Genomic DNA, 57,671 nt, shown 5'->3' on the forward strand with positions numbered 1-57,671 from the left:
CGAACATATCATGGCTGCATTGGCCGGATGTGGCGTGCACAACGCGCTTGTCGAGATCGACGGCCCCGAAGTTCCGATCATGGACGGCTCTTCGATCGAATTTGTGCGTGGCATTATGGCCAGAGGCGTGCGCCGTCAGGCCAGCCCGGTATTGGCCTATGAGGTTCTGAAAACCGTCACCGCATCCCGCGAAGGCGCGAGCGCCAGCCTTGCGCCCGCTGACGGGCTGATCATCGACTTCCATATCGATTTCGAAGACGGTGCCATTGGCAGCCAGAGCAAAACGCTTGATATGCGCAACGGTTCCTTCGCGCGTGAACTCAGCGATTGTCGCACGTTCTGCCGTCGCACGGATGTCGAGGCGATGCGCGAAAACGGGTTGGCCTTGGGCGGCACGCTTGAAAATGCCGTGGTCGTTCAGGGCGTCGAAGTTCTGACACCGGGCGGTTTCCGCCGGGTCGACGAGGCCGTGCGTCACAAGATGCTGGATGCTCTGGGTGATCTCTATCTGGCTGGTGGGCCGATTTTGGGTCACTTCACCGGAAACAAGTCGGGTCATTCGCTGACCAACACATTGCTGCGCAACCTGTTCGAAACGCCAGGCGCCGTGCGCCCGGTGCTGTGCACACCGGAACAGGCCGCGCGCCTGCCGGGGCAGGGGCTTGTTGTCAACGAAATTCCCGAAGTGGCCTGATCAGATCAACTCTGACGACATTTGCGCCAGAAGTCGCATAAGGCGTTTTGCACCGGAATTTTCTGTGCTAGACCATGGCTCAAATCGGGGCAAACCCCATTAAGCAAGACGACAAGGATGGGCGGTATGGTTGGCAGCAAAGCGGCAGTCAGATTCGCGGGTGCGATTCTTCTGGCAGCAGTTTTGACGGCATGCGGCAACGCCGGCGGCCTTTTTGGCAACAAGGGCGCGGACCGTGAACAGAACCTGGAAGGGTTCACGCCGGAACAGATCTATACCCGAGGTGAATACGAACTGTCGCAGAATCGCTCGGACGACGCGGCGTGGTATTTCTCGGAAGTAGAACGTTTGTATCCGTATTCGGACTGGGCCAAGCGCGCGCTGATCATGCAGGCGTTTTCGTTCCATTCGGACCAGAATTACGAAGAAAGCCGCGCGGCGGCGCAGCGTTATATCGATTTCTATCCGACGGATGAAGATGCTGCTTATGCGCAGTATCTGCTGGCGCTCAGCTATTATGATCAGATCGACGAAGTAGGGCGTGACCAGGGCCTGACCTTCCAGGCGCTGCAATCTCTGCGGACCGTGATCGAGGTCTATCCGGACAGCGAATACGCCACATCGGCGGTTCTGAAGTTCGATTTGGCCTTCGACCATCTGGCGGGCAAGGAAATGGAGATCGGGCGCTACTACTTGCGTCAGGATCACTATATTGCCGCTATCAACCGGTTCCGTGTTGTGGTCGAAGACTTTCAGACCACATCCCACACCGCCGAAGCACTGTATCGTCTGGTCGAGGCCTATCTGTCGCTTGGCCTGCTGGACGAAGCGCAGACCGCAGGTGCCATTCTTGGCTACAACTACCAGTCCTCGGAATGGTATGACGATGCGTACAAACTGTTGACCTCTCGCGGGCTTGATCTCAAGAGCCGCGGTAACAACTGGCTCAGCACGATTTATCGTCAGACCATCAAAGGTGAATGGTTGTAATCGCGATGGCCTTTGGTCCGGGACGCTGAAGACCACATGCTGCGCGCCCTTGATATCCGCGATATGCTGATCATCGACCGGCTGGAATTGAGCTTTCAGCCGGGCTTGAACGCACTGACCGGCGAGACCGGCGCGGGCAAATCGATTCTGCTGGATTCGCTTGGCTTCGTGTTGGGCTGGCGAGGGCGCGCGGAGCTGGTGCGGCAGGGGGCCGCACAGGGTGAGGTCGTCGCCGAATTTGAACTCTCTGCCGATCATCCCGCACATGCGATCCTCGCTGAAGCCGGCCTGCCGGGGGGGCAGGAACTGATCCTGCGTCGCGTCAACACGGCCGAGGGGCGCAAGACCGCCTGGGTCAATGACCGCCGCTGCTCGGGCGAAGTTCTGCGGGCGCTGTCCGAGACCCTGATCGAACTGCACGGACAGCATGATGACCGCGGTTTGCTAAACCCACGTGGTCATCGGGCGATGCTGGACGAATTCGCACAGGTCTCAGCGCAGCTGACAAACGTGCGAACCGCCTGGGCCGCGATGTCCCGTACCCGCAAGGCGCTGGCCGAGACCGAGGCCGCTCTGGCTGCCGTCCGCAGCGAGGAAGAATTCCTGCGTCACGCGGTCGCCGAACTTGACCAGCTTGACCCGAAACCCGGTGAGGATGCCGAGCTGGATGCCCGCCGCCGCATGATGCAAGGGGCCGAGCGGATTCGCGACGATGTTGCGCGTGCCTTTGCCCTGTTGTCCGGGGACGGGGCGGAAGGGGCCATGTCCGACGCCATCCGCTGGCTGGAAGGCGTCTCGGACAATGCGGGCGGCCAGTTGGAAGAACCGATAGCAGCGCTCGGGCGCGCGATGATCGAGTTGGGCGAGGCGCAGGATGGCGTGAATGCCTGCCTTCAGGCGCTGGACTTCAACCCGGTGGAATTGGAACAGGCCGAGGAACGCCTGTTTGCCATCCGTGCGCAGGCCCGCAAACATGACGTGGCCCCGGATGATCTGGGTTCGTTTGCCGACACTCTGCGTGACCGGTTGAACCGGTTGGAGGCAGGGGATGCCGACCTGGCAGACAGGCGAGCGGCCGTGGACGCGGCGCAACAGGCCTATGACGCCGCCGCAGCCGACCTCAGCGCCGCGCGCAAGGCCGCCGCCGGACGGCTTGACGCGGCCGTCATGGCGGAACTGGCCCCGCTCAAGATGGAACGCGCCGTGTTCCAGACCGAGATCACCCCGGCTGAAGCCGGCCGCGAAGGCACCGACGCGGTGGCCTTCACCGTGGCCACCAACCCCGGTGCGCCGGCGGGACCGCTGAACAAGATCGCCTCGGGGGGTGAGCTCAGCCGCTTCCTGCTGGCCCTCAAGGTCTGCCTGTCTGGCGACGACAGTGCCCGGACGATGATCTTTGACGAAATCGATCGCGGTGTCGGTGGGGCAACCGCCGATGCCGTCGGGCGCAGGCTGGCGTCGCTGGCGCAGGGCGGGCAGGTTCTGGTTGTCACCCATTCCCCTCAAGTCGCCGCACGGGCGGCGCATCACTGGCGGGTGCAGAAACAGGTTACTGACGGACAAACCCTGTCCACCGTCATTCCTTTGGCCGAACCGGATCGGGTGGACGAGATCGCGCGCATGGTGGCCGGCGACACCATCACCGAAGAAGCCCGTGCCGCCGCCCGGGCTCTGTTGCAGGCCTGATGCGGCGATGGCGTGAATTGGTGCTCACACTGTCGCTATCTCACTTTTATATGGGCGCTCCGTGGCTTACTAAGGGTTAAGTGATGATCCCCGAGGGCCAATGACCCAATCGACCCGCACCGTTCTGCGCAACCAGTTCAATCAGGCTCTGGCCGCGATCAAGGATGCGTGGCGGGTCATGCTGCGCCGGGGGCCAAGCCAGATCCAGTTCTGGTTCATTGCGCTGGCCATCGGGATCGCGGCCGGTTTCATGGCGCTTGGCTTCCGCAAGGCCATCCGCGCGCTGCAAGCCTATCTTTACGATACCGATGACATCCTGCTGCTGCACAGCCACGCCGAGAAACTGCCATGGTTCATGGTTCTGATCATTCCCATCTTCGGTGGCCTGGTCGTCGGCATCATCCTGAACCGGTTCACCAATGACGGCCGAGTCCGGTCGGTTGCCGACGTGATCGAAGGTTCGGCCATCACCGACGGGCGGGTCGAGGTCAAGGCGGGCATCGCGTCGTTTTTTGCCTCGCTGATCACGCTCAGTTCGGGCGGGTCAACAGGCCGCGAGGGGCCGGTGGTGCATATGGCCGGAGTGATTTCCACATGGGTCAGCAACCGCATACACGCGGATGGGATCACGGGACGTGACCTGTTGGGATGTGCCGTTGCCGCGGCCGTGTCGGCCAGCTTCAACGCCCCCATTGCGGGGGCCTTGTTCGCGCTCGAGGTCGTGCTGCGCCATTTCGCCGTTCACGCATTTGCCCCGATCGTCATCGCCTCGGTCGCGGGAACGGTGATCAACCGGCTGGAATATGGCGACGTCACCGAGTTCACGCTGGAGACGCCGGGATCGCTGCAATTCTATGTCGAGCTTCCGGCCTTCCTGATCCTGGGCCTGATCTGCGGACTTGTCGCGCTGCTGCTGATGCGGTCGATTTTCTTTGCCGAGGATATTGGCAGCCATATCCAGAACCGCCTGTCGATTCCGGCTTGGCTGCGCCCTGCGGTGTCCGGGGCGATGCTGGGGCTGATGGCGATCTGGTTTCCGCATATCATCGGCGTGGGGTACGAGACGACAATTCGCGCCCTGACCGGTGATCTGGTGCTGACCACGGCCATCCTGTTTGCGGTGATCAAAACGGTTGCGGTGGCGATTACCATGGGCGGGCGCATGGGCGGTGGGGTGTTCTCTCCGTCTCTGATGGTCGGGGCGTTGACCGGGCTGGCCTTCGGTCTGATCGCCACCGGGTTGCTGCCGGATGTGTCGGGCACGCATACGCTTTATGCCTTTGCCGGAATGGGCGCCGTGGCTGCGGCGGTGCTGGGCGCGCCCATCTCGACCACTTTGATCGTTTTTGAACTGACCGGCGATTGGCAGATCGGCCTTGCCGTGATGGTAAGCGTATCCATGTCCACGGCCTTGGCCTCGCGCCTGGTGGACCGGTCTTTCTTCCTGACCCAGCTGGAACGGCGTGATGTCCACCTGGCCGCGGGGCCGCAGGCTTATCTGCTGGCAATGCTTCGCGCCGGAGCCGTGATGCGCCCGCTTGGGGATCCGCGGTCGATCACGAAGGAAGAGGCGCAGGGGCTGATCGACCAGGGCCTGTGCATTCAGGCCAGCGCCACGCTGGAAGCCGCCATGCCCTATTTTGATCGTGACGACATCCCCTGCATTCCGGTTGTCATTCTGGAAAACGACGGCTCTGAAACACCGGTTGGGGCGCTCTATCACGTCGATGCGCTCAAGGCATATAACAGGGCGCTTGCGGCCACGGCTGCCGAAGAGCATTCCTGAGTTTCACTCACCATACACGCTGGCTGCGTCGCCCAGATAATTGTCCCACGCAAACCAGTAGGAAACATGACCGGCGACTCGTGGCAAACGCGTTCCATCCGGCCCGATCAAAGCCTCTTCCGTGACGGCCCAACCGTTCCCCGCGCTATCCTGCAACCCGCCTTGCGTCGCCCGGAACGCATGCGTTTTTCGCTCATAGGCCCGCACGCTGCGCTCTTTGGGATCGCCAATCAGAACCAGAGGTGTCCGACCGATTGCATCGTTGATCACCGGTTTGCCCTTGAACGCATCCAGAGGCCAGGCGCGGGCTGCACCAAACTGGCGCACGGCAAAGATGTAATCCTTCTGCCGATGCCGGGACTGATCCACAACCGCCGGGAACATCAGCTCGCTCGAGGCGAAATAGTCGCGATAAACGACCCCTGATCCGTAATTGCGCCGATGCCCGGTGTTCAGCGACAGAACACGGGTTTTGGGATGCGAGGTCCTCCAACTGTCCCATGTCGTGATCACCACAGGGCGCTGTTTCAACGTGATGCCGCTGTTCGCCAAAGGCCCCACAACAGGCCTGCCGGTATACTGGTTCCACAGCGAATGCGTCTCTCGGTCAAACATCAGCTTGTTCGAGCGATAGAGGAAACCTGACGACCCGAAAATGAACGGCTTTCGCCGCCCCGCCACCTGGGTTTCAAACAGGATGCCCGACCCGCAAAGCGTGCAATAGGCCAGCGCCACGGGCACGCCGCCGATCACCTCGTTGAACATCTCGTGCCAGCCCATGATCCGCAGGGGATAGGCACGCTCATCCCCGTTGATGGCCACGCCGAATACCAGATCATCGCCTTTCAGATACCCCGCATTCGAAGCAGAGATCAGGGTGGGATTGTCCAGGGACGGAATGCCATCCTTGTACACACCGCCCCAGGCGATCTCTTCCAGGCGGATCTTCATCTTGTCGCGTTGCAGATATTCGGGCCGCAGGAGCAGATCGAAATTCGGGTCGATCCCCAGAAGAACCTCGCGCTTGAACGGGATCAACGACGGATGAGGGACAATCTGCGGGTTTCGTTCTTGCCACAGCATCCACTCGAACCAGTCATTGCCGTGCCGTTGCCCGGTCAAGGCCTCCATCACCTCGACAATCTCATCCCGTCGCCTGTCGGCAAAACGCATCGCAGTCAGCAACCCGGCCACGACGTCCGGCTGGCCGCGGTCCTTCAGATACGCCATCTGCGCCTCAAATGCGGTCCGACGCCCGCTCAGCGTGCTGCGCAACGCGTCCAGAACCGGATCCTGCTGCGCCCACAGCACACTGGGTGCCATTGCACCAGCCCCGATCATCCCAGCAAAACCGCGACGTGAAATCGACATGAAAGCCTCCGGTGTTACCCCGGAGCAAGTGTGCCGCAAATGCCGTTCACGTGCATGCCACAGCTGCGTGAGGTGGGCGCGGGGTCTGGCGTTAGATCTGCTCCACCTTCACCGATTCAGCCGGGTAGAATGCCAGATGGTCCTTGATCTCGGCCACTGCCTGAATCGGCTCCTCATAGCTCCAGACCGCGTTGTCGGTAACGGATGACTTGTTGACGATGGAAAAATGCGTCGCGTCGCCCTTGCCGGGGCAGTGGGTCACCTTGTCGGTCCGATCCAGAAACGCCATCGCAACATCGTTGCGCGGGAAATAGATCACCGGATCCTTGTCGCCTTCAAGCAGTTCCAGCGCGTTGTTCGTTTCGCCCAGGATCGCACCGCCCGAGCGGACAGTCCATTTGCCCGGCGCTTTCCGGATCGTGATCTCAGCCATTCCTCTTCCTTCCGTCGTCGTATCAGGGCCACCCCTCTGCCTGTTTTATGTAACAGACCCGTGTCAGATTGGGGCAGTTGCGGCATCCAACCACAGTTGTGCGTCATGTCCCAGCCTTGGGCGGATTTTTTCCGCAACGTCGCGGTGATAGGCATTCAGCCAGTCGCGTTCGTCGGTCGTCAACATATCGACCATGATCAGTCTGCGGTCAATCGGTACATAGGTCAGCGTGCGCCAGTTCAGCATCGCGCGTTCGGGATCGCCACCGGGAAGCAGAGGAGCGTCTTCCACCACCACAAGGTTTTCGATGCGGATGCCAAAGGAGCCTTCCCGGTAATACCCGGGTTCGTTTGACAGGATCATGCCGGGTTGCAGCGGTACATGGCTGACTTTGGACAGCCGTTGCGGCCCTTCATGCACGCTCAGATAGGCGCCGACCCCATGTCCGACCCCATGGTTGAAATCCTGTGCCGCAGACCACAGCGGCACGCGGGCCACACATTCGATATCCCGCCCGGCAAGGCCCGCAGGCCAGCGCAGCATCGACATGGCAATCATGCCCTTCAGAACCCGGGTGAAGCAGGTTTTTTCCTCGGTTCCGACGTCACCGATGGCGATGGTTCGGGTGATGTCGGTGGTGCCGTCCAGATACTGCCCGCCACTGTCCAGCACCAGAATATGGCCGTTTTCCAGGCGGCTGTCGGTCTCTTCCGTCACGCGGTAATGCATGATCGCGCCGTTCGGACCCGTGCCTGCAATGGTATCGAACGAGATGTCCTGAAGCGCATTGTCCTTACGCCGGTTTTCTTCCAGCCGGGTGACAACCTGTGTTTCGGTCACGCTGCCCGGGGCCTGTTGGTCCAGCCAGCACAACGTCTCGGTAACCGCAACCGCATCGCGCAAATGCGCCTCGGCGCTGCCCGCGATTTCAGCCGCATTCTTGCAGGCTTTGGGCAGGGCGCAGGGATCGCCGCCATCCGTCATCGCATTACCCAGCGCATCGGCCACGATCTGAGGTACCGAAGCGGCATCCACCTGCACCGGACCGGCCAGAGCCGCAACCGCATCCAGAAATTCGCCCACAGCGCGCAAAGTCACCTGAGAGCCCAGATGATCCCGTAACCCGGCCAGTTTTTCTGCCGCCATGAACAGATCGACCTGACCTCCTGCATGAAGAATGGCAAAGCCGTGGGCCACCGGGTTATAGGCGATATCCGACCCACGGATGTTCAACAGCCACATAATGGAATCCGGCAGGGTGATCACCGCTGCCTTGTGTCCGGCCCGCCGAAGGTCTTCGGCCAGACGGGCGATCTTGCTGTCCGCACCTTCCCCGGCAAATTCGATCGGATGCGCCTTGACCGGGTTCATCGGCGGTGCGGGTTGATCGGCCCAGATCCGGTCCACAAGGTTTTCGCATCTCACCAGTTCGATGTCCGATCCTTCCAGATCACTCAATGTGCCGGAAATCTGCCCCGCCGCATGCAGCCACGGGTCAAAACCGACCTTGCCGCCGTTGGGCAATTGCTGTTTCAGCCAGGCGCTCAGGCTTACCTCGGGCCAGGGGACCGGGGTGAAATCTGCGGCAACTTGTGCCTTGACCTGGGTGCGATAGCGCCCGTCGATGAAAACTCCGGCCACGTCGCGCAGGGCGGCGCAAAACCCGGCCGAGCCCGTGAACCCGGTCAGCCAGGCCAGACGTTCATCGCGCGCCGCGACATACTCTCCCTGATGCGCATCCGCCCGCGGAATCAGAAACCCATCCAGCCCTTCTTGCACCATCTGTTCGCGCAAGGCGGCCAGCCGCGGTGGCCCCTGTTCCGGGCGGGCGGTCACTTCGAAGGATTGGAACATGGGCGGCCTCATTCACTGCATTTGAGCGTGACCCTGAGGCGCATTTCAAAAAATGTCCAGACGGGAACACCCCGCCTGAGCAAGCCGATGATCAGCAACGAAAAACATGTCGCCCTCGGGGAAACACGCCCGCCGGGCAGAAGATCAGCCTCAGCCGGCCTTTCTCATCCCCATGACCCGAGCCCGCGCCCGCGGGTCACTGTCAAACAGAGCCGCCAGTTGTTCGGTCATCGCGCCGGCCAGTTGCTCTACATCGGTAATCGTCACCGCCCGGTCATAATACCGGGTCACGTCATGGCCGATCCCGATGGCCAAAAGTTCGACCATCTTGCGTTTTTCGACCATCGCGATCACGTCGCGCAGGTGTTTTTCCAGATAGTTGGCCGGGTTCACGCTCAGCGTCGAATCATCGACCGGCGCACCGTCCGAGATCACCATCAGGATCTTGCGTTGTTCGCGCCGTGCCAGCATCCGGCGATGAGCCCATTCCAGTGCTTCACCGTCGATGTTTTCTTTCAGCAGGCCCTCTTTCATCATCAGACCCAGATTGGGCCGCGCACGACGCCAAGGGGCGTCCGCGCCCTTGTAGATGATGTGGCGCAAATCGTTCAGGCGCCCGGGCTGTTGTGGGCGCCCGTCGTTCAGCCACGCCTCGCGCGCCTGACCGCCTTTCCACGCCCGCGTGGTAAAGCCCAGAATTTCGACCTTTACATTGCACCGCTCCAGCGTCCGCGCCAGAACATCGGCACAGATGGCGGCGATCGAAATCGGACGTCCGCGCATCGACCCCGAATTGTCCAGCAGCAGCGTTACCACCGTGTCGCGGAACTCGGTGTCTTTTTCGACCTTGAAGCTCAGCGGAGTGGTCGGATTCGCCACAACTCGTGCCAATCGGCCCGCGTCCAGAATGCCTTCCTCGCGGTCGAACTCCCAGCTGCGGTTCTGCTGCGCCTGCAATCGGCGTTGCAGCTTGTTGGCCAGACGCGACACCGCGCCTTTCAAGGGCTCCAACTGCTGATCCAGATAGGCCCGCAGGCGTTCCAGCTCGGCCGGTTCGGCCAGATCCTCGGCGGCGATCTCTTCGTCATGGGTGTCCAGATAGACCTTGTAATCCGGGTCCGCTTCAGATGCCGGCGGTGGGGCAGGCGGCTCCAGAGGCGCCTCGCCATCCGGCATCTCAGCCTCGTCACCCATCTCGTCTTCGGCCATTTCGTCCATCGAGACCTGGGCCTGAGACTGATCCTGCTGCTCTTCCTGCGTCTGCTCAGGTGTCGCGTCGGCGTCCTGTTCGTCCTGATCATCCTGACCGGTGCTGTCCGGATCGGGCTGTTCTTCGGCGTCTTCCTCGGCCTGGTCTTCCTGCTCGTCGTCCAGCTCATCGGGGTCATCCCCAAGCTGGTCGCCATATCCCAGATCCTTGATCACCTGACGGGCGAATTTGGCAAACTCCGCCTGATCCGAGAGAATCTCGTCCAGGTTCTCCAACGTCCCACCCGCTTGCTCTTCGATGAAACCACGCCACAGGTTCATGATGTTTTCGGCGGCAGAGGGCAGCTCACGCCCGGTGGCCAGATGCCGGATCAGGTAGCCTGCCGCAACCGAAAGAGGTGCATCGGCGGGTTGCTTGCACTGATCATACCCACGCCGGATTGCTTCATGCCCGATCTTGACGTCAATATTGCTGGCGGTGCCCGGCATGTCCCGCGCGCCCATCGCCTCGCAGCGGGCGGTCTCCATCGCCTCGTACAGATCCCGCGCCATATCGCCCGGGGGCGCATAGCGCGCATGGGTCGCGTCGTCATGATATTTGCGATGCAATGCCAAGGCGTCTGCCGTGCCACGCGCCAACAGCACCTCTTCACGCGTCATCCGACGCGAGACCTGAGGCAGCCGCATCGACTCGCCCGACATGCCCGAAGGGTCGACCGTATAAGTCACCGACAGCTCGGGATCATCGGCCATGACCTTGGTTGCTTCGGCCAGGGCCTTCTTGAACGGATCAGCAGGGTTGTCGTTCTTCTGTGCCATGTCCTTAAGCCCTCATCAAAATGACCTGCCCGGCGTTGAAAACTGTAACGGATCCGACTTCATCTGGCCAAAAATATCCCCGCCGGAGGCATTGCGCCCGTAACGGGCGCAATTCGGGTGCTTACCCCAAGCTTGCGCTCGCGGCGCTCTCAGGCAACTCCTCATCGAAGCAGCGCTGATAGAATTCGGCCACGGTCTGACGCTCCAGCTCATCGCATTTGTTGAGGAAGGACAGGCGGAACGCATAGCCCACGTTGCGGAAGATCTCGGCGTTCTGGGCCCAGTTGATCACGGTCCGCGGGCTCATGACGGTGGACAGATCGCCATTCATGAAGGCGGTCCGTGTCAGGTCGGCGACGGTGACCATCTGGCTGACGGTCTTGCGGCCGTCGGCGGTGTTGTAATGCGGCGCCTTCGACAGAACGATCATCGTCTCGGCGTCGTGGCTCAGATAGTTCAGGGTCGACACCAGCGACCAGCGGTCCATCTGCGCCTGGTTGATCTGCTGCGTACCGTGATACAGACCCGTGGTGTCGCCCAGACCGACCGTGTTGGCGGTGGCAAACAGGCGGAAATTGGGGTTCGGGGTGATGATCTCATTCTGGTCCAGCAGGGTCAGCTTGCCGTCATGCTCCAGCACACGCTGGATGACGAACATCACGTCGGCGCGGCCCGCATCATATTCGTCGAACACGATGGCCACGGGGTTGCGCAGCGCCCAGGGCAGGATGCCTTCGTGGAACTCGGTCACCTGCTTGCCGTCGCGCAGTTTGATCGCGTCCTTGCCGATCAGGTCGATCCGGCTGATATGGCTGTCCAGGTTCACCCGCACGGCGGGCCAGTTCAGACGGGCAGCGACCTGTTCAATGTGGGTCGATTTGCCGGTGCCGTGATAGCCTTGGATCATCACACGACGGTTATGGGAAAAGCCCGCCAGAATCGCCAGCGTGGTCTCCGGATCGAACTTGTAGGTATGATCGATCACCGGCACTCGGTCGCTGCGCTCGGCGAAACCCTTGACCGCCATGTCGCTGTCAATGCCGAACACGTCACGGACCGAGATATCCTCGGTAGGTTTTGCGTTGATATCGATCGATCCGTCAGCCATGCGCCTAGTCCTTATCCTTTGGCCCGTTCACCGGGTATGAACCCGTGTGTGGTGCAACATATTGCGGGCAAGGGCAAGGGAAAGCGAAAGACGCCCAAAGGTGCGCATGTTTTTCTTGCAAACTGGCCCTATCGTTGCGCATGGGGTGTCATTCCAGAATGATGACCCACACTACGATTTGGCACCTCGCGTTAACAAGCTTTGAGGCCGATTGCGCATAACCCAGAAGTCCTCGGTGAAAGGTTGGCAACAACCTTCGCGCCTCGTTCAAATGCAAACATTAACATACTATCATTGAAATGCTTCTTCGGCGCGTTAACATGACTTTTAAATGTGGTTTTTGGCGTTCTTTGTGAGTTTGTGAGGTCTGTGGTGTTCTGTTCAGTCAACACACAGAGGGAGTTTGTTCGTTGCGAGTTTCCTTTTGGTCCAACCTGCTTAGCGGACACAACGTATGTCGTTTGATGTCTTACTTCATTCGGTCAACACAAGCGGGCAAGGCGACTTGATCGTCCAAAACAAGACCGATCCAGCCACTGTCTCGGGTCAAACGATTTCGATCAACGGTGGTCCGTTCGTACCCTACACGTACCTCGGACAAGGTAACTACAGAGGTACCGGCGAATCTGGTGAGTTTATTCAGGTTGGGACCGAAATCTATGCCTGGGACACCAACAACCCCACCGGGCCAATGACAACCGGAAACTGGCAAATCACAACCGGAGATCTTGATCCAAACAATCCGCCCTGTTTTGTTGCTGGAACCCTGATCGAGACCGAGGCCGGTCCACGCCCGGTCGAGAACCTGATGATCGGTGACAGAGTTTGCGTGTCAGGTGGGAAAACGCTGCCGATTTTGTGGATCGGGAAAAAAGAGCTGAGTGCACAAACACTGGCTTTGCAACCAAAATTTAGACCCGTTCGCATTCGGCGCGACGCGATTTGCAAGGGTCAACCCAACCAGGATGTTTTTGTGTCCCCGCAACATCGGATCATGCTGGAAGGCTGGCGCGCCGAGTTGTTGTTCGGACAAGATCGGGTCTTTGTTGCGGCAATCCACTTGGTGAATGACGGAACAATTCAGCAGGTGCATACAGGTGAAGACATCACATATTACCACATTGCCTGCTCTCGACACGCGGTACTGCACTCGCAGGGGTTACGCAGTGAAAGTCTTTTTCTGGGCGACATAGCGCTGAAGTCTTTCTGTCGTGAAGACGTCGAAGAACTGCTCGCACTGTTCCCCGAATTGCGTGACGGCACCGCAGAGTCGCAGCAAACTCGCTTAAGCTGTTTGAAGCGCCGGGAAGCAATTGCATTGCGAAGCTCATACCCGAACTAAAGCGCGAATAGTTGTAATCCGAACCGCCCCTGGTTTGATCCCTGGCCTCAACAAACCCCTTCAAATGTGTTCTCTCAGATCGGTTGCCATAGGCAATTTCTCAGTGCAGCACCGTTGTGATGGCCTCACACATCTGTGCCTTGGGTCAACCGTTGCTTGGCTATAGCGAAAACCAAAGCTCGTCTTTGCGAAAGCCACCTTTTACCAAACGATCCGCTTTCAACACATCCGGAAACTCGTCTACCCAATCCCGAAACCGGTCATTTGTGACGATGCGTGCCTTGCTATCCCGCGCCGCCTTCAAGATCAGCGGGTCCGCAGGTGTCCCTTTGGGGGCCACCATGACCTGCTTGGATCGTAGGCCCAGGGCGCGGCTCAGCTTCCGGTCGTCCATATAGTGGCCTTCGACTTTGTACCCGACATTCGCATCGAACATGACGCCCGGTTTGAACCCTGCGCGCTTCAAAGTCTCAAGGACCTTCTTCAACGTGTCCAGATCCGGCGTGCCATCTTTCCAGTGCATGACGTTCGAGCCGTCCACGATGATCCATGTATTGGCCCGGCGCCACCTGAACCAGGCCCGTATGAACAGGATTGTGCTGGCCATCACGCAAATCAGCGCCAAAAGGAACAGCCAATCCGCGTCAGTGGGAATGAAACTGGCAGCGATGAGCCCGCTTAGCGAGACGAGCAACAGGCAAATGGATGTGCGCACGAAACTGATCCCTGGAAACTCCTGTCCCAAATCCTCCACCACTTTCGTGTGGAATGAAACAGGGTTCCATACGGAATTTGTGCAGTTTTTTCAGGTTGTGTCGTCTGCGGCACCCAACCATTCAGGCAGGGCGCGCCGCGAACGCAAAGCAGGCAAAGCCGTGACCGCTACTTGAAGTTCCGGCTGTCCTTGATCTGATCCCAGGCCCAGACAACTTCCTGCAATTGCTCTTCCTGCGAGCGGTCGCCGCCGTTCATGTCCGGATGCAGCACTTTGATCAGCTTCTTGTACGCTTTGCGAACTTCGGCCTTGGTCCAGCTGTCATTGGCCTCGAGAATCTCGATCGCACGGCGTTCGGTCGGCGGCAGGCGTCGTCCGCCGCCACCCGTCGTGCGGCCTTTGTTCTGCGTGCTGTTGGCACCAAGAACCTGATGCGGATCCTCGATCCCCAAACGGGCCCAGGCACGTGCTTCGGGGTCGCCCATCGGCTTGGTCTCGCGCTCCCAAACCTTGTCTTTCGAACGCTGTGCGTTCAGCTCGGCTTCGGTGGTGCCGTCAAAGAAATTCCACTTCTGATTATATTCCCGCACGTGTTGCTGGCAGAACCAGAAATAATCATCCAGGACATCCGGTGCTTTTGGCGCGCGGAACTTTCCCGGCTCTTCACATCCCTCGTGGTCACAGATCCGGACCGAGGTTTCAGAGGCACCCGACATGCCCCGGCGTCCCCGCGGATTCTTCTTTTTGGCGCTGGAAACGGACATATCGAATCCGAAGGGGTCTGATTTCGCCATGCTCTAATCCTCAAGAACGCGTCTTTTCGACTCGGAGGCAGCAGTTTAATCTAAGCAGCCGAAAGTAGAAGAGGGGTGCGGCAATATTTTTGCCGCTAAGCAAAAAAATGAGTGTGACCGACGAGATCCGAACCCGCCTGCAAGCCGCCTTTGATCCGCGCGAGCTTGAAGTGATCGATGACAGCGAAAGCCATAGGGGCCATGCGGGATATCAGGACGGTGGTGAAAGCCACTTCAACGTCCGTATCCGCGCCAGCGCATTCGAAGGCAAATCCCGCGTCGCCCGCCACCGTGCGGTACACAAGGCGCTGGGCGACATCGTGCCGCGCATCCACGCGCTGGCCCTGGATATCGGCGTCTGAAGACCTTTACGTGTCAACCCGCCTCCATCTGCGCGGACGGCGTCGATGCCGAGATGGCGTATTCCTCTTGTGTCATGACCTCTTCGATTCCCTCGAACAGGGGGGTCGACAAGTATCGCTCGCCGGTGTCCGGCAACATGACCAGTATGACAGAGCCTGCCGGCGCGGATTCGGCCAGCTTCATGGCCACCGCAAAGGTCGATCCGCCCGAAATCCCGGTGAATATCCCTTCTTCGGCTGCAAGCCGGCGCGACCATGCGATCCCTTCGGGTCCGGGAATGGGGATCAACTCGTCATAGTATGAATTGTCGATGGCTTCCTGAAGAACCCAGGGGATGAAATCCGGTGTCCAGCCCTGAATCGGGTGGGGCTCGAAATCGGGGTGGCTTTCGGTCGGCTGATGGTCAGCGTTGCGCGTATTGACGTAACCTGATGATACGATTGCGGCATTTGCCGGTTCGGTCAGGATGATCCTGGTGTCGGGCCGCTCTTTCCGCAGTATGCGCGAAACACCCGAAACGGTGCCGCCGGTCCCGTAGCCCGTCACCCAATAATCCAGCCGTTGCCCTTCGAAATCGGCAAGAATTTCGCGCGCCGTCGTGTTTTCGTGAATATCGGCGTTGGCAGAAGTTTCAAACTGGCTGGCAAGGAACCATCCGTTTTCCTCGGCTAGTTCCTTGGCCTTGGTATACATGCCGAACCCTTTTTGCGCCTTGGGGGTCAGAACAACCTTGGCGCCCAGAAACCGCATCAGCTTTCGCCGTTCGACCGAGAAGCTCTCGGCCATCGTCACGACCAGAGGATATCCCTTGGCCGCACACACCATGGCCAGCCCGATCCCGGTGTTGCCGGATGTCGCTTCGACAACGGTTTGTCCGGGCTTCAGCCGCCCGTCACGTTCCGCCGCCTCGATGATGTTCAGCGCCAGTCTGTCCTTGACCGAGCCTGCCGGGTTGAAGGCCTCGAATTTCACATAGACGGTCACATGCTCTGGCGCGATCCGATTGACCCGAATGCAGGGCGTGTCACCGACCGTGTCGAGAATGCTGTCATACAGGCGTGCCCGCCCTTGTGTCTGCCGAATAGCCATTTCGATGTCCCTCCAGAATACCCGGCTAACATGCCACAGATTTCCCGAGGGTGTAGCCCTTATTGCTTTCCAATGCGGTTGGGCCGTCCCGGATCGACTTGACGTATGTCAGAGCGAACACGGATGTCCTGCACAAGGCCACAGGGCATTTGCAATCGTTCTGGCGGTCGTACCAGCCCCCAAGCCTATGTTTTCGAAGGGCCGTTTTCATCAACGGCGTCATCAGACCGCTTCAACGACAAAGGCGGCTCGTCCGTCTCTGCGGCAATTGGTTTCGGGGCCTGTACCTCGTCGGGGCCCGGAATCGGCTGGGCCAGCGGGGTTTCATCCATCTCAGGTACTGCGCCGACCCACGAGGCATCGACTTCCTCTTCCACCACGCGGCGGAACACCAGCACATTGCGCCAGTTCGTGGTCGATCCGGTCAGACCCGAGCGTTCCTCGCTGGGCAACAGCTCGGCCCGCTGGTATTCCCAGCCATCCTGACCCATCTGATTCAGCAGTTGCTCGACCGAGACAGCAAAGCGGCCCTCGGCCGTTTTCACGCCTTTGGCTTTGACACCTTTTTGCGGGGCGGGGATGACCTTGTATTCGTAGCGCTTCATCTACTGTTCCTAAATGCGTTTCCGCGCCAACTTAACACGCTGCCCCCCGGGTGAAAGAGCCCTTGCCCATCCGGCGGAATTCAGCTCTGACCATTCGCTTCGGCCTGTGCCGCCTTGGCCACAACCGACAGGCACAGTTCCGTCGCCAGCGCCATGTCCTGCACTGAAATCCATTCCAACGGGCCGTGAACGCATTGCATCCCGGTGAAGATGTTGGGGCAGGGGGTGCCGAATTCGGTCAGGCGGGATCCGTCCGTGCCGCCCCTGATCGGTACCGACAGCGGCTCAACCCCCAGTTCGCGACACGCATCCCGCGCCAGCTCGACCGGAGTCATGTCGTTTTCCAGCCAATACCGCATGTTGCGGTACTGGTGGCTGATGTCGCAGGTGATGGTCGCGCGCGGCTCCGTGGCCTGCACGGCGGCGCAGACCTGCCGCACGATGTTTCGTTGCGCCTCCAGCCCGTCCATCTCGAAATCACGCAGGATCAGCTTGATCTCCATCTCGGATGATCCGCCGTTCATGTCAGTGACATGGATGAAGCCTTCGCGCCCGTCCGTGGTTTCCGGCGTCATGGTGGCCTGAGGCAATGTCTGCACGATCTTTGCCGCCAGATGCGTGGCGTTCACCATCTTTTCCTTGGCCAGGCCGGGATGGATCGAAACACCCTCGATCCGGATTACGGCGCGGTCGGCCGAGAAGCTTTCATACTCGATCTCACCCACTTGCTGCCCATCCAGCGTATAGGCAAAATCCACGCCCAGATCCTTGGGAAGTTGTTCCGTGACGCCCCGGCCGATCTCTTCATCCGGAGTGAACGCGATACGAATAGGGCCATGTGGAATGTCCTGATTTTCGATCAGGTGTCGCGCCATCGTCATCAGGATCGATACACCGGCCTTGTCGTCCGCGCCCAGCAGGGTTGTGCCCGACGCGGTGATCAGGTCGTGGCCGATCTTTTCGGCCAGATAGGGGTGGTCATCCGGAGAAAGAACCAGATCCGGGTTGTCCGGAAAGGTGATGTCGCCACCGTTATACCCCTTGATCACCCGCGGCTTGACGCCGGTTGCGTTGAACTGAGGGGCCGTATCGACATGGGCCAGAAAGCCCACGGTCGACCCCGGCGCCGTTCCGGGAATGGTCGCAACGACAACACTGTCGCCCGTCATCTCAACATCCTGCGCGCCGATCTGGATCAGCTCATCACGCAACAGGTTCAGCATGTCGAACTGGATCTGAGTGCTCGGGGTCGTCGGGGATGTCTCGTCACTTTGACTGTCGATGGCGGCATAGCGCACCAGCCGGTCTTCGAGTTCCTGATCAAATCTGCTTTGCATAATACCTCACCTCTCTGTGGCGGAGGAAAGGGCGCGAACAGCAGGAAGTCAAGCCGATGGCTTGACCCCAAGTCTTGAGATTTCGTGAGAAACCGGATTGTACAAACCCGCCAAAGATTGCCGGCAGGCTTGTACGAAACGAAAGGTTTACGAGCCCAGCTTCTTGCCGACCAGTTCGTTGACGGCTTTCGGGTTCGCCTTGCCGCCGGTGGCTTTCATGACCTGACCCACGAACCAGCCCGCCAGTTTCGGGTTCACCTTGGCCTTCTCGACCTGCGCCGGGTTGGCGGCGATGATCTCGTCCAGCGCGGCCTCGATCGCGCCGGTGTCGGTCACCTGCTTCATGCCGCGTTCCTCGACGATCTGCGCCGGGTCGCCGCCTTCGGTATAGACGATCTCGAACAGTTCTTTGGCGATCTTGCCCGAAATCGCGTCCGAGGCGATCAGGTCAATGATCCCGCCCAGCTGCGCGGGCGAAACCGGCGAGTCGGTAATGTCGCGGTCGTCTTTCTTCAGGCGGCCGAACAGCTCGTTGATGACCCAGTTCGCCGCCAGTTTTCCGTTGCGGCCCTTGGCCACTTCCTCGAAATAGGCGGCGGATTCGACCTCGGCGGTCAGCACGGATGCGTCATAATCGGTCAGGCCGAAGTCATTGATGAAACGCGCCTTTTTCTCGTCGGGCAGCTCAGGCAACCTGGCGGCGATATCATCGACCCAGGCCTGCTCGATTTCCAGAGGCAGCAGGTCGGGGTCGGGGAAATAGCGGTAATCATGCGCTTCTTCCTTGGACCGCATCGAACGGGTTTCACCCTTGTCCGGGTCATAGAGGCGCGTTTCCTGCTCGACCTCGCCGCCGGCCTCGACGATGGCGATCTGACGACGGGCTTCGACCTCGATCGCTTGCTGGATGAAGCGCATCGAGTTCATGTTCTTGATCTCGCAGCGCGTGCCCAGATGCGAAAAATCCTGTGTTTCCTGATACTTCTCATAGGCGCCGGGCAAACAGATCGAGACGTTCACATCGGCCCGCAGGTTGCCGTTCTGCATGTTGCCGTCGCAGGTACCCAGATAGCGCATGATCTGACGCAGCTTGGCGATATAGGCCGCGGCCTCTTCCGGCCCGCGGATGTCGGGGCGGCTGACGATCTCCATTAGGCAGACACCGGTGCGGTTCAGGTCGACGAAGGACATATGCGGATCCATGTCGTGAATCGACTTGCCCGCGTCCTGTTCCATGTGAATACGCTCGATCCGCACCTTGCGCGCGGTACCGTCGCCCAGTTCGACCAGCACTTCGCCTTCGCCCACGATCGGGTGATACAACTGGGAAATCTGATACCCTTGCGGCAGGTCGGGGTAGAAATAATTCTTGCGGTCAAAGGCCGATTTCAGATTGATATCCGCCTTCAGGCCCAGTCCGGTGCGCACTGCCTGTTCCACGCAGTATTCATTGATCACCGGCAGCATCCCCGGCATCGCCGCGTCCACGAAGGCCACGTTTGAATTCGGCTCGGCCCCGAATTGGGTGGATGCACCCGAAAACAGCTTGGCATTGGATGAGACCTGAGCATGCACCTCCATCCCGATCACCAGTTCCCAATCGTGCTTGGCCCCGGCAATGGTTTTGGGTTTGGGCATTTCGTATGTCAGATCGAGCATGGCGCGCCTCATTTCCGCAGAAGTCTAAGCCTGCGTATTAGGCCCGGGAGGGCCTAGGGGCAAGGGGGAATCCTGTCGTGTTCAGTTCTGGGAAAACCGCAGGCCCGACGGTGTGAATGTCACATCCATACCGCTGCGCAGTTCTTCCCGGAACAGATCCGAGATGGCGCGCAAGGCATCGCGCTGACCGCGCGCTGCAAATCGTTCGGGCGAGTTTATGCGGACGGAATTGTTGAAACCGTTGGCCGCATGCGCCCAGATCAACGGGTGCAATTCTGTCAGGTGATCGCGGATAAGCCGGTTTGCCGTGTCGCGCATCTGCGAACGGACAAGGTCGGCCTGATCGTTCAGGCCAAATCCGTTCTGGACAGTGATCGCGCAGTAGGAGGACAACATGTTGATCATCTGCTGATCGGGCCGCAGGCGCAGGATATCGCGCAGACCTTCAAGGAAATACTCGATATCGACGCGGGCACAGGCCTCTTCGTCCAATGCAATGGCGTCGAACTGAACCCATGTGTATCCGCCCGCGCCCCAGATATCCTGTGTCCTGGCGGCTGTACGCAAGGCTTGCAGCTCCAGCTCTTCGTAGCTGCCGAACCACCGGGGCAGAAGGTGGCTGCCCATCGCGCGCATGTGGCGCTGATTACATGGATCCAGCGTGATCAGCCGTTCATATTCTTCGGCCACCCGCGCGTTGGATTTGCGCTGACCAGCCAGCAGCGCACATCCGGTCGCTGCAATCAGGGGGCTGTCGGGAGCATCCTTTCTGCATTTGGGTAGGATTGCTGCGGCCCGGTCGAAATGCGCGGCGCAGCGTGACCGATGCAAAGGTGGCAGCGTCGCGTCCGAGGCCGTTCCACGCCATGCCCACGCCAGATCGATATGGGCAAGAGCAACGACGGTGGCGATCATCGGGTCATCGGGGTTGTCCGCCATCTCGCCTTCAAGTTCCGAGATGCCACCCAACAGGTCGTAATCCGAAATGGCCGCGCCATCCGAGAGCGCATGTTCAGCGGCCAGTACAACGTCCGATCTGGCACCGAAGGCCAGCAGATCGGCCACAGGCATACCATCAGCAACGGCGGCGCGATCCTGATCAGCCACGCGCATTTCCTGCGACAGCTCTGCCCAGCGGTCCTGCCGGGCGAGGTAGCGGCCATGTTCGATCGCGGAATGTCCGATCAGATCATCGCGATCGGATGTTGCAACGGGAATATTGAGCTGACCCTGCTCGGGCAAGGCGGCCGCAAGCGCGGATTTCGTCGCGCACAGGTCTGCTGAAGCAATTGTAGGAGTAGCTGTGGATGGGGCGAACAGTGCCCTTAGCGACCGAAACATGGCGATACTCAAAACTGTAAAAACGTATAACTGACACCGAAGTCTGGCGGGATATCGGGTTCAAATCAAGTAAATTGCCTATTAATTTCTTTCTTTTGTGTCCAATTCGCCCCTCAAAGGTCCAGTGTTTCAGAAAACAGTGAAATGATGCCGTTCTACGCGAAATCCGGCTTGTTTCAGAAGGGTTTCCAAATCCAGATGCGCCGGAAGCGACTCATCCGGCAGACGGATTCGTTTGCCGGAATGCAAAACAATCGACACTCGAACCGAGAAATCCCAACGGGTGTCAAACCGGAAATGGTCAATGTCGCGCAGCGCGACCTCTGCCTGCCGGTTCCCCGTGAACCAGCTTAGCGCATTCTGATCCAGTTGCATGCCCGCGCTGGTGTTCTGAACCACGTCCCAAACTGCGGGCAGCGTGGCCAAAGACAGCAGCCCCGCGATCCACCAGGCCGCGTCAAACAGGACAACCAGCGCCAGCAACGCCGCATAAACACCGGCCAGGATGGCCAGCGTTCGCAAATTCCGGTTGCTGCGGGCAAAGCTGTAAGGCGTCATGCGCCGAGGATGCGGGACACCATTTCGGTCGTGTCCCGCGACAGGTTCGGTGTTTCCGCGATGCGGGAAAGCTGCGCACGCATCAGGGCCTGACGATCCGGATCATACCGTTTCCAGGTCTGGAACGCCGAGCACATTCGGGCCGTGGTCTGTGGGTTCACCGGGTCCAGACGGATCAGCCAGTCGGCCAGCAGGGCGTATCCGGCGCCATCCGGTTGGTGGAACCCTGCGTGGTTTATCGCCAAGGCCCCCATGACGGCGCGGAACCTGTTCGGGTTTTTCCAGTTGAAATCCGCATGCTCGGTCAGGGTCGCGGCAATTGCGGGCGTCGCCTCGGGCGCCGCCATCGCGACTTGCAGGCCAAACCACTTGTCCATGACCAACCGGTCATGCTGCCACTGGTCGTAGAAGGCATCCAGCTGCGCCTCGCCCTTGCGGGCGCGTAAAAGGCAAGACAGCGCCGTCAGTTGCAATGTCATGTTGTCGGCTGTGTCGTACTCCTCGGCCGCCATCGCCCCGCCGTCAAGACGAGAGGTCAGTGCCAGCGCAGCGCTGCCAAGTGCCCGTTTGCCGGACTGCTCGGCGTCCGGGCTGTATGGGCCGTCCACCAAAGCCTCACTGTGCAGGCGGGGCAGCAAATCCTGTACGGTCTGGGCTATTGCCTGCCGCAACGTTTCCACCGCGGCCCAGATCGCCATGGGGTCGGGCGTGTGGCCACGGTCATGCAAGGCCGCTGCCAATTCCGATTGTGTCGGCAAGCCCAGCATCAACGCACGATAGGCCGGGTCCAGTTCGTCATTGCGCAGCACAGTCAACAATCCGTCAAGGTAATCGGTATCCGGTGCCGCATCCTGAAGGATCATCCGCATCAGGGTGTCCTGCGCCAGATCCCGTCCTGCCTGCCAACGGTTGAACGGGTCCGTGTCATGCGCCAGAAGAAACGCGCGTTCCGCGTTCGACTGGTCATGTTCCAGAATGACAGGTGCCGAGAAATCGCGCAGGATCGATGCTGTGGGTTTCGCCGCCAGGCCAGTGAACGCAAAGCTCTGTTCGGCCTGCGTCAGTTCCAGCACTTCGGTCGCGCGAACCTCATCGCCGTTGGGCCCAAGCAGGCCGACTGCAACCGGGATGACCTGAGGCAGTTTCTTCTCCTGTCCCGGCGTGGGATCGGTTCGCTGTTTCAGCGTAAGTGTATAGGTGCCGTCGGCCCAGTCTTCCTGAACCCTGACGCGCGGAGTGCCCGACTGGCTGTACCAACGTTTGAATCGTGTCAGATCGCGCCCGGTGGTGTCTTCGAAAACCTTCAGCCAGTCCTCGATCGTGCAGGCCTGACCGTCATGGCGTTCAAAATACAGATCAAGCGCCTTGGCATAGGCCGCATCCCCGACCAACCGTTTCAGCATGCCGATCACCTCGGCACCTTTTTCGTAAACCGTGGCGGTGTAGAAGTTGTTGATCTCCTGAAAGCTTTCTGGCCGCACTGGATGCGACAACGGACCGTTGTCCTCGGGGAACTGCCGGGCACGCAGGTCTATGGCATCGTGGATGCGTTTCACCGGGCCTGAGCGCATGTCCGAGGTGAATTGCGCATCCCGGAAAACTGTCAGACCTTCCTTGAGGCACAGCTGGAACCAGTCGCGGCAGGTGATGCGGTTGCCGGTCCAGTTGTGAAAATACTCATGCGCGATGATCGCCTCGATCCGTTCGAAATTGGCGTCGGTCGAAGTTTCAGGGCTGGCCAGAACGGCCGACGAGTTGAAGATGTTCAGCCCCTTGTTTTCCATCGCGCCCATGTTGAAGTCATCGACGGCGACGATGTTGAAGACGTCCAGATCGTATTCACGGCCATAGACGTCCTCGTCCCATTTCATCGACTTCTTCAACGCCTCCATGCCGAAAGCGCATTTCCCCTCGTCTCCGGGACGGACCCAGAGGTTCAGTTCGACGGTGCGACCTGACCTGGTGGTGAACTGACCGGGATGTGCGATCAGGTCTCCGGCGACCAGAGCGAACAGATAGGCGGGTTTGGGCCATGGATCGACCCATTCCGCCCAGCCATCGCCCTTGCCCGACGGGTTGCCGTTCGACAGCAGAACCGGCAGGTCGCCATTGATCCGAACGGTGAAGGTGGACATCACGTCGGGCCGGTCGGGATAGAAGGTGATCTTGCGGAACCCCTCGGCCTCGCACTGGGTGCAGTACATGCCGTTCGACATGTACAGACCTTCCAGCGCAGTGTTGTTGCCGGGGTCGATTTCAACCTCGGCTTCCCACAGGAACGGTGCGTCCGGGACATCTGCGGTTAGCCCCTTGTCGGTCACGTCTGGCGTGATCTCGGCCCCGTCAATGGCGGCGCGGATCAGTTTCAGTTCTTCCCCGTGCAGAAAGAATGTGCGGTCAGTGGCGTCAGGATTGGGCCGGAACGCAATGCGCGAGGTGACGCGCGTGGCGTGCGCGTCCAGATCAAAGGTCAGGTGCACGCTGTCCACCAGATAGCCAAACGGTGTGTAGTCTTTCAGGTAGATCGTGGTAGGGGCAGCGTCGCGCATCTTGGGCCTCGTATCTGTTCGGGACTGGCGCGACGTTAGGGGCTTCGTTCCGGCGCTGCAACCGGCCCTGCCATTGCCTTGAGGTTTTTGAAACAGCTTCAAGCCGAAGCGAATGCCCCAAATGACGGGATGAAAGTTGCCTATCGGAAACTTTCCGCCTAAGTCACAGTGCATACAATGGCGCACAATCGCAGGAGAGCAGGAATATGACGGACAGACAGACCCTGAGCGGACTGCAGATCGATCCGGTTTTGGCTGAGTTCATCGAGACGCAGGCGCTGCCGGGCACGGGCGTCTCTTCGCAGAAGTTCTGGGCCGGCATGGCGCGGATGGTGAACGAACTGGGGCCGAAAAACCGTGAGCTGTTGGCCAAACGGGCCGAGATCCAAAGCCGCATCGATGGGTGGCACATGTCCCGAAAGGGGCAGAACACCGATGCCGCTGAATATGAGGCTTTCCTGAAAGAGATCGGGTATCTGGTCGAAGAAGGCGACGAATTCCAGATTGAAACGGCCAGTGTCGACCCCGAGATCGCCCTGACCCCGGGCCCGCAACTGGTTGTTCCGATTACCAATGCACGCTTTGCCCTGAACGCGGCCAACGCGCGCTGGGGCAGCCTTTATGATGCGCTGTACGGAACGGATGCAATGGGGGATCTGCCGGCAAGCGGTGGCTATGATGCGGCGCGCGGCGCGCGGGTGATCGCATGGGCCAAGGCGTTTCTGGATGATGCCGTGCCTCTGGCGTCGGGATCATGGGCGGATGTCACCGAATTGGGTATCACCGACGGTGCGCTGACCCCTGCGCTGGGCGATCCCGCCCAATTTGCCGGGTTTGGCAGTTCGGCGAACAAGCCCGACTTTGTGCTGTTGAAAAACAACGGTCTGCACATCCAGATCATGATCGACCCCACAAGCAACATAGGCGCGACCGATCCCGCGGGCATCGCAGATGTCCGGCTGGAATCCGCGCTGTCCACCATCATGGATTGTGAAGACTCGGTTGCCTGCGTCGATGCTGCCGACAAGGTCGTGGCCTATGGCAACTGGTTGGGCCTCATGAAAGGCGACCTGACCGAAGAGGTCACCAAGGGCGGCACCACGTTCACTCGAAAACTGGCTGAGGACCTGAGCTTTACCACTCCGTCGGGTGATCAGGCCAAGCTGAAAGGCCGGTCACTGATGCTGGTGCGCAACGTGGGTCACCTGATGACCAACCCGGCCGTGCTTGACGCAGAAGGGCGCGAGATCGGCGAAGGCCTTATGGATGCTCTGTGCACCACCCTGATCGCCATGCACGACCTGAAGCAAGACGGGGGCAATTCTGTCGAGGGCTCTGTCTATGTGGTGAAGCCCAAGATGCACGGACCCGAGGAAGTCGCGTTCTCGGTCGAGATATTCGACATGGTCGAAGACATTCTGGGCCTGCCGCGCAACACGGTGAAACTGGGCATCATGGATGAGGAACGCCGCACCTCGGTCAACCTCAAAGAGTGCATTCGCGCCGCAAAATCACGGGTCGCCTTTATCAATACGGGTTTCTTGGACAGGACAGGCGATGAAATTCATACCTCGATGGAGGCCGGTCCGATGCTGCCCAAGGGCGACATCAAGAATACGCCATGGATTGCGGCCTATGAAGATCGCAATGTCGATATTGGTTTGGCCTGTGGCTTGAAGGGCAAGGCGCAGATCGGCAAGGGCATGTGGGCCATGCCGGATCGCATGGGCGATATGCTTGAGGCCAAGATCGGCCACCCGATGGCTGGAGCGACATGTGCCTGGGTGCCGTCGCCCACGGCCGCGACCCTGCACGCAACGCATTACCACAAGGTCGATGTGCTGGCCCGTCAGGACGAGCTGGCCGCAGGCGGCGCACGTGGTACGTTGAAGGATCTGTTGACCATCCCCTTGCTGGCTGGGCGCAATCTGAGTGACGAGGAAATCACGCGTGAACTTGAAAACAATGCGCAGGGTATCCTCGGCTATGTCGTGCGTTGGGTCGATCAGGGCGTGGGCTGTTCCAAGGTGCCCGACATCAACGATGTCGGCCTGATGGAAGACCGCGCGACGTGCCGGATTTCGTCGCAGGCACTGGCCAACTGGCTGCATCACAGCATCGTGGATGAAGCTCAGGTCATGGCCGCACTGCAAAAGATGGCCGCTGTCGTGGATCGCCAGAATGAAGACGATCCGAATTATACACCGATGGCGCCGGGATTTGACGGTATCGCCTTTCAGGCCGCATGCGATCTGGTGTTCAAGGGCCGGGTTCAGCCCTCGGGCTATACCGAGCCGGTCCTACATGCGCGCCGTCTGGAATTGAAAGCCAGCCAAAGATAACACCGAAAAAAGCCCACAGACCGATCGTTTGTGGGCTTTGTCGAACTTCAATCTGACGAGAGGACCTTCAGATGTCAGTTTCCCTACGCAAGGCCCGCACCATCATCCGAAAAACCCTGGAAAAGGGCCGAGAGATGGAGTTGAAGCCGCTCTCCGTCGTGGTTCTGGACGCCGGTGGGCATGTCATTGCGTTCGAGCGCGAGGATGGTGCAGCACCGGGCCGGTTCGGGATTGCGCAGGGCAAGGCCTATGGGTCGGTCATGCTGGGAATGGCGGGCACTGCGCAGATGCAACGCGCCGAAACACAAGCCTATTTCATGGCCTCTGTAAATGGCGTCTATGGTGGTCAGGTCGTGCCTGTTCCGGGTGGCGTGCTGTTGCGTGATCGCAAGGGGGCCGTGATCGGCGCCGTTGGGGTTACCGGAGACACATCAGACAATGATGCGCTGGCCGCAATGGCGGGAATTGAGGCAGCCGGCCTGATCGGTGAGATTTAACGAGAGCGTTGTATTAATACGTCTTTCCATCTGAGTGGGGAAATTATTCCCCCGCGTAGCTGTTTGTTGGAAAATTTTTCTAATTAAGCTGGGCAGACCAGAACGTACAGTGCGTCTTCGAACACGTCCCTGCGCTTTCATGCAGGGCGTGTATTCTTGCACGTTAAATCCGCTGCCGCTAGCTTCCTTGACAGGCACAACAACAGCAGGGAAAGCGGAATGTCTCGGCCTGTCGTCGGTATCATCGGCAACTCGTACCTCATGAACGATCAATACCCCACACATGCTGGGGGAACGATGAATTCGGATGCCGTGGCCAACGTGTCAGGATGTCTTCCGTTGTTGATACCCGCAGATCCGCGTTACGTGTCGGTAGATGAGTTGCTGGAGGTCTGTGACGGCTTTCTGCTGACAGGCGGTCGCCCGAATGTGCACCCGGAAGAATACGGGGAACCTGCAACCGATGCACATGGCGAATTCGACCGGGCACGCGACGCCATAACTCTGCCGTTGGTTCGCGCCTGCGTTGAAAGGGGACAGCCGTTTTTGGGCATCTGCCGGGGGTTTCAGGAAGTTAACGTTGCCATGGGCGGAACGCTTTATCCCGAGATCCGCGATCTGCCGGGGCGGATGAACCACCGGATGCCGCCCGATGGAACCTTGGAGGAAAAGTTTGCTCTGCGTCATGTGGTGGCACTGGAAAACGGCGGCGTTTTCCACAAACTGTTCGGCGCAACCGAGGTCATGACCAACACCTTGCACGGTCAGGGCATCAAAACGATTGGGCAGCGCGTGGTCATTGATGGCCATGCACCGGACGGGACGCCCGAGGCGATTTATATCAAGGATGCGCCCGGCTTTACCTTGTCGGTTCAATGGCACCCGGAATGGGATGCGATCAATGACCCGGTCTCGCGCCCCCTGTTCGAAGCCTTCGGCGATGCGGTTAGAAACTGGAATTGTAGAAATCGTTCTGCAAGGCTAAGGCAATCTGCTTGACCGGCGCCAGCGGGCTGCCCTCGATTCCCCGTCTCTGTATCGCAACATTCGAATAATTGTTTGTGAGACGAGCCCAATACCCTTGTTTATCCGCCAGCAGGTCTGAATGCTTGCCCCCGATGCCACGAAACGGTGCGAGATTGAGATATGCAAGAATCAGCCCAAAGGCGACTGTAATCAGTTAGGTTTCTCGCAGCGACATTTTTCGCAACTTCCGGTTTCGCAGCTGACGTGATGGCGCGGCAGTGTGGTTCTTTAGGTGAGCTGCTCTACATCGGACGCACGCGTGATTCAGCATCCTCCGTTTGGTTGTCTGCGACTGTGCAAGGCGGTTTTCGTTTGGAAGCCGCGCAAGGCAACACAACGGTGGACACGTGGAACAAGTCTCACAGAGGCGTTCATCTAAGCTTTTCACCCTTTGTCTCTAACGGAAATGGTGGAGTGCACCGATTGTTCGAATTCGGTGGAGCACCAAATGGCAAAGATTGCCTGATCGATACGCAAAACCAACAGAGAAACTGGAGCTTGCCCGGTGGAGGTGGCGGCGGAGGCGGTTCAGGTGGCTCTGGCGGCGGCTTTGGCAGTGGAGGGGGCTCAGGCGGCTCCGGTGGCGGAGGTGGTTCTGGTGGCTCCGGTGGGGGTTCCGGTGGCTCTGGTGGTGGTTTTGCTGGAGGTGGAACTGCGGCCGCTGTACCTCGTACTCGACCACAAAGTGCTGCTGACGGGGCATGTGCTGTCGGTGTTGAGTGTGTTGACGTAGCGACGGGTAAACTTGACGCGCCATTATGTGATCCCTCTGTTACCGCTCCTATTGTGGGCCCTCCTTTGACCGAAGGCCGAGATCTCGCGCCGCCGTCCACATGGAATGTATGGACAGATTTCACCTATACCGAAATCGAAGACACGCGCGGGGTCAGAGAAGTCGACATAAATGACAACTATTTTGCGGCGGGGTTCGACAGGCTTGTCAGGCCGGACTTGGTCGTTGGATTTCAGGTTGAATATGAGAACCTTGATGTCGAAGGGTTTCAGGGTCAATTCAGACAAGACACTAAAGGGCTTGCTGCGGGCCCCTATTTTGCCTGGCGCATGTCCGAGAGATGGGTGCTGAATGGACTGGCGACCTTTGGCGAGTTTTCGACGGATGTGAACGTGCTGGGGTTAAGTGGCGATTTCGACCGGACCCGGTGGCGAGCCAATCTGGAGGCGATCGGTCAGTACGAGGCCGGGAATTTCCTGTTACGTCCGTCGATTGCCTATGACTATTACAACTACAGCGCAGAAGACTATGATCTGAGCGGCACTGTGGCAGGTGTTCCGGTCAACATAGTTGGCGAAGTTGCTTCAGTGAGTTACAGCGCCTTAACACCTGAGTTGGAAATCAGCAGGCCATTTGTCACTTCGCGATCGATCGTGTCTCCGTTTGCGACGCTGAGCGCGACCTACTGGTTCGACCGTGAAAATGTTGGATTAGGCGCTGGATCGCAGGCCGACTTGACTTGGGCCTCGCGCGTGGGTGTGTGTGTGCGAGTGAGGCCGTTTTTGTCGAGGCGACACTGGGATATCTGAGTTTGTTCGAAGATGATCTGGATACGACCGAAGCGTCCATTCTTCTTTCTGTCAGCTTCTGATCCTCAAGGGGCGAAAAAGGAAAGCGCCGCCTCAAGTCAAAAGGCGGCGCCAAGACGATCAGATCAATAGGTTGAACTGATTGATCAGCGGAAGTGAACGTGCGCGCTTGCCCGTCAGGTCGAAAAGCGCATTGCCAAGTGCCGGCATCGAAGGCGGTGTTCCGGGCTCGCCCGCACCGCCCATATGCCGATTGGTTTCCAGCACGCGCACCTCGACCTGCGGGGCTGTGTGCATCCGCATCGCGTCATAGTCGGGGAAGTTGAACTGCTCGACTTCGCCTTCCGCAAAGGTGATCTCGCCGAAACATGCGGCAGACAGGCCGTACATCATGCCGCCGAACATCTGTGCCTTGACGTTTTCCGGGTCCAGCGCCAGCCCCATGTCGCAGGCAATCCAGGCCTTGCTGATGCGGATGGTGCCGTCTTCGTCGACCACTTCGATGACCTGGGCCACCGGGGTGCCGAAGCTGTATGTGAAAGCCACGCCCCGGCCGACGCCTTCGGTCGTCTGACCCGTCCAGCCTGACATTTCCTTCACCGCTTCCAAACATCCCGCCGACGGCGCGTGTTCGTTCTTCATCAGGTCCAGCCGGAACTCCAGCGGGTCACGGCCTGCGGCATGAGCCATCTCATCCATGAATGTCTCGTGAAAAAAGCCGTTATGGCTGTTGCCGACCGAGCGCCAAAACCCCACGGGAACAGCCAAATCAGCAATGTGGCCGCTCATGCGGTAATTCGGTACCGCGTAGGGCTGGTTGAAGAAACCTTCGACCAGCACCTTGTCAGGGCCGCCGCCGGGGAACCCGGTGTAGCGCTCGACCGCCTGTTGGGTCGGAGATTGGGCCGCGACCTTCCCGTCAATGAGCACGGCTTTGCCGTCCTGAACCGCGCCGCGCATCCGGGCGATGGCGCCGGGGCGGAAATAGTCGTGACGCATGTCCTCTTCGCGGCTCCAGGTCGTCTGAACCGGTGTGCCGGGCATGGCCATGGCAACCTTGGTTGCGATTTCGCCGAAATCCAGTTCGCCCCTGCGACCAAACCCGCCACCCAGATAGGTGGTGTGGATTTGGACGGCTTCGGTATCCAGACCGGCAGTGTTGGCGACGCGGAACTGAATCAGTGTGGGGGCCTGGTTGCCGCACCAGAGTTCCAACGCATTTCCCGTGTAGAGCCCGGTGGCATTCATTGGCTCCATCGTTGCATGGGCCAGATAGGGCACGCGATACTCGGCGGTGATTTCAGTGGCGTTTTCCGGGCTCGCGCTGACATCGCCGTCGTCGCGCATGGTCGAGTTCGGTGCGTCGTCAAACGCCTCGGCGATCCTGGCGAAGATGTCTTCGGTCTCCGGCGGATAGGGCGCGTCGCCCCAATCGACAACAATGGCCTCGACTGCCTGATTGGCCAACCATGTGTTGTTTGCGATCACGGCCACGCCTGTGCCCAGATCGACGACCTGCTCAACCCCGGGCATGGATCTTGCGGCGCTGTCGTCAAAGCCGTTCATCGCGCCGCCCAGTTTGGGATTCATTCGGACGCTGGCGAATTTCATGCCCGGCAGGCGGACATCGACGCCGAATTCAGCGGTGCCCGTCGCCTTGCCCACCATGTCGAGACGCGGTTGGCTTCGGCCCAGATAGCGCCATTCAGACGGGTCTCGCAACGGTACCTCAACGGGTTCCAGCCCGGCGGCATCCTCGGCAAGCATTGAATAGGCGATCTTGTCGCCGTTGGGTGCAATGACATGGCCTGACGCCGTTTTCAGATCCGAGGGGTCGACGCCCAACCGGTCTGCGGCAGCGCGTTTGAGTGTTTCACGGGCCGAAGCACCGGCTTGCCGCATCCGGTCGAACCCATCTTTCATCGAGGTCGAGCCACCCGTGACTTGCAGGCTGAGCGTCTTGCCCAGAATGCCCAGCGCCTCGCCCAGATTGTGCTGGAAATTCGAGATATCGTACCCCTTGTTCGGCAACCCTTCGCCCACAAGGGCCGAGTTGTAATAGGCCGCCGCAGCAGGACCATGCAGAACGGTGATTTGATCCAGATCGACATCCAGTTCCTCGGCGATCAGCGCGGCCCATGTGGTTCGGACGCCCTGACCCATTTCCGCGCGGGGCGCGAACAATGTGACACCATTCTGGTCAATCAGCACAAACGGGTTCAGCGCTGCCTCGCCTTCGCGGGGTTTCAAGGGGTTGGCCGCGGGGCGGGTCACGTAATAGGCCCCGAAGGCCACGCCGCCAACGATCGCGGCAGAGCCGATCAGGAACGTACGGCGGAGGATTTTTCCAACGGAAGCCATTGCTTACGCCTCCTTCAGCTTGGATGCCGCGTCATGGATTGCTGCGCGGATAAGGGGATAGGTGCCGCAGCGGCACAGGTTGCCCTGCATCGCTTCGTCGATGTCTGCGTCAGTGGGGTCCGGGTTTTCCGCCAGCAATGCCGCGGCCTGCATGATCTGGCCGGACTGGCAGTATCCGCACTGCGCGACCTGATGATCGATCCAGGCCTGTTGGATCGTGGCCAGCGCGTCCGGCGAGCCGAGCCCTTCGATCGTGGTCACGTCACCCCAGACATCCGACAGCGCCACCTGGCACGAGCGCACGGCCTCGCCATCGATATGCACGGTGCAGGCCCCGCATGCGGCCACGCCGCAGCCGAACTTGGTGCCGGTCAGCCCGACCTCGTCCCGCAGAACCCAAAGAAGGGGGACGTCATCAGGCAGATCCACCTGATGTTGCTTGCCGTTGATCTTCAGGGTCGTCGCCATGGCGCACCTCGTGTTGCTGTGGCTGGTTTCTGACATAATTGGACGAAAGTGTCAGGATGTCAATTGACAAATTGGACAAAAAATGTCAGGGCTTCGGATATGAAAGACAATGGTGACGGCTCACGGCAACAGGCGATCCTGAACTCGGCGTTTCAGGCGTTTTCCACTTATGGATACCGAAAGACCTCGATGGACGACATCGCGCGCGGCGCGGGGATGTCTCGGCCGGCGGTGTATCTGCATTACAAGAACAAAGAGGCGATCGTCAGCAAACTGACCGAGCTGTACTATGCCGAAAAGAGCGTTGCGGTGGCCGAAGCGCTGGCCACCCAGGGTTCGGTGCCCGAGGTTCTGAGCCGCGCGATCCAGGCGCAGACCGAGGGGATGGCAAAAATTCTGGCCTCGCCCCACGGGCTTGAGATACTCGACAACACAAAGTCCCTGTCTGCGGAAATCATCGCGGCGGGTGAGGCCAAGCTGGCCGCGCTTTATGCGGACTGGCTGACGCAACAGGAAAAGGCGGGCCGGGTTCGCCTGCTGGCTGACGCGGCAGAGACCGGTCGGACGATCACGGCCACGCTCAAGGGGCTGAAGCTGATTGGCGCCGGGGCCGAGGTTTATGAACAGCAGGTCGCACAGGTCGCGGCCCTTTTCGGCGCCGGACTCGAAGTCAGGTAACGCGCTGACGAACCCTGTATTCGGGCGTGTCCCACAGGCGGTTCTGCATGATATCGGCCATAATCCCGACGGCGCGTTCGACATCGCATTCGTCGATATACAAAGGTGTAAAGCCGAACCGCATTATGTCGGGTGCTCGAAAATCTCCGATCACGCCACGGGCGATCAGGGCCTGCATGGCGGCATACCCTTCCTTGAAACGGAACGAGATCTGGCTGCCGCGCTGCTGCGGATCACGGGGGCTGGCCAGTTGCAGATCCGGGCAGGTTGCCTCGACGCGTTCTATGAAAAGCTCGGTCAGTTCAATCGATTTGGCCCGGACGTCGGTCATGTCCGCCAGATCCCAGATGTCCATCGCAGCCGACAAGGCCGTCATCTGGATGATGGGCGGCGTTCCCACCCGCATCCGTTCAATGCCGCTGCCGGGGCGGTAGTCGAGATCGAAGGCAAACGGTGCTTCGTGCCCCAGCCATCCGGACAAGGCGGGGCGTGTGCGTTCCGCCAACCTCGGCGCGACATAGATGAAGGCTGGCGCGCCGGGGCCGCCGTTGAGGTATTTGTAAGTACACCCGACCGCGAAATCGGCGTTGCACCCTGAAAGGTCCACGGGGATGGCCCCCGCGGAATGGGCCAGATCCCAGACCGTTACCACGCCGTTGGCATGCGCCAGTTCGGTCAGCGCCTTCATGTCGTGCATCCGACCCGAGCGGTAATCCACCTCGGTCAACAAAAGAACAGCGACCTCTTCGGTGATTGCGCCGGCCACGGCTTCGGGATCAACGACGCGCAACTCATACGCGTCCCCAAGCGAGCGCAGCAAGCCATCCGCTATATACAGGTCCGAAGGAAAGTTGCCGTTGTCGGACAGAACCACTTTGCGATCCGGATTCAGTTCAAGGGCCGAGGCCACGGCCTGATAGACCTTGATCGACAAGGTGTCTCCGGTCACCACACTGCCGGGCTCTGCTCCGATCAGGCGGCCAATCCGGTCACCAAGCGCGGTGGGCAGGGCCATCCAACCAGCCTTGTTCCATCCGGTGATCAGCATCTGGCCCCATTCGTCCGTCAGCATCCGTTGCACTCGGGCACCGGCTGATTTCGGCAGGGGGCCCAGAGAGTTGCCATCCAGATAGATGACGCCCTCTGGCAGGTCGAACATGGCTTTGGTTGCCGCAAAATCAGTCATGAAGGCTCGCTAACTCGTGTGAACGTCGGTGATTGCTATTGAGGTAGTCGATCCGCGATAATGAGTCCATGCGATGCGACATACTGGTCTTTTGCCATTTTGGCTCAAAAGCGGTAGGACATCGCGCAGAAGCGACATGTGCTTGATCTTGTCGTCATTCAATGAGGGCTTTGCATGCGCTGGATGGACGTTCCGCCGGTTTGGTTGATTGCTTTTGCAGCTTTTGCCTGGTTGCAGGCCAGGTATCTGAAGCTGGGCCTGTCGCTTGAGGGTGGTTTGACGGATCTTCTGAGCGGGGTGTTGATCGGAGGTGGAATCCTGATGGCTGTTCTGGCGGTGGTCGAATTCCGCCGTCACAAGACAACCGTCATCCCGCATGAAACCCCGTCATCGATGGTGCAATCCGGCATCTACAAGCGCAGTCGCAATCCGATCTATGTGGGCGACGTTCTGATTCTTGCGGGTCTTGTCCTTCGGTTTGATGCCGTCCTGTCCCTGGTTCTTGTGCCAGTCTTCGTCTGGGTGTTGGAGCGTCGGTTCATCCTGCCGGAAGAAGACCGCCTGCGTCGTACCTTTCGCGCCGACTTCGCGCGTTACGAACGCAAGACACGGCGCTGGATTTAGGGTGGAGTCCGCAATGACATCACGTCAAAAATGCTGCGCTTGCGAAATAATGTTGCGCAGGATACATCTTTGCTTAACAAAGAATACCGATCACCCGCTCAGACCGAGTAAGAATTAGGGGGACTGCCAGTGAAGATAGGCACGCCAAAGGAAATACTGGACGGCGAGAACCGGGTCGCGATGACACCGGACTCGGCCGTGCAACTGCAAAAACTGGGCTATGAGTGCCTGATCGAAAAAGGCGCAGGTGCTGCCGCCGGTTTTTCGGACGCGGCGTATGAGGCTGTGGGCGTTGAGGTTGTCAAGACCGCGGCATCGCTGTGGAAGGCCGCAGATATCATCGCCAAGGTTCGTATCCCGACCGAGACGGAACTGAAGCGTCTGACCAAGGGCAAGACGCTGATTTCCTTCTTCAATCCTGCCGGAAACGAAGAAGGAATGGAACTTGCCAAGTCCAAGGGCGCAAATGTGATCGCCATGGAAATGGTGCCGCGTATTTCCCGGGCGCAGAAGATGGACGCGTTGTCGTCGATGGCCAACATTGCCGGCTACCGCGCCGTTATCGAAGCCGGCAACAACTTTGGCCGTTTCTTCACCGGTCAGGTGACTGCGGCTGGCAAGGTGCCGCCTGCGAAGGTTCTGATCGTCGGGGCCGGTGTTGCCGGGCTTGCCGCGATCGGCACTTCAACCTCGCTGGGTGCAATCACCTACGCGTTCGATGTGCGCCCGGAAGTGGCCGAGCAGGTCGAATCGATGGGGGCAGAGTTCGTCTATCTGGACTTCGAAGAAGAACAGCAGGATGGTGCGTCCACCGGTGGGTATGCGTCCGTCCAGTCAGAAGAGTTCCGCAATGCGCAGCTGGCCAAGTTCCGAGAGCTGGCCCCGGAAATGGACATTGTCATCACGACGGCGCTGATCCCCAACCGTCCGGCGCCCAAGCTGTGGCTGGAAGACATGGTCAAGGCAATGAAGCCGGGCTCGGTCATCGTTGACCTTGCGGCCGAGCGCGGCGGAAACGTCGAAGGCACCGTGCCGGATGAGAAAGTCGTCACAGACAATGGCGTGACCATCATAGGCTATACCGACTTCCCCAGCCGGATGGCGGCGCAGTCCTCATCGCTCTATGCCACCAATATCCGGCACATGATGGCCGACCTGACGCCCGAGAAGGACGGCAAGGTCAATCATGACATGGAAGATGACGTGATCCGCGGATCGACCGTGACCTATGAGGGTGAGATCACTTTCCCGCCGCCACCGCCCAAAGTACAGGCGATTGCGGTGCAGAAGAAACCGGAAGTCAAGGAACTGACCCCGGAAGAGAAGAAGGCGCAGGAAATCGCAGCCTTCAAGGCGCAGACCAAGCAGCAGTTTACTCTGTTGGGTGTCGGTGGCGCATTGATGCTGTTGGTGGGGTTGGTTGCTCCGGCCAGCTTCATGCAGCATTTCATCGTATTTGTGCTGGCCATCTTTGTGGGCTTTCAGGTGATCTGGAACGTCTCGCATTCGCTGCACACACCGCTGATGGCGATCACCAACGCGATCTCGTCGATCATCATCGTTGGGGCCCTGATGCAGATTGGGTCGGGGTCGTTCCTCGTCATTCTGCTGGCGGCGCTCAGCGTCTTCATGGCCGGGATCAACATCTTCGGCGGCTTCCTCGTAACCCGGCGCATGCTCGCCATGTTCCAGAAATCTTAAGGAGGCCGGGCACATGGAATTTGGCTTCACCACTGCCGCCTATGTTGTTGCGGCTGTCCTTTTCATCTTGTCCCTCGGCGGTCTGTCGAACCAGGAAAGCGCCAAGCGCGCGGTCTGGTACGGCATCGTCGGTATGGCGCTGGCGGTTTTTGCCACGCTGGTTGGCCCCGGTGCGGGGCGGTGGCTATTGTCGCTGCTGTTGATTGCGGGCGGTGGTTTCATCGGCCAATATGTTGCGCAGCGCGTCCAGATGACCGAGATGCCGCAGCTTGTTGCGGCGATGCACTCGCTGGTCGGTCTTGCGGCCGTGTTCGTTGGCTTCAACGCGCATTTCGAGATCGGCAACGTGGCACAGGTCATGGCCATTGCGGACAGTGCCAGCCAGGCGGATCTGTCCGATCTGGGGTCTTTTGCCAAGCTGATTGCCAAGAAAACCCCGGCTGAGCTGGCAATCCTGCATGTGGAATTGTTCCTGGGCATCTTCATCGGTGCGATCACCTTTACCGGGTCGGTTGTCGCCTATGGCAAGCTGGCGGGCAAGGTGACCTCGGCAGCGACCAAGCTGCCCGGTGGCCATGCGTTGAACGCGGCGGCAGCGGGTCTCTCGCTGATCTGCCTGATCTGGTACACATCGACAGGTGGTCTGTTCCCGCTGATCCTGATGACGCTGGCGGCGTTATTCATCGGCTATCACCTGATCATGGGCATCGGCGGCGCTGACATGCCGGTGGTGGTGTCGATGCTGAACAGCTATTCGGGTTGGGCGGCTGCGGCGATCGGTTTCTCGCTGGGCAACGACCTGTTGATCGTGGTCGGTGCGCTGGTGGGCTCGTCGGGTGCGATCCTGTCCTACATCATGTGTAAGGCGATGAACCGTCACTTTGTCAGTGTGATCCTGGGCGGTTTTGGTGGCCCGCAGGGCGAACAGATGGCCGTTGAAGGCGAACAGATCGCTATCGAGGCTGATGGCGTTGCTGCGGCTTTGAACGACGCGGACAGCGTGATCATCATTCCGGGCTATGGGATGGCCGTGGCACAGGCGCAGCAATCGGTTTCCGAACTGGTGCGCAAGCTGCGGGCCAAGGGCAAGAACGTTCGTTTCGCAATCCACCCTGTGGCGGGCCGCTTGCCGGGCCATATGAACGTTTTGCTGGCCGAAGCGAAGGTGCCGTATGATATCGTTCTGGAAATGGACGAGATCAACGACGACTTTCCGGACACAGATGTGGCCATCGTCATCGGTTCGAACGACATCGTGAACCCGGCGGCGCAGGAAGATCCCAACAGCCCCATCGCCGGAATGCCGGTTCTGGAATGCTGGAAAGCCAAGCAGGTGTTTGTCTCGAAACGTGGTCAGGGCACCGGGTATTCCGGCATCGAAAACCCGCTGTTCTTCAAAGAGAACACCCGGATGTTCTACGGCGACGCCAAGGAGTCGCTGGACAAGCTGCTGCCGATGATCGATTGATCGTCGCGTTTGATCAGATTGCAAAGGGCGCCTTTGGGCGCCCTTTTCTTTTTGAGTGTGCATGGGGGCGTTGCCCCCAATCCCCCAGGATATTTCCAGCCAGATGAAGCAGGCGGAGTGTGGTAGTCTGGGGTGGCGGCACAGATGGCAGGAGGTCGAGGATGGAGAAAGTGAATGGTATTGGCGGAGTGTTCTTTCGCGCCCGCGACCCTAAAGCGCTGAGCGCCTGGTATGAGAAGCACCTGGGCGTCAATCATTATGACCCCGTGCCCTGGAAGCAGCGAGAAGGCTATACGGTCTTTGCGCCATTTGAGGAGGACACTGTATATTTCGGACGGACCGATCAACAGTGGATGATCAATTTTCGTGTTGATGACCTGGCCGCGCTGACGGCGCAGCTTGAGCAGGCTGGAATCACGGTGGAAACCAATCCTGACTGGGACAGCGAAGTTGGAAAATTTGCCCGCATCCATGATCCCGAAGGCAACCCCATCGAGCTGTGGCAGCCAAATCAATGAGATAGCAGGGTTGTATACCGTTGTATCCCTGTAAGTATATGAAATAAAAAGAGAATTGATGTATCAATTATGTACCGTATAGTGCGCGTGACGAGGCGGAGCCATACATGACACCGATAGACGACCATCCCCTTCGCTATGCGCTGGCAAATGAACTGCATGCGCGACCGTTCCCGGTCGCGTCAATGCCCTGTACGGTGGTCTTTCTTGCGATCAAAAAGCCCGAGGCCGCCGTGGCGCGCGATCGACGTGAGGATTTGGCTCATTTGATCGACCTGCTGGATCGCCACGGTGCGCAGCACCCTCGGCCGGACGCCACGCATTACGCGGGTCAGATTGGCCGCCATTGGTTGAAGTGGGAGCAGCATACCGAATTCGTGACTTACACGGCGATCGCGCAGAATGTGAGTGATCGCGCCTTTGATCCGGCTGACTTTGAGGTCTTTCCGCCCGATTGGTTGATGGCCAGTCCTGGCCAAAGGGTTACGTCAGTATTGATGCGCGTCGTTGAACGCGACAGTGACGACTTGGTGAAGTCGAAACTGCTGGATTGGTTCGAGCCGGAAAGCCTGGCCGTGTCCAGGGTGTTGGACGATGCAGCGGTTTGTGCCAGTGATTTTCGGATCGATCCGGCAGGTCACATGCGCTTTGCCTTGTTCGTGGCCGAGGGCACCGGACGGCGCCGGACGGGACGGATTATTCAGCGTCTTTGCGAAATAGAAACGTATAAGGCGATGTCGATGCTGGGTTTTGCGCGCGTCAAGCAGCTGATGCCGCGTATCGGAGAGCTGGACGGGCAACTCACTCGATTGATGGGGCAGATGACCGGCAACTCGGCGCAGCCTGACGCGCTGTTACAGGATTTGCTGGCAACGTCGATCGAGCTCGAGACATTGTCGGCCCGGTGTTCTTTCCGTTTCGGAGCTACGGGGGCGTATGAGGCCATCGTCAACCAGCGGATCGAAGTGTTGCGAGAAGAACGTTTCGAGGGTGGTCAGAATTTCGCTGACTTCATGATGCGCCGATATGACCCTGCAATTCGCACCGTGAAATCCACGGAACGCCGGCTTCAGGCCTTGTCGGATCGGGCGATCCGCGCGGGTGAGTTGCTGCGGACAAGAGTGGATGTGGAACGCAGCGCGCAAAACCAGGCGTTGCTGGAAAGCATGGACCGTCGCGCTGATCTGGCACTGCGCTTGCAACATACGGTCGAGGGGCTTTCCGTGGTTGCCATCAGCTATTACGCGGTTTCGCTGGTCAGCTATCTTTTGTATCCGCTGACGGCCTCTGGCATCAGCAAGGGCATGCTGACGGCAGCGGTTACGATCCCGGTTGTCGCCGGGGTGTGGTACTCGGTGCGACGCATTCGCAAACGGCTCGGTTGAGCAGCAATTGCCAGTGTTCGTCTGATCTGTAGAACAGGGGCATTGGGCAAGCAGAGCGAGGGCTTGGAATGATAAGCATAGTTGCAGCATGGCGCGCTGTCGCCGCCATGTTCATTCTGAATGGTGCCCTGTTCGGAATCTGGGCGTCGCGCATTCCCGCCATACGTGACCGCTTGGAATTGTCCCATGAGGCGCTTGGATACGGCCTGTTGTTCATGGCTGCGGGGGCTGTCTGCTCTTTCCCGATAACCGGGCGGCTTACGGATCGATTCGGCGCAGTTGCAATCACCCGGATCATTGCGGTTCTGTACACGGGGTCGCTGATCCTGCTTGCCATGGCTGATGGGCTTTGGGGGCTGGCAGTGTTCCTTTTTGTCTTTGGCGCCTTTCACGGGTCGATGGATGTTGCAATGAATGCATGGGCCGCCGAGGTAGAGCAGGCTTATGACAAACCCGTTATGTCCTCGTTCCACGCAATGTGGAGCCTTGGGGCCGGACTTGGCGCGCTCAGCGGGTATGTCGCGGTTCAGATGGGGCTGACGGTTCTTGTGCACTTCCTGTTGGCGGGTGGCGTGGTTGTTGGCCTTGCGCTTGCGTCATCCTGGGTAAGCTGGACCTCGCGCCAATCCCAAGGGCCTCAGAGTACGGTTTTCGCCTTGCCATCCGGGGCGTTGATACTGGTCGGCATAGCCGCCTTGTGCGGAGCATTGGGCGAAGGGGCCGTCGCGGACTGGAGCGCGATATATCTGCGTGACATCACAGGGGCGTCCGAAAGCGTCGCTGCCTTGGGCTATGCGGTGTTTTCAGTGACCATGGTGGCCTTTCGACTTGCAGGCGCGCTTGTCATCACCCGGTTCGGTCCGGTCGTTTCCGCCCGGTTTGGCGGTATTTGCGCGGCGTTTGGGGTTTTCACGGTGGTTTCAACAGCAACGATCCTGCCCGTGCTGGCCGGCTTTGCCTTGATGGGAATAGGGTATGCCGTGATCATGCCGCTGGCATTCAGCCGGGCGGCCAGCGATCCGAATGTGCCACCGGGGCAAGCCATCGCAAGTGTGGCGACATTGGGGTATGGGGGGCTTTTGATCGGTCCGCCGTTGATTGGCTTTTTGGCGGAAGTGTTCGGCCTGCGTCTGGCATTCGCCGTGCTGCTGCCATTGGCCGTTTTGATCGTGCTGTTGGCCGGCGCGATGAAACGCGCCGGCTGAGAATGTTCAACGACCGCGGATCCGCGGATCCAGCGCATCGCGCAGACCGTCACCCAGATAGTTGACGCTCAGGACGGTCAGCGAGATTGCCAGACCAGGCCAGAACACACGCTCGGGGTATTGCTGTAGATAATCGACTCCGTCGAACAGCAGGCGGCCCCAAGTCGGGAAGTCGGGCGGAAAGCCCAGACCCAAGAAGGAAAGCGCGCTTTCGGTAATGATCGCCGTCGCAATCCCCAGCGTCGCCGATACCATGATCGGAGACAACACGTTCGGCAGGATATGCCGCGTGATGATCTGAGTGTTGCTGGTGCCGATGGACCGGGCCGCCAGAACGAATTCACGCTCTTTGATGGCCAGCACGTCACCCCGTACGATCCGCGCCGTAGGCATCCACGAGGTGATGCCGATGGCGCAGACGATCAGGATGAAGATCCCGCGCTCCAGCCCGAACGCGGCGGACAGGGGTTCACGGAACAGCAGCATCATGACCAGCAGCAAGGGCAGCAGGGGCAGGGCCAGAAACAGGTCTGTCAGACGCATAAGCGGACCATCCAGCCGTTTGAAGAACCCGGCCAGAACGCCGATGAACGATCCCAGAAACAGTGCCAGCAGCATCGCGGTGATGCCCACCGATACCGAGGTTTGACCGCCCGACATCATGCGCGCCAGAATATCCCGGCCCAACTGGTCGGTGCCGAAGGGATGCGCCCAGCTTGGCCCCTGATTGCGGGCCCGGATATCGATCTGTGTTGGATCGATGCTCCAGAGATAGGGGCCCAGATAGACGCCCGCCACGATCAGGATGAACAGCACCGCACCCACCATGGCGCCCTTGTGCGTCTTGAACTGATCCCAGACGTCGCGCCATTGGCTGCGCGGCGGTGTCGTGAGTTCCTCCATCACATCAGCGGTTGGCAGCGCGGTGGATGCCGGGGCCAGACCTTCGTCGGGAATCAGCGTATCTGATTTGTCGTGATCAGTCATAGCGAATCCTCGGGTCCAGAATGCCATACAGGACGTCGGCGATCAGGTTGAACAGCACGATCAGCACGGCAAAGATGAAGGTCAGGGTTTGCACCATCGGCAGGTCGTTGGCCTGAATGGCGCCAATCAGCAACTGGCCGATACCGTTCACCTTGAAAACCTGCTCGGTGATGATGGCGCCGCCGAAAATGGCCGGGATACCCAGTGCAATGACCGTGACCACGGGAATCATCGAGTTCCGCAGGACGTGGACCATGACGACCGTGTATTCGCTGAGCCCCTTAGCGCGCGCGGTGCGGACGTAATCCTGGTTGAGATTGTCCAGCATCGAGGCGCGCATGAAACGGCTGAGCTGTGCAGTGATCTGCAACGCCAGCACCATGACCGGCATGATCATCTGCTTCAGCTGCACGACGAAGCTGTCCCAGCTGTTGACGACATGGGTCGTGTCATAGATCGACGGGAACCAGCCCAATTGGACCGAGAAGATCACGATCACCAGAACGCCCGAGAAAAACGGAGGGACCGAGAAGCCGACCATCGACACGAAGGTGCCCATCTGGTCGAACCAGGAATACTGGCGATAGGCCGAATAGATGCCGATGGGCAGGGCGATCAGAATGGCGACAACATAGGCGGTGCCGACAACCCACAGGGTCTGCGGGATACGCTGAACGACGATGTCCATGACGGGCGAGCGGGTCTGCCAGGATATCACGCGCAGGTCGCCTGCGGAAAAATTGGTGCCGAAGATGTGGTCGATCAGAACCTGCGGTTCGATCCAGAAGAATTGCACGATCCATTTCCAGAACCGGATATGCATCGGCTGGCCAAGGCCGAGCGCCTCGCGCATCTTTTCCTTGACTTCGGGGGGAACGGTGAGCGGAACCTGTGCCATCGGATCGCCGGGTGCGAGTTCGAGGAGCAGGAAGATGACGAGGCTGATGAACAGCAGCGTTGGAACGGCCAGCACCAGTCGTCTGATTGTGAAATTAAGCATTAAGAGGCGCCTTTATATGCGTCTTCTTGTTGGGGTGGGATGCAAATGACCGCGCCCCGATAACGATCGGGGCGCGGTTTTGCAAGGTCAGTGCTTAGGAACCGGTTTTGCGGTACCAGTCCGCAATGTTCCACAGCTCGCTGTCCCAAACGTTCAGGACAACGCCACCCAGTGTGTTTGCATGTGCCGACAGGCGACCACGGTGAACCAGCGGGATCATACCACCATTCTGAACCATGATGTCATTCAGCTGCTTGGCGATTTCCGCACGCGCTTCCAGACCCGCGGTTTCGGCCAATTGAGCGTGCAGCTTGTCGAACTCTTCGTTGCAGAAGCGGCTGATGTTTTCGCCCTGCCACTGCGTCTCGGGACGCGGTGCCTTGTCGCACAGACCGTTGCCCAGATAGGACTGCGGGTCGGTGCCGTTGAAGGTGTTGGCGTACATTTCAACGTCGGCATAGAACTTCTGGAACGTGTCGGGCGAGCCCGGGTCACCACCGAAGAAGACCGATGCGTTGATGTTGCGCAGTTCGGTTTCAATGCCGATCTGGCTCCACCACTCCTTGATCAGTGCCTGGAAGTCCTGACGGACAGCGTTGGTCGAGGTCTGATAGACGATCTTCAGCGGAACGCCATCCTTCTCGCGGACGCCGTCGCCATCGGTGTCGACGATACCGGCATCATCCAGCAGTTTCTTGGCGCCTTCGATATCCTGGGTGTCGCAGGTCATCGAGGTCGAGTTGAACGCCGCAGGGGCCGGAACCCAATTGCAGGTCACTTTACCAGCCTGACCATAGCCGATTTCCACCAGCAGCGGACGGTCGATGGCCATCGACATGGCTTTGTAAACGGCCGGGTCCTTCAGGAATGGGTGCGGATGCTTGGCCGTCGAACGCTCGCCTTCCGGCAACTCGGGCGACGGGTTGGTCTGGTTCAGCATGATGCGCTCGACCAGCGGGCCGAAGCCTGCAACCGGCGTACCTTTGCCACCTTCCTGCATCTGTGCGATCACTTCCGGAGCCAGTTGCAGGTTCCAGGCATAGTCAAATTCACCGGTTTCCATGACGGCACGACCTGCAGCCGTCGCGTCACCGCCGCCTTTGAAGGTCACGGTCGCGAAGGCAGGTTTTGCCGGATCACGATAGTTGTCGTTGGCCTTGAAGGTGATCACGTCGTTCGGTTTGAACTCGGTGACGACAAAGGGGCCGGTGCCGATCGGGTTGAAGTTCTGTTCGGTGCATTCCGGGGCTTTGGCGCCCATGCAGTTTTCGAACTGGGCCTTTTGAAGGATCGGGCTTTCACCGCCGACGAACGGGCCATAGGGGAAGGGGGTCGGTGCGTCGAAAGTGACCTTGACGGTCAGGTCATCAACAGCTTCGACCGAGGTGACGCCTTCGAACTTGGTCACCTGCGCGCAGCCACCTTCCGGGTGCATACAGTAATCGGCGGTGAACTTTACGTCAGCAGCGGTGAACGGAGAGCCGTCAGACCATGTGATTCCCGGTGCGATTTTCCATGTGATCGACGTCAGGTCTTCGCTGACACCGCCATTTTCCACGGTTGGGATTTCTGACGCCAGATATGGCACCATGTTGCCGTCCTGGTCGTAGCGGGCAAGTGGCTCGATCACCAGCGAGGCTGATTCCACGTCTTTCGTACCGCCGGACAGGAACGGGTTCAGGATCGACGGAGCCTGCCAATAGATGATGCTGACATTGCCGTCCGAACCGCGCTCGGCAAAGGCCATCGGGGCCATTGCCGTGCTTGCGATCGCACCAAGCAAAAGGGTTTTGATTTTCATAAGTCACTCCCGAATTGGACACGTTCGTGTCTCGATTATCTCCGCAAGGCCTGCGGGTTTGGCGTTGCCGCTTCGGGGTAAGTTTTTGATCAATAAAGATAATAGCGCTAACGACATAAATCGGCGCTGCCTCCCCAAGGCGGTTACGTTGGGTATCGAAACAGAACTTGAGAAAAATGCAAGTGGTGCCGTCGCGAAAATGTGTAATGGGTTTGACTTTTCCCGGTGGCCCGCCGTAGCGTTCGGCATTCACAACAAGAATAACCTCGTCAAGGGAGCGCGCACGTGCTGGATCAGCCTATTGCTCAAATCAAAAAACTGCGGGTGGAGTTTCAGACAAAGGACGGTCCCGTTGTTGGTGTTGAGGACGTCTCGTTCGAGGTCAAACCAGGCGAAACCGTTTGTATCGTTGGCGAATCGGGCTCGGGGAAGTCGGTTTCATCGTTGTCCTTGATGCGTCTGGTCGAGTTCGGTGGCGGCGAAATCGCGGGCGGTGAATTGCTGTTTGATCGTCGTGATGGCGAAGAAATGGACCTGGCGAAGGCCGATCAAGATCTGATGAAGCAGATTCGCGGCAACGAAATCGGGATGATCTTTCAAGAGCCGATGACCGCGCTGAACCCTGTTTTCACCGTGGGCCGCCAGTTGACCGAAGGTTTGCGCATCCACAAGGACATGACGAAAGCGCAGGCCGAGCAACGGGCGCTGGAATTGCTGCGTCAGGTTCGTATCCCAGAGCCCGAGCGCCGTCTGAAACAATACCCTCACGAGTTGTCGGGCGGGATGCGCCAACGTGTTGTCATTGCGATGGCGATGGCCTGTGAGCCGCGCCTGTTGATCGCCGACGAACCCACCACGGCGCTGGATGTGACCATTCAGGCCGAGATCCTGGCCTTGATGGACCGCCTCAAGCGGGAAACCGGAACTGCGGTGATGTTCATCACCCACGACATGGCCGTGGTTGCCCAGATGGCTGACCGCGTTGTTGTGATGTTCCGCGGCAACAAGGTCGAAGAAGGCACGGTCAAGGAAATCTTCGAAAACCCACAGCACGACTATACCAAGGCGTTGCTGGCCGCGGTGCCGAAACTGGGCGAGATGCAGGGTAAATCTGCGCCCGAGCCGATGAAGCTGCTGGGGGTCGAAGGGCAGAATATTGCGCCAATTCCGGGTACGGAAGAGGTTCTGCTGACCGTCAAGAACCTGACGACACGGTTCCCGGTCAAAGGCGGGCTTTTGCGGCGCACGATTTCGAACGTTCATGCGGTCGAGGATGTCTCGTTCACTCTGAACAAAGGGCAAACGCTCAGTCTTGTAGGGGAATCCGGGTGCGGCAAGTCTTCGGCAGGGCGCTCGATCCTGCGGCTGGTTGAGCCGTTGGCGGGCGAGATTGATCTGGACGGTGTCGATATCATGAAGCTTGATCCGTCTGGTTTGCGCAAGGCGCGGCTGGACATGCAGATGATTTTCCAGGATCCGTTCGCCTCGCTGAACCCGCAGATGCAGCTGGTCGACCAAGTGGCCGAGCCGATGCGCAATTATGATGTGGCGTCGGGATCCGAACTTCAGGATCGCGTGGCACAATTGTTCGACAAGGTGCAATTGCCGCGCAGCTTCATGCGTCGCTTCCCGCATGAAATGTCCGGCGGTCAGCGTCAGCGGATTGCAATTGCCCGCGCTTTGGCCCTGAACCCCAAGCTGATCATTGCGGATGAGGCGGTCTCGGCCCTTGACGTGTCGGTTCAGGCGCAGGTTCTGAACCTGATGATGGAATTGCAGTCCGAGCTGGGCCTGTCATACCTGTTCATCAGCCACGACATGGCCGTTGTCGAACGGGTCAGCCACTATGTCGGGGTCATGTATCTGGGGCGCATTGTCGAACTTGGGCCCCGGGCGCGGGTGTTCGAGAACCCGCAGCATCCCTATACACAGGCGCTGATGAAGGCGGTTCCGATCGCGGACCCGAACAAGCGGAAATCGGAAAAGGATCTGAATTTCAAACCGATCCCTTCTCCTATTCACCCCACCAACTACACGCCGGAACCTTCGCAATATCAAGAGGTTGAGGCAGGGCACTTCATTCTGACCACGGACAGCGGGTATTGACCCCAATGGCGAAACGCCTGACCCCGCTTGAGATCATGACTCAGCTGATCTCATTTCCGACCGTAAGCCGTGATACCAATCTGCCGCTGGTGGATTGGGTTCAGGACTACTTGCAGGGCCACGGAATCGAAAGCCACCGCTGGCCAGATCCGGACCAACCGCACAAGGCCGCGATCTTTGCGCATGTTGGTCCATCCGAAGAAGGCGCGGTGGTTCTGTCCGGTCACACGGATGTCGTGCCGGTGGACGGTCAGCCGTGGGACACTGATCCTTTCACGGTGACCGAGAAAGACGGCAAGTACTTCGGTCGCGGCACCTGCGACATGAAGGGGTTTGACGCCCTGGCCATCTGGGCCCTGGTCGAAGCACACCATGCCAATATCAGCCGGCCGCTTCAGCTGGCGCTCAGCTTTGACGAAGAGGTCGGATGCACCGGTGCGCCGCCCATGATTGAAGCAATGCAACAGGTTCTGCCCAAGGGATCGGCAGTGATAGTGGGTGAGCCGTCGATGATGCAGGCGGTGACGGGGCACAAGGGCGGGTTCGGCATTGATACACATATCGTCGGGTTCGAAGTGCACAGCTCGATCATGCATACTGGCGTGAACGCGATCATGGCGGCGGCGCCTTTGATCGATTGGGCAAATCACAGAAATGCCGAAAGCATGGCTGCTAAGCCGAGCGAAATCGCGGCTGTATTTGACCCGCCGTGGACAACCTGTCATGTCGGCATGATTGAAGGCGGGACAGCGCACAACATCACCGCCAAAGACTGCACTTTCATGATGGATTTTCGCACGGTGCCGGACGAAACGCAGGCTGAATGGCGCGATGCCTATATCGAACAGGTCCGCCAGGTCGAAGCTCGGATGCAGGCCGTTCACCCCGATGCGCGCATCGAACTGTCCGAGCATTTCGCGATCCCTGGGCTGGTGCCCGAACAGGACGGAGAAGCCGAAGCTTTGGTGCGCGCCCTGACCGGGGACAACGCCAGCCACGTCGTCAGCTATGGGACCGAGGCGGGGCAGTTTCAGGCGGCCGGGTATTCAGCCGTGATCTGCGGCCCGGGTGATATCGCGCAGGCTCATCAGCCGAACGAGTTCATATCGATCGCGCAGTTCGAAGCTGGGCATGGGTTCATGCAACGTTTGGTTGAAAGGCTGAGCGCGGCGTAACATTCAACGTGGCTTCAGTGGTTCAGGGGAGGGTCTTGAGGTGCCTGTCAAAAACAGACTTGCAGAGATGCATGGCGATATTACCAAGTGGCGCCGCCACCTGCACGCACATCCTGAACTGATGTATGACGTGCATGAAACGGCTGCTTTCGTTGTCGAGCGTCTCAGGGAATTTGGTGTGGATGAAATCACGCCGGGAATTGGCAGGACGGGCGTCGTGGCCGTTATCCGGGGACGGCAGGATACGACCGGGCGCGTGATCGGATTGCGCGCCGACATGGACGCATTGCCGATCGAAGAAGCGACGGGGTTGGACTATGCGTCGACCGTATCGGGCAAGATGCACGCCTGCGGGCATGACGGGCATACCTCGATGCTGCTTGGGGCCGCCCAGTACCTGGCCGAAACGCGAAACTTCGATGGCACTGTGGTTCTGATTTTCCAGCCGGCAGAAGAAGGCGGCGCGGGTGGCTTGGCCATGTGTCAGGACGGCCTGATGGATCGCTGGGGCATTGATGAGGTCTATGGCATGCACAATATGCCGGGGTTGCCGGTGGGCGAATTCGCGATCCGACCCGGCGCCTTGCTGGCCTCATCTGATGAATTCGAGATCACGATCACCGGCAAGGGCGGACACGCGGCTGCACCGCATGACGCGGTAGACACCACGCTGGTAGCCTCGCATATCGTTGTGTCGTTGCAATCCGTCGTGTCGCGCAACGTCGATCCGATCAAACGCGTGGTGCTGACTGTGGGCACGTTCGAAACGGACAGCGTCGCGTCGAACGTGATCGCGCATACCGTCCGCTTGCAGGGGACCGTCCGGACGCTCGACCCCGAATACCGCGCCATTGCGGAAGAGCGCGTGCGCAGGATCGCCGAGGATACGGCCTCGGCCTTCGGCGCAAAGGCGGATGTCGTCTGGACGCCCGGCTATCCTGTGACTGTGAATTCCGAGGCCGAGACGGCATTCGCTGCCGAGGCGGCCGAGGCCGTGGCGGGCAAGGTCAATGACAGCACTGATCCGATCATGCCGTCGGAAGATTTCGCCTACATGCTTGAAGAACGGCCCGGAGCTTACATCTTTATCGGGAACGGGGACACGGCCATGTGCCATCACCCGGAATACAATTTTGACGACAATGCGATTCCCGCCGGTTGCAGTTGGTTTGCCGAGATCGTGGAACGACGATTGCCCGTCGCATAATTTGAGGGAGAGTGACATGCCGATCAAAAACCGCCTCGCAGAGATGCACGAAGAGATCACAGGCTGGCGGCGTGACATTCACCAACATCCGGAAATTCTGTACGACACGCACCGCACCAGCGCGCTGGTGGCGGAAAAGCTGAAGGAATTCGGCTGTGATGAGGTCGTTACAGGCATCGGTCGCACCGGCGTGGTCGGGGTCATTCGGGGAAAGAGCGACACGCAGGGCCGGGTGATTGGCCTGCGCGCCGACATGGATGCGCTGCCGATGCAGGAACAGACCGGGCTGGACTATGCCTCGAAGACATCAGGCGCGATGCATGCCTGCGGACATGACGGGCATACCGCCATGGTTTTGGGGGCGGCAAAATACCTCTCTGAGACGCGCAATTTCGATGGCACTGCAATCGTGATCTTTCAGCCTGCCGAAGAGGGCGGGAATGGCGCCGAGGCCATGTGCAAGGACGGTCTGATGGACCGGTTCGGCATTCAGGAAGTCTATGCGATGCACAACGTACCGGGCCTGCCGACCGGGCAGTTCGCGATCCGTTCGGGCCCTTTGCTGGCAGCAGCGGACGAATTTGACATCCATCTTGAAGGGCGCGGCGGTCACGCTGCAAAACCCCATGAGACGGTCGATACGACGGTGATGCTGTCGCAAATGATCGTGGCATTGCAGACGATCGTGTCGCGCAATGCCGATCCGATCCTGCAAGCCGTGCTGTCGGTGACGTCTGTCGAGACGTCATCGAAAGCGTTCAACGTGATCCCGCAATCGGCGCAGATACGCGGCACGGTCCGAACCCATTCCAACCAGATGCGAGATCTGATCGAACAGCGCCTCAAAGAGGTCGCCGAAGGGATTGCAGCAACATTCGGTGGTTCCGTGAACGTCAATTACTCGCGCGGCGTTCCGGTGACGATCAATGCCGAAACTCAGACGGGATATGCGGCAGAGGCCGCAGTCTCGGTCGGGGGCAGCTGCATCGAGGCGCCGATGGTGATGGGGGGCGAGGATTTCTCGTTCATGCTGGAGGAACGGCCCGGAGCCTTCATCGTTCTGGGCAACGGTGACAGCGCCGGGTTGCACCACCCTGAATACGATTTCAACGACGAGATCATCCCGATCGGATGCTCGTGGTTCGCAGAAATGGTCGAGCGCCGAATGCCGGCGGCTTGAACTGAATTAGGAGAGAATAGACATGCCAGTCAAAAACCGCTTTGCCGAATTGCAGGATGAGATCACTGCCTGGCGACGGGATCTGCACCAAAACCCTGAAATCCTGTTCGAAACGCACCGCACCAGCGCAATGGTGGCCGAGAAGTTGCAGGAGTTTGGTTGCGACGAGGTCGTTACCGGCATCGGGCGTACAGGCGTTGTTGGCGTGATCAAGGGCAAATCGGACAGCAGCGGCAAGGTGATCGGTTTGCGGGCGGATATGGATGCGCTGCCGATCCATGAGGCGACGGGGCTGGACTATGCCTCGAAAACGCCGGGCGCCATGCATGCCTGCGGCCATGATGGCCACACGGCGATGCTGCTTGGTGCGGCGAAGTACCTGTCTGAAACCCGAAATTTCGATGGCACGGTTGTTGTGATCTTCCAGCCTGCCGAAGAGGGCGGCGGTGGTGGTCGTGAAATGTGCGAAGATGGCATGATGGACCGCTGGAATATTCAGGAAGTCTACGGCATGCACAATTGGCCGGGACAACCTGTGGGCAAGTTCGCCATCCGCCCCGGTTCCTTCTTTGCCGCAACCGATCAGTTCGACATCTCTTTCGAAGGGCGCGGCGGTCATGCTGCCAAGCCGCATGAAACAGTAGATACGACGGTACTGGCCGCGCAGGCGGTGTTGGCGCTTCAGACCATTTCGTCGCGCAATGCCGATCCAATCGATCAGGTCGTGGTGTCGGTGACGTCGTTCGAGACCTCGTCGAAGGCGTTCAACGTGATCCCGCAGACTGTTCAGATCAAGGGTACCGTGCGCACCATGAGCAAGGATATGCGGGATCTGGCCGAAAAGCGGATCAATGAGATCTGCAATGGTGTGGCGGCAACGTTCGGAGGCACCGCCGATGTGACCTACATCCGCGGGTATCCGGTGATGGTGAACAGTGAAGAGCAGACAGAGTTTGCCGCAGATGTTGCCCGGTCGGTATCTGGTGATTGCGATGATGCGCCTTTGGTCATGGGCGGCGAGGACTTTGCCTTTATGCTGGAGGAGCGCCCTGGCGCCTATATTCTAGTGGGTAACGGCGATACGGCCATGGTTCACCACCCGGAATACAACTTCAACGATGAGGCGATTCCCGCCGGGTGCAGCTGGTGGGCAGAGATCGTCGAGCAGCGGATGCCGGCGGCCTGATGGGGCGGGTGGGGGCTCTGCCCCCACACCCCCGGGGATTTTTTTGGCCAGATGAAAAGGGATCCCGCGTGCTCACGTCAGGTCGAGCGAACGGCACAGCGTTTCCACGACGGAGTCCAGTGCGTTGCTTTGCATCTTGACGCAGGATTGGGCGGCGCTGCGGGCCCGGGTCAGGGCTTGATCGTCTGAAAGCCAATGGTCGACCGCCGCAGAGAGATCTGTTTTGGTCCGAACCTCGATGGCGCCACCGGTTTTGATCAACGGCGCGAAAGTTTCAGCAAAATTGAAGTATCCGGGGCCGGTTATCACGGCGGCTCCGGCCTGGGCCGGTTCGAAAGGGTTGTGGCCGCCGATGTTTTTCAGGGAGCCGCCCAGGAACACGATGGGAGACAGAGCGTACCATGTGCCGGTCTCGCCCAGTGTATCAGCGACATATACCTGGGTTTCGGTTTTGATCGGGGAAGTTTCTGATCGGAACGCGGCGTTGAGATCGGAGGCGTCCAGTAGTTTTGCGATATCGCCGCGGCGCTCTGGGTGGCGGGGGATCAGCAACAGCAGCAGATCGGGCCAGCGTTCCAGAAGTGATTTATGCGCGGCCAGAACGATTTCCTCTTCACCGGCATGGGTTGAACTGGCGATCCACACAGGTCTGCCAGAAATCTGAGAACCGATGTCTTCGAGCGTGCCGTGGTCTATGGGAAGAGGGTCTGACATGGCCTTGAGATTGGTGCCGGGCCGGACGCGACCGGCAGGGGCACCCATGGCTGCCAGGTTGGCTGCGGTTTTGTCGTTTTGCGTCAGGAACAGGTTGAACTTGTTCAAAACGAACCGCGCTGTTCTGGGGCGTTTTTTCCAACCGGCAACGGACTTGTCCGACAGTCGTGCATTCAGAAGGGCCAGCGGAACGCCGCGTTTGGCGCTTTCGACGATCAAACGCGGCCAAATCTCACTTTCGACGAAAACCCCGCCCTCTGGTTGCCAATGGTTCAGAAAGCGCCGGACCGGGCCTGCCGTGTCAAGCGGCGGGAATTGATGCCGTGTACGGGGCGGCAGGCGTTTTTCGATCAGAGCCGCTGAGGTCGGGGTGCCCGAGGTGATCAGAAACTCGGCCTCGGGCAGGCGGTCTGCCAGCCGTCTGATCAGGCTGAGGACCGAAAGGCTTTCACCGACGCTGGCGGCGTGGAACCAGACCAAACGCCCATTTGGTCTGGGCAGGCTGGCATGGCCAAGGCGTTCTTGTTGCCGCTTGTCAGGTACGTTTGCTGCCCGCAGCTTGTTCCGAACGACCCGCCATATCAGGGGCGCAGCCAGAGACGTGAGGGCGCAGTACACATGGTACAACGCCGTGGGGCGGCCGTCGTGATCCGGCATATCAGCCGCCTGTATGGCTCATGTGACGGCTCATCCGGCCATCGACGGCTTGACGGGAATAGTCGAAATCATGCCCTTTGGGCTTGAGATTGATCGCAGATCGGATCGCGTCCTCAAGTGGCTGTTCGGTATCGGGATGATCGCGCAGGGCGCCGCGCAGGTCGGCCATGTCTTCCTGACCCAGGCACATGTAGAGTTCGCCCGTGCAGGTCAGGCGGACCCTGTTGCAGCTTTCACAGAAATTGTGCGACAGCGGCGTTATGAAGCCGATTTTCTGGCCGGTTTCCTCGAGCCGCACGTAACGGGCCGGGCCACCGCTGCGTTCGGCCAGATCGGTGACCGAATAGTGGTTTTCGTATTCTTTCCGCACGTCCTTGAGCGACCAGTACTGATCCAGGCGGTCTTCGTTTCCGATATCGCCCATGGGCATTACCTCGATCCAGGTCAGATCCATATCCCGCTGGGCGCACCATTCCGTGATTTTGGGAAGTTCGGGCTCGTTGAACCCTTTCAGGGCAACGGCGTTTATCTTGATCCGCAGGCCAGCTTTTTGCGCGGCGTCGATTCCGTTCAAAACCTGTTTCAGGCGACCCCAGCGCGTTACCTTGGCGAACTTGTCATCATCCAGCGTGTCCAGCGAGACATTCACCCGACGCACACCGGCCGCATAAAGGTCTTCGGAAAATCGGTGCAGTTGCGAACCGTTGGTTGTCAGCGTCAACTCCTTCAATGCACCGCTGTCCAGATGACGTGTCATCGAATTGAAGAACGTCATGATGTTGCGACGCACCAAAGGCTCACCACCCGTAATGCGCAGCTTTTCGACCCCCATTCTGACGAAGGTCGAACACATCCGGTCCAGTTCCTCCAATGTCAGCAGGTCTTTCTTGGGCAGAAAGGTCATGTTCTCGGACATGCAATACACGCAGCGGAAGTCGCAGCGATCCGTGACGGAGACGCGGAGATACGTGATGGCGCGGGCAAACGGGTCGATTAGCGGAGCTGTCATGCCACATAGGTAAAGCTGGAACATGGCCGCGACAAGTGCGAACTGCGCTTTGCGCTGGAACAGGTGGGCGCAGGGTTGTAGGTTTCCGGCATGAAGAAAATACTTGTTTTGACATGCGCAATGACGGCCGGATGCGACGCCGTGCAGTCAACGACTGATCGAGTGTTCGGCGGGGGCGACGCGCCCGCCCAGACGGTGCCTGACACGGAAACGGGCACCGCAGTTGCCGAAGAGGTGTTGCAACCCGAACCGGTTTCCGCGCGCCCGAACTGGGTTGGCGCGAAAACCACCATCGCCGGGCTTGGGGATCCGACCACTCCGGGGCGCTGGATGCAGACGCCGCTGGTGGACAGCGAAGTTACGGCGCGTGTCGTCGTGCCACGGACCGGGGCGCAGGCCTATATCACGTTGGTCCCGGTTTCCGGTCCGGACAGCAGCGGCAGCCGCTTGTCACTGGACGCCATGAGGGCCCTGTTGGTGCCCTTCGACGAACTTGTCGAGCTTGAGGTCTATGTGAACTGATTTTTCAGGTATTTGCCTGCTTCGCGGCGGGCAAACGGCTTCATGGCATCACCGTGCTGTTTCAGAAAGGCGATCACGCGTTCTGGGTCATGTTTGGACAGTTCGCGCAGCCACCAGGCGATGGATTTCTGGATGAACCAGTTGCGGTCCGAAACATATCCCGCAGCCCAGCCAAGGATGCGGTCACGGCGGTGCAGATCGTCAGGCTTGGGGTGGTTCTGTTTGGTCCAGGGCAGGGTTGCGACCAAGGCCGCGCGCCGGGTCCACATGTGATCGGCTCGGGTCCACAGTTCGACCTCGTCCAACCGTTCGGGATTTGCTGAAAGCCGTTTTTGCATCGCCATGCACGCGTGGTCCGCAACGGCCCAGGCATCGAAATCCGGCAGCCAGCTTTGAAGCAAATTCCAAACCGCCGCATCCGGTCGGATGCGTGCCTGAGTCAAGAGTTTGGATGCGGCAAGTCGCCCCTCGTGGATGTTGCTTTGCCATAGCCCGTCCGCCAATGCGACCCGCGCCGGTACGTCCAGTTCTTTCCGCCACGCCTTGGTCAGGTCGTTGAGAACCGGGTTCGCGACGCCCAGATAGATGCGATCCGCCTTGTGGTAACTGGCCATCTGGGTCGCCCGCTCGGGGTCACCATGCGCTTTGATCTGATCGAGATATCCACTCAGCATCGGACTCACATCGGTACGCCAGTTGGCTTTCCATCAATCGTATGGCTGTTCCTCTCCACCCAATACGAGCGGATGTCCTCGTCTGATTTTCCATCCACCCATTTCTGCATTGTATCGCGGTCGGATTGGAATTCCATGAAAGGCACGGCATAGCCGCAAGAGGTCTGTACCATGTCGATCGACTGGTCATAGATCTGCCGTGCGCTTCGGTGATTTGGGAATAGGCCGGCAAGGTCGTCCCATCCATCATCCCCGACATGCAGGCAACGTGCCGTGCCATAGGTGCGCAGGATCATCGGACGTGTGGTGAAAGAACACCACATCAGCGTCATCCTGTTGACCTGCAAAAGATGCCCCGCCGTTTCATTGCCACTGCCGGTCAGGTTCATCCAGACGATGCGGTTCGGCCCCAGTACCCGCAGCGAGTCCATTCCCTTGGGGGAAATATTGACACGACCTTCGGCCCCAGCGGTGCCGACGAAGAACATGTGCTGATCTTCGATGAACTTTTGATGCGCTTCCTCAAGCTGTGGGAACTGCTTGGCCATAATTCACTCCACCGTGACCGACTTTGCCAGATTGCGCGGCTGATCCACATCGGTGCCCTTGGCAACCGCCGTGTGATAGGCCAGCAATTGCGCGGGAACCGAATACAGGATCGGTGCAAGACTGGTGTGAACATGCGGCATGCGGATGGTGCTCCAGACGCCGTCGCCGGCCTCGTCAATGCCGTCATCATCAGAGACCAGGATCACCTTGCCCTTGCGCGCCATCACTTCCTGCATGTTCGACACGGTCTTGTCGAACACGGTGTCACGGGGTGCCATGACAACCACGGGCATATGCTTGTCGATCAGGGCGATGGGGCCGTGTTTCAACTCTCCTGACGCATAACCTTCGGCGTGGATATAGCTGATTTCCTTCAGCTTCAGCGCGCCTTCCATTGCCAGCGGATACATCAGGCCACGGCCCAGAAACAGGACGTCGCGCGCCTCGGACAGGCGTTGGGCCGCTTTGCGGATCGCCCGGTTCTGATCGAGTGCGGCGTTCAGCACGGTCGGCAACCCGCGCAGCGCGGCGGCATGATCGGCGATGTCCTCATCCGTCATCGTGCCCCGGTCTGCTGCGGCCTTGAGCGCCAGCATCAGCAGCACACTCAACTGGCAGGTGAAGGCTTTTGTCGACGCCACTCCGATTTCGACACCGGCATGGATCGGCAAGGCGATATCGCTTTCGCGTGCAATCGAGCTTTCGGGCACGTTGACGACCGAAACGATCTTGTCTGCCTTGCCCTCACAATACCGCAACGCGGCCAGCGTGTCGGCGGTTTCGCCCGACTGACTGACGAAAAGCGCCAGTGTTCGATCCGTGATCGGAGGCTCGCGATAGCGGAACTCGCTGGCTATATCGACCTCGACCGGCATCTTGGCCAGTTGCTCGAACCAGTATTTCGCGGTCAGGCAGGCGTAAAACGCGGTGCCGCAGGCCACCATGGTCAGACGGTCCAGCTTGCTGAAATCCAGATCGGCATCGGGCAGTGCCACGCGGTCACCACCCGTGGGCAGGTAGGACCGGATCGCCTCTGCCACAACGATGGGCTGTTCAGCGATTTCCTTGGCCATGAAATGCTTGTGCTCGCCCTTGTCCGCGCGCGTATGATCCAGCTTGATCTTGCGCTTTTCCCGGTTGGCCAACTCACCGGATTCGTTGCGGATTTCAAGCGACGTTCGGGTCAGAACCGCGCGGTCGCCTTCTTCCAGATATGTGATTTGGTTGGTCAGAGGCGCCAGGGCGATGGCGTCAGAGCCCACATACATCTCGCCATCCCCGTGTCCGATGGCCAGTGGTGATCCCTTGCGGGCCGCCACGATCAGGTCGTCTTCTCCGTCGAACAGAAAGGCCAGCGCAAAGGCGCCTTCCAACTGGTCGATCGTCTTGAACGCGGCCTCAACCGGGGACAGGCCCGAGTTCAGGTGGTGTTCCGTCATGAGGGCAACCGTTTCCGTGTCGGTTTCGGTTTGGAAATCAACGCCATGTTCGGCCAGTTCGGCCCTCAGGTCGCGATAGTTTTCGACGATGCCGTTGTGAACGACGGCCACCGGGCCCGCCTTGTGCGGATGTGCATTGTTGACCGACGGGGCGCCATGCGT

Annotated in this window: 49 protein-coding genes (2 of these 49 only partly in view); 24 read left to right on the forward strand and 25 right to left on the reverse strand. The window is 59.4% G+C overall.

All coding sequences use genetic code 11. The features are described from left to right. The 4 genes from lpxC to GOW04_RS00885 all read left to right on the forward strand — a co-directional run. Window positions 1-694, forward strand: the 3' portion of a protein-coding gene (gene lpxC, locus GOW04_RS00870) for a UDP-3-O-acyl-N-acetylglucosamine deacetylase (RefSeq protein ID WP_171231262.1). It extends 227 nt beyond the left edge of the window; the window shows 694 of its 921 coding nt (coding positions 228-921); its start codon lies off the left edge, out of view; the stop codon is at window positions 692-694. Between the two features lie 126 nt (window positions 695-820). Continuing rightward, window positions 821-1,684, forward strand: coding sequence for an outer membrane protein assembly factor BamD (locus tag GOW04_RS00875; RefSeq protein ID WP_171114936.1), 864 nt, complete (start codon window positions 821-823; stop codon window positions 1,682-1,684). 36 nt (window positions 1,685-1,720) lie between these two features. Then, entirely contained in the window at window positions 1,721-3,370 is a 1,650-nt protein-coding gene (recN, locus tag GOW04_RS00880) for a DNA repair protein RecN (protein ID WP_171231263.1), read from the forward strand. Window positions 3,371-3,470: 100 nt separating this feature from the next. Further along, complete coding sequence (locus GOW04_RS00885; protein ID WP_171114940.1) at window positions 3,471-5,156, forward strand: chloride channel protein; 1,686 nt, start codon at window positions 3,471-3,473, stop codon at window positions 5,154-5,156. Window positions 5,157-5,159: 3 nt separating this feature from the next. Here the strand turns inward: GOW04_RS00885 and GOW04_RS00890 are convergent, their stop codons facing one another. The 5 genes from GOW04_RS00890 to cobS all read right to left on the reverse strand — a co-directional run bounded on the left by GOW04_RS00890 (window position 5,160) and on the right by cobS (window position 11,950). Then, window positions 5,160-6,527, reverse strand: coding sequence for a DUF3179 domain-containing protein (locus tag GOW04_RS00890; protein ID WP_171231264.1), 1,368 nt, complete (start codon window positions 6,525-6,527; stop codon window positions 5,160-5,162). A gap of 91 nt (window positions 6,528-6,618) precedes the next feature. After that, window positions 6,619-6,960 (reverse strand): DUF427 domain-containing protein, encoded by a 342-nt coding sequence (locus GOW04_RS00895; RefSeq protein WP_171231265.1) that lies wholly within the window; start codon window positions 6,958-6,960, stop codon window positions 6,619-6,621. Between the two features lie 63 nt (window positions 6,961-7,023). Further along, on the reverse strand, window positions 7,024-8,814 hold the full coding sequence (locus tag GOW04_RS00900; protein ID WP_171231266.1) for an aminopeptidase P family protein: 1,791 nt from the start codon (window positions 8,812-8,814) through the stop codon (window positions 7,024-7,026). A gap of 150 nt (window positions 8,815-8,964) precedes the next feature. Continuing rightward, a complete protein-coding gene (cobT, locus tag GOW04_RS00905; RefSeq protein ID WP_171231267.1) occupies window positions 8,965-10,842 on the reverse strand; it encodes a cobaltochelatase subunit CobT in 1,878 nt (625 codons plus the stop codon). Window positions 10,843-10,963: 121 nt separating this feature from the next. Continuing rightward, entirely contained in the window at window positions 10,964-11,950 is a 987-nt protein-coding gene (gene cobS, locus GOW04_RS00910) for a cobaltochelatase subunit CobS (protein WP_171231268.1), read from the reverse strand. A 454-nt stretch (window positions 11,951-12,404) separates the two neighbouring features. Between cobS and GOW04_RS00915 the strand changes: the two genes are divergently transcribed. Next, window positions 12,405-13,292, forward strand: a complete 888-nt coding sequence (locus tag GOW04_RS00915) for a Hint domain-containing protein (protein WP_171231269.1) — start codon at window positions 12,405-12,407, stop codon at window positions 13,290-13,292. A 160-nt stretch (window positions 13,293-13,452) separates the two neighbouring features. On the opposite strand, the gene GOW04_RS00920 is transcribed toward GOW04_RS00915, so the two are convergent. Together GOW04_RS00920 and GOW04_RS00925 are read right to left on the reverse strand one after the other, a co-directional pair. Beyond that, window positions 13,453-14,007 carry a hypothetical protein gene (locus GOW04_RS00920; protein ID WP_371814334.1) on the reverse strand — a complete coding sequence of 185 codons (555 nt, stop codon included), beginning with the start codon at window positions 14,005-14,007 and terminating at the stop codon, window positions 13,453-13,455. A 167-nt stretch (window positions 14,008-14,174) separates the two neighbouring features. Further along, window positions 14,175-14,801, reverse strand: a complete 627-nt coding sequence (locus GOW04_RS00925) for a J domain-containing protein (RefSeq protein WP_152458640.1) — start codon at window positions 14,799-14,801, stop codon at window positions 14,175-14,177. Window positions 14,802-14,908: 107 nt separating this feature from the next. On the opposite strand from GOW04_RS00925, the gene GOW04_RS00930 reads away from it, so the two are divergent. Beyond that, window positions 14,909-15,163, forward strand: a complete 255-nt coding sequence (locus GOW04_RS00930) for a BolA family transcriptional regulator (RefSeq protein WP_171114951.1) — start codon at window positions 14,909-14,911, stop codon at window positions 15,161-15,163. A 13-nt stretch (window positions 15,164-15,176) separates the two neighbouring features. Here the strand turns inward: GOW04_RS00930 and GOW04_RS00935 are convergent, their stop codons facing one another. The 7 genes from GOW04_RS00935 to pepN form a co-directional block, all read right to left on the reverse strand. Next, window positions 15,177-16,253, reverse strand: coding sequence for a PLP-dependent cysteine synthase family protein (locus GOW04_RS00935; protein WP_171231270.1), 1,077 nt, complete (start codon window positions 16,251-16,253; stop codon window positions 15,177-15,179). A 185-nt stretch (window positions 16,254-16,438) separates the two neighbouring features. Next, on the reverse strand, window positions 16,439-16,858 hold the full coding sequence (locus GOW04_RS00940; RefSeq protein WP_171227915.1) for a DUF4177 domain-containing protein: 420 nt from the start codon (window positions 16,856-16,858) through the stop codon (window positions 16,439-16,441). A gap of 80 nt (window positions 16,859-16,938) precedes the next feature. Next, entirely contained in the window at window positions 16,939-18,195 is a 1,257-nt protein-coding gene (gene pepT, locus GOW04_RS00945) for a peptidase T (protein WP_171231271.1), read from the reverse strand. 147 nt (window positions 18,196-18,342) lie between these two features. Then, entirely contained in the window at window positions 18,343-19,854 is a 1,512-nt protein-coding gene (gene gatB, locus GOW04_RS00950; RefSeq protein WP_171231272.1) for an Asp-tRNA(Asn)/Glu-tRNA(Gln) amidotransferase subunit GatB, read from the reverse strand. Between the two features lie 81 nt (window positions 19,855-19,935). Continuing rightward, entirely contained in the window at window positions 19,936-21,195 is a 1,260-nt protein-coding gene (locus tag GOW04_RS00955; protein ID WP_253283892.1) for a hypothetical protein, read from the reverse strand. Window positions 21,196-21,324: 129 nt separating this feature from the next. Continuing rightward, window positions 21,325-21,753 (reverse strand): hypothetical protein, encoded by a 429-nt coding sequence (locus GOW04_RS00960; RefSeq protein ID WP_171231273.1) that lies wholly within the window; start codon window positions 21,751-21,753, stop codon window positions 21,325-21,327. After that, window positions 21,750-24,302, reverse strand: a complete 2,553-nt coding sequence (pepN, locus tag GOW04_RS00965) for an aminopeptidase N (protein ID WP_171231274.1) — start codon at window positions 24,300-24,302, stop codon at window positions 21,750-21,752. Before pepN ends, GOW04_RS00960 begins: the two co-directional genes overlap by 4 nt. A gap of 206 nt (window positions 24,303-24,508) precedes the next feature. Here pepN and GOW04_RS00970 point away from each other — a divergent pair, with 206 nt between their 5' ends. From GOW04_RS00970 to GOW04_RS00985, 5 genes are all read left to right on the forward strand, one after another. After that, the gene (locus GOW04_RS00970; protein WP_171231275.1) at window positions 24,509-26,644 is read left to right on the forward strand and encodes a malate synthase G; all 2,136 of its coding nucleotides are present in this window, start codon (window positions 24,509-24,511) and stop codon (window positions 26,642-26,644) included. Between the two features lie 71 nt (window positions 26,645-26,715). After that, window positions 26,716-27,141, forward strand: a complete 426-nt coding sequence (locus GOW04_RS00975; protein ID WP_152458631.1) for a heme-binding protein — start codon at window positions 26,716-26,718, stop codon at window positions 27,139-27,141. 219 nt (window positions 27,142-27,360) lie between these two features. Then, window positions 27,361-28,140: a gamma-glutamyl-gamma-aminobutyrate hydrolase family protein gene (locus tag GOW04_RS00980; RefSeq protein WP_171114968.1), complete on the forward strand. Its 780-nt coding sequence runs from the start codon at window positions 27,361-27,363 to the stop codon at window positions 28,138-28,140. 532 nt (window positions 28,141-28,672) lie between these two features. Continuing rightward, the gene (locus tag GOW04_RS21775) at window positions 28,673-28,900 is read left to right on the forward strand and encodes a hypothetical protein (protein WP_217356882.1); all 228 of its coding nucleotides are present in this window, start codon (window positions 28,673-28,675) and stop codon (window positions 28,898-28,900) included. A gap of 65 nt (window positions 28,901-28,965) precedes the next feature. Next, window positions 28,966-29,709, forward strand: coding sequence for an autotransporter outer membrane beta-barrel domain-containing protein (locus tag GOW04_RS00985; RefSeq protein ID WP_171615950.1), 744 nt, complete (start codon window positions 28,966-28,968; stop codon window positions 29,707-29,709). 120 nt (window positions 29,710-29,829) lie between these two features. Here GOW04_RS00985 and GOW04_RS00990 read toward each other — a convergent pair whose 3' ends face one another. Both GOW04_RS00990 and GOW04_RS00995 read right to left on the reverse strand, forming a co-directional pair. Continuing rightward, window positions 29,830-32,070 carry a xanthine dehydrogenase family protein molybdopterin-binding subunit gene (locus GOW04_RS00990; protein ID WP_171231277.1) on the reverse strand — a complete coding sequence of 747 codons (2,241 nt, stop codon included), beginning with the start codon at window positions 32,068-32,070 and terminating at the stop codon, window positions 29,830-29,832. Window positions 32,071-32,073: 3 nt separating this feature from the next. Continuing rightward, window positions 32,074-32,538 (reverse strand): (2Fe-2S)-binding protein, encoded by a 465-nt coding sequence (locus GOW04_RS00995; RefSeq protein ID WP_152458626.1) that lies wholly within the window; start codon window positions 32,536-32,538, stop codon window positions 32,074-32,076. A gap of 99 nt (window positions 32,539-32,637) precedes the next feature. On the opposite strand from GOW04_RS00995, the gene GOW04_RS01000 reads away from it, so the two are divergent. Further along, complete coding sequence (locus GOW04_RS01000) at window positions 32,638-33,216, forward strand: TetR/AcrR family transcriptional regulator (protein ID WP_171231278.1); 579 nt, start codon at window positions 32,638-32,640, stop codon at window positions 33,214-33,216. Here GOW04_RS01000 and kynU read toward each other — a convergent pair. Beyond that, window positions 33,209-34,402, reverse strand: a complete 1,194-nt coding sequence (kynU, locus tag GOW04_RS01005; protein WP_171231279.1) for a kynureninase — start codon at window positions 34,400-34,402, stop codon at window positions 33,209-33,211. The genes GOW04_RS01000 and kynU overlap by 8 nt on opposite strands. A gap of 174 nt (window positions 34,403-34,576) precedes the next feature. Between kynU and GOW04_RS01010 the strand changes: the two genes are divergently transcribed. From GOW04_RS01010 to GOW04_RS01035, 6 genes are all read left to right on the forward strand, one after another. After that, window positions 34,577-35,026: an isoprenylcysteine carboxylmethyltransferase family protein gene (locus tag GOW04_RS01010; RefSeq protein WP_171231280.1), complete on the forward strand. Its 450-nt coding sequence runs from the start codon at window positions 34,577-34,579 to the stop codon at window positions 35,024-35,026. Between the two features lie 129 nt (window positions 35,027-35,155). Further along, a complete protein-coding gene (locus GOW04_RS01015; protein WP_171231281.1) occupies window positions 35,156-36,727 on the forward strand; it encodes a Re/Si-specific NAD(P)(+) transhydrogenase subunit alpha in 1,572 nt (523 codons plus the stop codon). A 13-nt stretch (window positions 36,728-36,740) separates the two neighbouring features. Beyond that, window positions 36,741-38,195 (forward strand): NAD(P)(+) transhydrogenase (Re/Si-specific) subunit beta, encoded by a 1,455-nt coding sequence (locus GOW04_RS01020; protein ID WP_171231282.1) that lies wholly within the window; start codon window positions 36,741-36,743, stop codon window positions 38,193-38,195. 161 nt (window positions 38,196-38,356) lie between these two features. Further along, window positions 38,357-38,713, forward strand: a complete 357-nt coding sequence (locus GOW04_RS01025; RefSeq protein WP_171231283.1) for a VOC family protein — start codon at window positions 38,357-38,359, stop codon at window positions 38,711-38,713. Between the two features lie 107 nt (window positions 38,714-38,820). After that, window positions 38,821-40,098, forward strand: a complete 1,278-nt coding sequence (locus GOW04_RS01030; RefSeq protein WP_171167283.1) for a DUF3422 family protein — start codon at window positions 38,821-38,823, stop codon at window positions 40,096-40,098. Between the two features lie 68 nt (window positions 40,099-40,166). Next, window positions 40,167-41,303, forward strand: a complete 1,137-nt coding sequence (locus GOW04_RS01035; protein WP_171231284.1) for an MFS transporter — start codon at window positions 40,167-40,169, stop codon at window positions 41,301-41,303. Window positions 41,304-41,309: 6 nt separating this feature from the next. On the opposite strand, the gene GOW04_RS01040 is transcribed toward GOW04_RS01035, so the two are convergent. The 3 genes from GOW04_RS01040 to GOW04_RS01050 all read right to left on the reverse strand — a co-directional run bounded on the left by GOW04_RS01040 (window position 41,310) and on the right by GOW04_RS01050 (window position 45,091). Then, the gene (locus GOW04_RS01040; protein WP_152458617.1) at window positions 41,310-42,290 is read right to left on the reverse strand and encodes an ABC transporter permease; all 981 of its coding nucleotides are present in this window, start codon (window positions 42,288-42,290) and stop codon (window positions 41,310-41,312) included. Next, complete coding sequence (locus GOW04_RS01045) at window positions 42,283-43,290, reverse strand: ABC transporter permease (protein ID WP_152458616.1); 1,008 nt, start codon at window positions 43,288-43,290, stop codon at window positions 42,283-42,285. The genes GOW04_RS01040 and GOW04_RS01045 overlap by 8 nt, the downstream gene beginning before the upstream one ends. Window positions 43,291-43,384: 94 nt before the next feature. Continuing rightward, a complete protein-coding gene (locus GOW04_RS01050) occupies window positions 43,385-45,091 on the reverse strand; it encodes a peptide ABC transporter substrate-binding protein (RefSeq protein WP_152458615.1) in 1,707 nt (568 codons plus the stop codon). A 285-nt stretch (window positions 45,092-45,376) separates the two neighbouring features. Here GOW04_RS01050 and GOW04_RS01055 point away from each other — a divergent pair, with 285 nt between their 5' ends. Genes GOW04_RS01055 through GOW04_RS01075 form a run of 5 tightly spaced genes read left to right on the forward strand, consistent with a single transcriptional unit; the run spans window position 45,377 to window position 51,945 of the window. Further along, window positions 45,377-47,197, forward strand: coding sequence for an ABC transporter ATP-binding protein (locus tag GOW04_RS01055; protein WP_171231285.1), 1,821 nt, complete (start codon window positions 45,377-45,379; stop codon window positions 47,195-47,197). Between the two features lie 5 nt (window positions 47,198-47,202). Beyond that, a complete protein-coding gene (argE, locus tag GOW04_RS01060; RefSeq protein WP_171231286.1) occupies window positions 47,203-48,372 on the forward strand; it encodes an acetylornithine deacetylase in 1,170 nt (389 codons plus the stop codon). Between the two features lie 40 nt (window positions 48,373-48,412). Continuing rightward, window positions 48,413-49,579 carry a M20 aminoacylase family protein gene (locus GOW04_RS01065; protein ID WP_171231287.1) on the forward strand — a complete coding sequence of 389 codons (1,167 nt, stop codon included), beginning with the start codon at window positions 48,413-48,415 and terminating at the stop codon, window positions 49,577-49,579. Window positions 49,580-49,595: 16 nt separating this feature from the next. Beyond that, window positions 49,596-50,759, forward strand: coding sequence for a M20 aminoacylase family protein (locus tag GOW04_RS01070; RefSeq protein ID WP_171231288.1), 1,164 nt, complete (start codon window positions 49,596-49,598; stop codon window positions 50,757-50,759). A gap of 22 nt (window positions 50,760-50,781) precedes the next feature. Beyond that, entirely contained in the window at window positions 50,782-51,945 is a 1,164-nt protein-coding gene (locus GOW04_RS01075; RefSeq protein WP_171231289.1) for a M20 aminoacylase family protein, read from the forward strand. Window positions 51,946-52,017: 72 nt separating this feature from the next. Here the strand turns inward: GOW04_RS01075 and GOW04_RS01080 are convergent, their stop codons facing one another. Together GOW04_RS01080 and moaA are read right to left on the reverse strand one after the other, a co-directional pair. Continuing rightward, entirely contained in the window at window positions 52,018-53,316 is a 1,299-nt protein-coding gene (locus GOW04_RS01080; RefSeq protein ID WP_171231290.1) for a 3-deoxy-D-manno-octulosonic acid transferase, read from the reverse strand. Window position 53,317: 1 nt separating this feature from the next. After that, a complete protein-coding gene (gene moaA, locus GOW04_RS01085) occupies window positions 53,318-54,325 on the reverse strand; it encodes a GTP 3',8-cyclase MoaA (RefSeq protein ID WP_171231291.1) in 1,008 nt (335 codons plus the stop codon). 90 nt (window positions 54,326-54,415) lie between these two features. Between moaA and GOW04_RS01090 the strand changes: the two genes are divergently transcribed. Further along, window positions 54,416-54,847 carry a hypothetical protein gene (locus tag GOW04_RS01090; protein ID WP_171231292.1) on the forward strand — a complete coding sequence of 144 codons (432 nt, stop codon included), beginning with the start codon at window positions 54,416-54,418 and terminating at the stop codon, window positions 54,845-54,847. Here GOW04_RS01090 and GOW04_RS01095 read toward each other — a convergent pair. The 3 genes in view from GOW04_RS01095 to glmS are tightly spaced (at most 5 nt apart) and all read right to left on the reverse strand, a layout consistent with a single transcriptional unit that may run on beyond the window. Then, entirely contained in the window at window positions 54,835-55,521 is a 687-nt protein-coding gene (locus GOW04_RS01095; protein ID WP_171231293.1) for a DNA alkylation repair protein, read from the reverse strand. The genes GOW04_RS01090 and GOW04_RS01095 overlap by 13 nt on opposite strands. Window positions 55,522-55,526: 5 nt before the next feature. After that, window positions 55,527-56,069 carry a pyridoxamine 5'-phosphate oxidase family protein gene (locus GOW04_RS01100; protein ID WP_171231294.1) on the reverse strand — a complete coding sequence of 181 codons (543 nt, stop codon included), beginning with the start codon at window positions 56,067-56,069 and terminating at the stop codon, window positions 55,527-55,529. Window positions 56,070-56,072: 3 nt separating this feature from the next. After that, on the reverse strand, window positions 56,073-57,671 hold the 3' portion of the coding sequence (glmS, locus tag GOW04_RS01105) for a glutamine--fructose-6-phosphate transaminase (isomerizing) (protein ID WP_171231295.1). 225 nt of this gene lie beyond the right edge of the window; 1,599 of the gene's 1,824 nt are visible here — the last part of the coding sequence; the start codon falls outside the window, past its right edge; the stop codon is at window positions 56,073-56,075.

Source organism: Ruegeria sp. HKCCA4812 (assembly GCF_013034245.1).
In the GTDB taxonomy this organism is placed as follows: domain Bacteria; phylum Pseudomonadota; class Alphaproteobacteria; order Rhodobacterales; family Rhodobacteraceae; genus Ruegeria.

Bases quoted from the DNA above. Each gene is read 5' to 3' on its own strand.
- GOW04_RS00875 (WP_171114936.1), top strand. From the start codon at position 821: ATGGTTGGCAGCAAAGCGGCAGTCAGATTCGCGGGTGCGATTCTTCTG.
- recN (WP_171231263.1), top strand. From the start codon at position 1,721: ATGCTGCGCGCCCTTGATATCCGCGATATGCTGATCATCGACCGGCTG.
- GOW04_RS00885 (WP_171114940.1), top strand. From the start codon at position 3,471: ATGACCCAATCGACCCGCACCGTTCTGCGCAACCAGTTCAATCAGGCT.
- GOW04_RS00890 (WP_171231264.1), bottom strand. From the start codon at position 6,527: ATGTCGATTTCACGTCGCGGTTTTGCTGGGATGATCGGGGCTGGTGCA.
- GOW04_RS00895 (WP_171231265.1), bottom strand. From the start codon at position 6,960: ATGGCTGAGATCACGATCCGGAAAGCGCCGGGCAAATGGACTGTCCGC.
- GOW04_RS00900 (WP_171231266.1), bottom strand. From the start codon at position 8,814: ATGTTCCAATCCTTCGAAGTGACCGCCCGCCCGGAACAGGGGCCACCG.
- cobT (WP_171231267.1), bottom strand. From the start codon at position 10,842: ATGGCACAGAAGAACGACAACCCTGCTGATCCGTTCAAGAAGGCCCTG.
- cobS (WP_171231268.1), bottom strand. From the start codon at position 11,950: ATGGCTGACGGATCGATCGATATCAACGCAAAACCTACCGAGGATATC.
- GOW04_RS00915 (WP_171231269.1), top strand. From the start codon at position 12,405: ATGTCGTTTGATGTCTTACTTCATTCGGTCAACACAAGCGGGCAAGGC.
- GOW04_RS00925 (WP_152458640.1), bottom strand. From the start codon at position 14,801: ATGGCGAAATCAGACCCCTTCGGATTCGATATGTCCGTTTCCAGCGCC.
- GOW04_RS00930 (WP_171114951.1), top strand. From the start codon at position 14,909: ATGAGTGTGACCGACGAGATCCGAACCCGCCTGCAAGCCGCCTTTGAT.
- GOW04_RS00935 (WP_171231270.1), bottom strand. From the start codon at position 16,253: ATGGCTATTCGGCAGACACAAGGGCGGGCACGCCTGTATGACAGCATT.
- GOW04_RS00940 (WP_171227915.1), bottom strand. From the start codon at position 16,858: ATGAAGCGCTACGAATACAAGGTCATCCCCGCCCCGCAAAAAGGTGTC.
- pepT (WP_171231271.1), bottom strand. From the start codon at position 18,195: ATGCAAAGCAGATTTGATCAGGAACTCGAAGACCGGCTGGTGCGCTAT.
- gatB (WP_171231272.1), bottom strand. From the start codon at position 19,854: ATGCTCGATCTGACATACGAAATGCCCAAACCCAAAACCATTGCCGGG.
- GOW04_RS00955 (WP_253283892.1), bottom strand. From the start codon at position 21,195: ATGTTTCGGTCGCTAAGGGCACTGTTCGCCCCATCCACAGCTACTCCT.
- GOW04_RS00960 (WP_171231273.1), bottom strand. From the start codon at position 21,753: ATGACGCCTTACAGCTTTGCCCGCAGCAACCGGAATTTGCGAACGCTG.
- pepN (WP_171231274.1), bottom strand. From the start codon at position 24,302: ATGCGCGACGCTGCCCCTACCACGATCTACCTGAAAGACTACACACCG.
- GOW04_RS00970 (WP_171231275.1), top strand. From the start codon at position 24,509: ATGACGGACAGACAGACCCTGAGCGGACTGCAGATCGATCCGGTTTTG.
- GOW04_RS00975 (WP_152458631.1), top strand. From the start codon at position 26,716: ATGTCAGTTTCCCTACGCAAGGCCCGCACCATCATCCGAAAAACCCTG.
- GOW04_RS00980 (WP_171114968.1), top strand. From the start codon at position 27,361: ATGTCTCGGCCTGTCGTCGGTATCATCGGCAACTCGTACCTCATGAAC.
- GOW04_RS00990 (WP_171231277.1), bottom strand. From the start codon at position 32,070: ATGGCTTCCGTTGGAAAAATCCTCCGCCGTACGTTCCTGATCGGCTCT.
- GOW04_RS00995 (WP_152458626.1), bottom strand. From the start codon at position 32,538: ATGGCGACGACCCTGAAGATCAACGGCAAGCAACATCAGGTGGATCTG.
- GOW04_RS01000 (WP_171231278.1), top strand. From the start codon at position 32,638: ATGAAAGACAATGGTGACGGCTCACGGCAACAGGCGATCCTGAACTCG.
- kynU (WP_171231279.1), bottom strand. From the start codon at position 34,402: ATGACTGATTTTGCGGCAACCAAAGCCATGTTCGACCTGCCAGAGGGC.
- GOW04_RS01010 (WP_171231280.1), top strand. From the start codon at position 34,577: ATGCGCTGGATGGACGTTCCGCCGGTTTGGTTGATTGCTTTTGCAGCT.
- GOW04_RS01020 (WP_171231282.1), top strand. From the start codon at position 36,741: ATGGAATTTGGCTTCACCACTGCCGCCTATGTTGTTGCGGCTGTCCTT.
- GOW04_RS01025 (WP_171231283.1), top strand. From the start codon at position 38,357: ATGGAGAAAGTGAATGGTATTGGCGGAGTGTTCTTTCGCGCCCGCGAC.
- GOW04_RS01030 (WP_171167283.1), top strand. From the start codon at position 38,821: ATGACACCGATAGACGACCATCCCCTTCGCTATGCGCTGGCAAATGAA.
- GOW04_RS01035 (WP_171231284.1), top strand. From the start codon at position 40,167: ATGATAAGCATAGTTGCAGCATGGCGCGCTGTCGCCGCCATGTTCATT.
- GOW04_RS01040 (WP_152458617.1), bottom strand. From the start codon at position 42,290: ATGACTGATCACGACAAATCAGATACGCTGATTCCCGACGAAGGTCTG.
- GOW04_RS01045 (WP_152458616.1), bottom strand. From the start codon at position 43,290: ATGCTTAATTTCACAATCAGACGACTGGTGCTGGCCGTTCCAACGCTG.
- GOW04_RS01050 (WP_152458615.1), bottom strand. From the start codon at position 45,091: ATGAAAATCAAAACCCTTTTGCTTGGTGCGATCGCAAGCACGGCAATG.
- argE (WP_171231286.1), top strand. From the start codon at position 47,203: ATGGCGAAACGCCTGACCCCGCTTGAGATCATGACTCAGCTGATCTCA.
- GOW04_RS01070 (WP_171231288.1), top strand. From the start codon at position 49,596: ATGCCGATCAAAAACCGCCTCGCAGAGATGCACGAAGAGATCACAGGC.
- GOW04_RS01075 (WP_171231289.1), top strand. From the start codon at position 50,782: ATGCCAGTCAAAAACCGCTTTGCCGAATTGCAGGATGAGATCACTGCC.
- GOW04_RS01080 (WP_171231290.1), bottom strand. From the start codon at position 53,316: ATGCCGGATCACGACGGCCGCCCCACGGCGTTGTACCATGTGTACTGC.
- moaA (WP_171231291.1), bottom strand. From the start codon at position 54,325: ATGACAGCTCCGCTAATCGACCCGTTTGCCCGCGCCATCACGTATCTC.
- GOW04_RS01090 (WP_171231292.1), top strand. From the start codon at position 54,416: ATGAAGAAAATACTTGTTTTGACATGCGCAATGACGGCCGGATGCGAC.
- GOW04_RS01095 (WP_171231293.1), bottom strand. From the start codon at position 55,521: ATGCTGAGTGGATATCTCGATCAGATCAAAGCGCATGGTGACCCCGAG.
- GOW04_RS01100 (WP_171231294.1), bottom strand. From the start codon at position 56,069: ATGGCCAAGCAGTTCCCACAGCTTGAGGAAGCGCATCAAAAGTTCATC.